We start from the raw sequence: 57,671 nt of genomic DNA on the forward strand, positions 1-57,671 counted from the left end.
GTTGGCGGTGGAGATCAAGGGCTTACCTATCAATGACATGTGGCTGCGTGAATCAGGCTGATACCGATCCGATACCAATACTCAGCGGTCCAGCTCGCTCCGACAGGAGCTGGTCGATCCAGCGATTCTTGAGGTGAATGACAACGGTGGGCGTTTGCGCCTGCTGCCGGATGAATGCGGGGTGGCTACCGAACTTCAGTCGCGCATTGTCGCATAGCTGCACCGGCCGGCGTAAGGACAGCCTGACAAGCTTATGCTGGGCGCTGGACGGGAGAGTACGACGAGGACCGGAAAGCCCATGCGTATGGCTTTCCCGGGAAGCGTCGAGAGCGCTTCGCCTGGCCTCAGTCGCGGTAGAACACCTGCACCAGGTGATAGCCGAACTGGCTCTTTACCGGGCCATGAACTTCGCGCAGTGGCTTCTTGAAGATCACCTGGTCGATGCTGCGTACCATCTGTCCTGGGCGCACCTCACCGAGGTCGCCGCCTTTCTTGCCGGATGGGCAGGTCGAGTACTTGCGCGCCAGCACATCGAAGGCCTCGCCGCTGGCCAGGCGTTTCTTCAATTGCGCGGCTTCGGCTTCTGTCTTGACCAGAATGTGGCGGGCCATGGCTTTGGGCATGCTCGGTGTCCTCGTTCGTGAAGGGCGCGATTGTAGTCCCGTTGCCGTGGAAGTCGACCGCGACGCCATGTCCAGCTGGCCGTTTCGTCTTTTGGGGTTCGACGAGTGGTAGTTCTAAGTTGAATTCTGATAGCGCTAACATCGAGTGAAACAAACACAACAACGGACTCATCGCATGCCATCAATGCAGCCCTCACGGGTACCCGCGCAGCCAGTCCTGGTCATCATGGGTGTCAGCGGTTCCGGCAAGACCGATACCAGCCACGCCGTAGCCGACGCGCTCGGCCTGCCGCACATCGAAGCGGACAACTTTCACCCGGCCGAGAACGTGGCGCGCATGCGCGCCGGCACGCCGCTGTCCGACGCCGACCGCGTGGAGTGGTTGCATGCCCTGATCGGTGAAATGCAGCGCACGCTGGAGGCCGGAAACGGTTTCGTGCTGGCCTGCTCGGCGCTCAAGCGCAGCTACCGGGAATTGCTGCGCAGTGCGGTCCCGGAGCTGCGTTTCGCCCATCTGGCCATCGATTACGAAACCGCGGTGCGGCGCGTTGGCGACCGGGCAGGGCATTTCATGCCGATCTCGCTGGTCGACAGCCAGTTCGCCACCCTCGAATCACCCGAGGGCGAACCCGGCGTATTGACGGTGGATGCCAGTCAACCGCGCGAAGTCGTCTTGCGCCAGATCGTCGAATGGATGCAGGGCGCCGATCTGGACGAGCTTATCGAGACCCGTGTCGATCTGTCTTCGCGTCCGTTTGACAGCGCTACCACTGCGCCGCCACTGACCAATGAGCCGATCTACAGCGGCGCCATGGCCCAGCGCCTCGACCGCCTGACCGACTGGCTGATGGCCGCACTGATGGCCTTCATGGTCATCGTGGTGTTCTCCAGCGTGGTGCTGCGCTATGCCTTCGGCACCGGCTGGACCGGCGCCGAGGAGTTGTCGCGGCTGGCATTCGTCTGGCTGGTCTTCGTCGGTGTTGCCTCCAGCATGCGCCGCGGCGAACTGATGAGTTTCGCCATGCTGCGTGACCGCTGCCCCCGGCTGTTGCGCCGTCTGGTCGATTCGCTCAGCTGGCTGCTGGTGGCGGTTGCAAGTTGCCTGGCGGCCTGGGGCGGCTGGAACCAGATGCAGTTCGGCTGGACCATCAACAGCCCTGTGGTCGGCTATCCGCTGGGCCTGGCGATGTTGCCGGTGGCGGCGAGCATGGTTGCCCTGGTCGCGCTGGCGCTGGTGCAACTGGTCAACGTCTGGCGGCGCGATCAGCCATCGGCCACTGCCGCTGCGAATGTCACCGCGGACTGAAGCGACGCCGCATTCAGAACAATACGGGCACTGCCCAGAGGACCTTGTATGACCGTCGTCGTCTTCCTTTCATCGCTGCTGGGCTTCATGACGCTCGGCATGCCCATCGCCTTCGCGCTGCTGCTGACCGGCTCGGTGCTGATGTGGTACCTGGATTTCTGGGACGTACAGCTCTTGGCGCAGAACCTCCAGGCCGGGGCCGACAGCTTCCCGCTGCTGGCGGTGCCGTTCTTCATCCTGGCCGGCGAACTGATGAATGCCGGCGGCATCTCGCGGCGGATCATCGCCATGGCGCAGGCCTACTTCGGTCACAAGCGTGGCGGCCTGGGCTACGTGGCGATCGCCGCTTCGGTGCTGCTGGCGAGCATGTCCGGCTCGGCCCTGGCCGATACCGCTGCGCTGGCGACACTGCTGCTGCCGATGATGCGCGAGCGCGGTTATCCGCTGAACTCGTCGTCGGGCCTTGTGGCGGCGGGCGGGATCATCGCACCGATCATTCCGCCCTCCATGCCGTTCGTGATCTACGGCGTGGTGACCGGCACGTCGATCAGCCAGCTGTTTCTCGCCGGCATGGTGCCGGGGCTGATCATGGGCATGGGCCTGATCGTCGCCTGGACGCTGATCGCCCGGCGGATCGACGAACCGAAACAGGAAAAGGCCAGCGCCGCCGAGCGCCGTCGTGTGCTGGTCGACGGCGCCGCCGCGCTGATGCTGCCGGTGATCATCGTTGGCGGGCTGCGTGGCGGCCTGTTCACCCCGACCGAAGCGGCGGTGGTCGCCGCCGTCTATGCCCTGGCCGTTTCGACCCTGCTGTATCGCGAGCTGAACTGGGCCGGGCTGGTCGAGGTGCTGACCCGTGCCAGCCGCACCACGGCTTCGGTGATGTTCCTCTGCGCCGCCGCAACCGTGTCGGCGTACATGATCACCCTGGCACAACTGCCCGACGAGATCGCGGCGATGCTCGGGCCGCTGGCGCAGGATCCGAAACTGCTGATGATCGCCATCATGCTGCTGATGATCGCCGTCGGCATGGTGCTGGACCTGACGCCGACCATCCTGATCCTCGGCCCGGTGCTGGCGCCGATCGCGATCAAGGCCGGCATCGACCCGGTGTACTTCGGCGTGATGTTCGTGCTGATCGGTTCCATCGGGCTGATCACGCCACCGGTGGGCACGGTGCTCAACGTGGTCGGCGGCATCGGCCGGCTGCGCATGGAAACCCTGGTGCGTGGCGTCATCCCGTTTTTCCTTATCTATCTGCTGATCGTCGGGCTGCTCATTGCCGTGCCCTCGATCATCACCGTGCCCCTGGCCTGGCTGCGGTAACGCCGGCTTGCAACCCCAACGTCCAACAACAAGAAGGTACCGCATCATGAAACGACTCTTCATCGGCACCCTGGCTGCCGCCTTGCTCGGCAGCACACTCAGCGTCGGCCAGGTTCAGGCGGCGGACGACATCCGCCCACGCATGATCCGCTTCGGCTACGGGCTCAACGAAGACAGCAACCAGGGCAGGGCGGCCAGGCTGCTGGCCGAGCAAGTCGCCAAGGCCTCGGACGGCAAGCTCAAGGTGCGCACCTTCGCCTCTGCCAGCCTCGGTTCCGACGACCAGATGCAGAACGCGCTGATCGGTGGCGCGCAGGAAATGATGGTCGGCTCGACCGCGACGCTGGTCGGCATCAGCAAGGAGATGGCGGTGTGGGATACGCCGTTCCTGTTCAGCGATCCGCGCCAGGCCGATCAGGTACTGGACGGCCCGGTAGGTCGGCAGGTCATGGACAAGCTCGAGGAAAAGGGTCTGGTCGGCCTGGTCTACTGGGAGAACGGCTTTCGCAACGTGACCAACAGCGCGCGGCCGATCGACAGGCTCGAGGACTTCGACGGCGTCAAGCTGCGCGTGATGCCCAACCCGGTGTTCATCGACACCTTCAAGCGCATGGGCGCCAACGCAGTGCCGCTGCCGTTCTCCGAGCTGTTCACCGCGCTGGAAACCAAGGCGGTCGACGGCCAGGAAAACCCCTACAACACCATCCTGTCCTCCAAGTTCTATGAAGTGCAGAAGTACCTGAGCGTGACCAATCACGTCTACAGCCCCTGGATCGTCACGGTGTCCAAGCGCTGGTGGGACGGCCTTTCGCAAACCGAGCAGGGCATCATCATGGACGCCGCGGAGAAGGCCCGCGATGCCGAGCGCGAGGACACCCGTCGCGAGGCCAGCCAGGCGCTGGCAGCACTGAAGGAGCGTGGCATGCAGATCAACGAGGTCAGCCCTGAGGAAATCCAGCGCATGCGCGAACAGGCGAAGCCGGCGATCCAGACGGTGATCGATACCGTCGGCCAGGATCTGTTCGACCAGGTGCAGGCCGAAGTCGAAAAGGCCGCGCGCTAGGAGCCGAGCGGCACCTGCCCGCTGCTAGAATCCGCCGCTTTTGACAATGGAACGCGCATGACCACACGCCGCCGCCGCTCTGCCGAGCGGGTAACCCTCTCGGATGTCGCACGTAGCGCCGGCTGCTCACTGATGTCGGCGTCCCGTGCGCTGTCGCAGCCGGAGCTGGTTTCGGATGCGTTGCGTGAGCGCGTCGAGCTGGCGGTCAAGGCGCTGGGCTACGTACCGCACCCGGCGGCGCGCAGCCTGGCCAGCTCGCGTTCCAATCTGGTGGCGGTGATCATCCCTTCGCTGTCCAACGCGGTGTTCGTCGACACCGTCGAGGCCATCCAGCGCGTCCTGATGCCGGCCGGCTACGAAATGATGATCGGCGTCAGCCACTATCGTCCCGAGGAAGACGAGCGGCTGCTACGCGCCTATCTGGCCCATCAGCCGGCGGGCCTGCTGATCACGGGTTTCGAGCGCAGCGACGCCGCGCGTGCGGTGCTGGCCAACTACAGCGCACCGTTGGTGACGCTGATGGAGCTGAGCGAGCGGCCGGACGACTATTGCGTGGGTTTCTCGCAACTGGAAGCCGGCGTGGCCATGACCCGCACCTTGCTCGAGCGCGGCTACCGTCACGTCGCCTTCGCCGCGGCGCAGCTCGACCCTCGGACCCTGCAGCGCGCCGAAGGCTTCCGCCAGGCGATGCGCCAGGCCGGCCGCTACGAACCGACGCTGGAACTGCTGACGCCGCAACTGTCTTCCATCGGGCTGGGCGCGGAGCTGCTCGATCGGCTGCTGGCGCAGCATCCAGAGATCGACGCTGTGTTCTTCAACAACGACGATCTGGCCCTCGGCGCGCTGTTTCGTGCCCGTCAGCTGGGGCTGGACGTGCCGGGACGGCTGGCGATCGCCGGTTTCAACGATCTGCCGGCGGCGGCCTGGATGCACCCGGCGCTGAGCACCGTACGCACCCGTCGCGGCGAAATCGGCGAACTGGCCGCGCAGATGCTGCTGAGCCTGATGCGTGGCCAGCAGCCGCCCGAGCGGCGTATCGACGTGGGCTTCGAAGTGGTCATGCGCGACAGCGCCTGAGGCGGGCGTCCGGTACCCGCCAGCGAGTCAGACCTGGCTTTGCTGCGCAGTGACTTGTTGTGCGATCTCGATCATCTGCTCGCGCATCCAGCGGTTGGCCGGGTCCTGGTCGGTGCTTTCATGCCAGTAAATGTGGGTTTCCAGCGGCGTGATATCCACCGGAAGGTCGACCTGGTGCAGGTTGTGGCGGCGTGCGAAGCGCTCGGGAACGGTCACCGCCATGTCGGTCTGGTCGATTACCTGGGTCGCCATCAGATAGTGCTGTGAGCGCAGGGCGATCTTGCGCTGCAGGCCCATCTTGCCCAACGCCAGGTCCACCAGGCCCAGGCCGCTGCGGCGGCTGGAAATGTGGATGTGCGACAGCGACAGGTACTGCTCCAGGGTCAGCTTGTCCTTGGCCAGCGGGTGGCCACGGCGCATGGCGCAGATGTAGCGATCTTCCAGCAGCTTGACGTGACGTACCTGCGGGTCGGTGTTGAGCGGTGCGTCCATGGCGAAATCCAGGCGACCGGCAGCCAGTTCCTTGGTAGTTTCGCGGCGCTTGGCCAGCATGCTCTCGATCTTCACGTTTGGCGCCAGACGGCGCAGGCGCTGGAACAGCGGCGGCAGCATCACCGCCTCGGTGAGGTCGGTCATGCTGATGCGGAAGGTCTTGTTCGCCTGCGCCGGGCTGAAGGTGCGGCTTTCCTGCACCGACACCCGCAACAGCTGCAGTGCATTGCGCACCGGACCGATGATGTTCTGCGCCATTGGGGTCGGCACCATGCCCTGCGCGGTGCGCACGAACAGTGGATCGTTGAAGGTTTCGCGCAGGCGGGCGAGGGCGTTGGAAACGGCGGGTTGGGTAATACCGACGATCTGCCCGGCACGCGTAAGGTTCGCTTCGGTGTAGATGGCGTCGAAAACGATGAAAAGATTCAGGTCGACCTTGTTCAGGTTCATTGTTGTGCTCTCCGGCATATAACGGATGCGCCGATCATATATCGGTTATGAATGTTTATACACGGGGAAAATAGCTTCGATAGATCAATGAGCGTCCACTAGCATCCTGGCTACAAAACATTACCTGCAGAAGGTCGTCGCCATGGATTTCGCCTACTCCCCGAAGGTTCAAGAGCTCAGAGAGCGTGTGCAAGCGTTCATGGACGCTCACGTCTATCCCGCCGAAAAGGTCTTCTATCAGCAGGTCGCCGAAGGGGATCGCTGGCAGCCGACCGCCATCGTCGAGGAACTCAAGGCCAAGGCCAGGGCAGAGGGATTGTGGAACCTGTTCCTCCCGGAGTCGGAACTGGGCGCCGGCCTGACCAATACCGAATACGCACCGCTGGCCGAAATCATGGGCAGCTCGGGCCTCGGACCGGAGGCTTTCAACTGCTCGGCGCCGGATACCGGAAACATGGAGGTACTGGTGCGCTATGGCAGTGAGGCGCAGAAGAACGAGTGGCTGGAACCGCTGCTGCGCGGCGAGATCCGTTCCGCCTTCGGCATGACCGAGCCCGCGGTGGCCTCCTCGGACGCGACGAACATGCAGGCTCGCGCCGTGCGTGAGGGCGACGAGTGGGTGATCAATGGTCGTAAATGGTGGACCTCAGGTGCCTGCGATCCGCGCTGCAAGGTGATGATCTTCATGGGCCTGACCAATCCCGATGCACCGCGCCACGCGCAGCATTCGATGATCCTGGTGCCGATGGATGCACCGGGCGTGAAGGTGTTGCGCGCGCTGCCGGTGTTTGGCTACGACGATGCCCCGCATGGGCATGCCGAGGTGCTGCTGGAAAACGTTCGCGTGCCGTACGACAACGTCATCCTTGGCGAAGGCCGCGGCTTCGAGATTGCCCAGGGTCGCCTCGGCCCAGGCCGCATTCACCACTGCATGCGCTCGATCGGCGTCGCCGAACGCGCCCTCAAGCTGATGTGCGAGCGCTCGGTCAGCCGCACCGCCTTCGGCAAGCCGCTGGCGCGCCTGGGTGCCAACTTCGACCACATCGCCGAGTGCCGCATCGAGATCAACATGGCGCGTCTGCTGACCCTGAACGCGGCCTACATGATGGATACGGTGGGCAACAAGATCGCCGCCAGCGAGATCGCGCAGATCAAGGTGGTCGCGCCTAACGTGGCGCTGAAGGTTATCGACCGGGCCATCCAGATCCACGGCGGCGCAGGCGTTTCCGAGGACTTCCCGCTGGCCCACTGGTACGCGATGCAGCGTACGTTGCGGCTGGCCGATGGCCCGGATGAGGTGCATCGCGTGGCTATCGCCCGCCACGAACTGGGCAAGTACGTGCCGCGGGACATGCTGCGCAGCCGCTGATCGGGCCGGGTCCAGGGCTGCCCGGCCGGTAGCCCTGGATCAGTAGAGCCAGATTTCCACGCGGCGATTTTTCACCCGGCCGCGGTCCGCTTCGTTAGAAGCGACTGGAAGTTCTGCTCCCATTCCCTTGATTTCCTTCAGATAGACACCGCGTCTGTTCAATTCGCGACGGACTGCCATCGCGCGCAGCTTGGACAGCAGCGCGGTGCGCGAGGGATCGCTTTTCGCATCGCCGAAGCCGACCAGTACCGCGCTGCCGGTGAGTTTGTCGCGACTGCGCAGGTAAGCGGCGACCCGTTCCAGATCGCGCTGGGCCTTGTTGTCCAGCTGGGCGCTGCCTTCCTCGAAGCGGAAATTCACCGTCAGTCGTTCGGCCTCGTTCGCCAGCTGCTGGTAGAAGGCAGGCATGTCGGCCTGCGCCGTCTGGCGAATCGCCTCGATGTGCTGGGCCACATAACCGGATTGCTCGACGATGCGCTGTCCGGCGTCACTGTGAGTGAAGTCGATGAGGGCCCGCGTCCAGTCGGACTGTGTGGTCGGATTTGCATAGAGGAACAGCCGGCGCGACAGCGGGTAGTCTTCGGTCGCAATCAGCGCGCGGTGGGGCAGCATGGGCTGGGATTCGCCGTCGGCTATGGCCAGGGCCTTGGCCTTGCCCAGCGAAGCAAGGCCGGTGAAGCCGATGGCACCGGCGTCCAGGGTGACCGCGCGGGACAATTCGTCGTTCGATTCGTAGCGTCTCGCCCCAGTCCAGAGCGTCTTGCCCTGGCGCGCCAGCACCAGTTCGTTGAAGGTGTCGTAGGTGCCGGAGCGATCATCGCGTGCGTGCAGCCGGACGGGCAGGTCTGGCCCGCCCAGTTCACGCCAGTTGCGAATTTCGCCTGCGAACAGTGCAGCCAGCTGGGCGGTGCTCAGGGAGGTCAGCGGATTGCCCGGATGCACCACGATGGCAAGGCCGTCGATGGCCACGACCTGCTCTGCGCCGGCGCTGCGCATGTCGCCCAGTTCGCTCAGCTCGGCGCGCTCGCTGGCCTTGATCGGCCGGGAGGCAGCGGCAAGATCGCCCTGGCCGTTCTTCAGGCCGGCGAAACCGGTTCCGGTACCATGCGCGGCGACTGTCGCATGCACCGGCCTGCCATCCGCCGTGCGCGCGCTGATGCGCTGCTCATTCTCCACATTGGTCGGGTGGATGCCGACCTCTCGAAGGCCCTCGGCTTCGAACAGGCCGGCGATGAGCATCGGCGCCAGCTTGGCGCCCACGGTATTGGAACCGTTGATGCTCAGCGCCGCCGACCCGTCAGTGGGGATCGGCAAGGCAGCGATGCTGGTCTCCGAGAGTCCACCACCGAGCATGATCAATAGCAGGGGCAACAGCCGGGTCCGGAACCGTCCAGCGATACGTGGCGTCATCTTGCGACCTCCTTGTAGAAGGTCGCGAGATTAAGACGATTCGGTTACTGACAAATGACAGCGGGCCGGGCGTTGCCGGAACTGTGCCAGAGTCGCGGTCAGCGCACTTCGATCCATACCGGACAGTGATCCGAGGGCTTGTCCATCGCACGGATGTCGTAATCGATGCCACAGCCGGTGACCCGCTCGTGCAGCGCTGCCGTGGTCAGGATGTAATCGATGCGCAGGCCGCGGCGTGGCTCGTCCTCGAAGCCGCGGCTGCGATAGTCGAACCAGCTGAAACGGTCCGCGACCTCAGGGTTGAGGGTGCGGAAGCTGTCCTGCAGCCCCCAGTTCTTGAGTCGCTCAAGCCACTCGCGCTCTTCCGGCAGGAAGCTGCACTTGCCGGTGCGCAGCCAGCGCTTGGCATTGACTTCACCGATACCGATGTCGCAATCCTGTGGCGAAATGTTGAAATCGCCCATCAGCGCCAATGCTTCGTCCGGCTTGAATCGCTGTTCGAGCAATGCCAGCAGGTCGGCATAGAACTTGGTCTTGGCGGGAAATTTCAGCGGATGCGCCCGGCTTTCGCCCTGCGGGAAGTAGCCGTTCATGACGGTTACCGATTGGCCATCGGCATCGGCAAAGCGGCCCCAGATGAAGCGTTTCTGTGACTCCTCGCCATCATTGGGAAAGCCCTTGTGTATCTCGAGCGGGGCCTGGCGCGAGAGCAGGGCGACGCCATAGTGGCCTTTCTGCCCGTGGTAATGCACGTGATAGCCGAGCGCCTCGATTTCTGCCTGCGGGAACTGCTCGTCGGCGACCTTGGTTTCCTGCAGGCCGATGACATCGGGCTGGTACTTGTCGATGATCGTGGAAAGTTGATGAGGTCGGGCGCGTAACCCATTGATATTGAATGAAACGATCTTCATAAGTAGTCCGTAAGTTGCCTGCTGGATGCTTGAGCTGCGCAGCGAGTGGGCGCTTTGCTCAGGGCGGGCGAAAGGCCGTGATTCTAGTGATACCAGCTCGCTCGTGCCAGGTGGGAACGGCTTCCGGTCGCAGTTGCCGTGCGCGTCCCTGGTCCGCTGGCGTGGCAGGGCGTAGCAAGCGCTGCTAAGTTGCAATCATCCTTCAGAACAACCGGAGTCGCCATGCCGATGTCTGCCGAGGTTCGCATGCTCGATAGCGGTTACGACCGCGAAGCCCGCTCGCTGCTGTATCACGCCTACCGTCACGAGCCCACCTTCGCCTATCTGTTCGAGGCCGACCGTCCGGGCTACCAGCGGCGCGTACGGGCCACGGTGCGCGAGTTGGTGAACCAGCATTTCCTCCAGCAGCAGCCGGCGCTGGGTCTGCTGCTGGATGACCGGCTGATTGCCGTCGCGCTGATTGCACCGCCACAACGCCGCCTGGATATCACCGAAAGCTGGGCCTGGCGGGCGCGGATGCTGCTGACGGCCGGGTTTCGCTGCACGCGGCGCTATCTGGATTATCACGTTGCGGTGCTTGCCTGCGTGCCCACCGGTGCGGTGCATCTGCTGCCCTTGATGGGCGTGCATCCGCGTTTTCAAGGGCAGCATTATGGCGAGCAGCTGCTGGAGGCCGTACACCAATGGTGCGCCGAGGACGAAACGTCCCAGGGGCTGGTGGTCGATACCGGTAACCCGCGTTACCTGAATTTCTATCAGCGTCAGGGCTATGAGGAGATCGGCCAGATTGCGGTCGGGCCGGTGGTGGAACACATCTTTTTCCACCCGGCGCCACGGCGCCTGGAAGCGGTGCGTTAGGCCGGAGCGAATTTTTTGCCGGGCGAGCCGGTCTGACGGGTCTGAAGCTATGCGATGTCAGCCGATGCCCATCTTCCGCAAAATTGCCTCACACACCGTCTCGCCCGGGGCCTCGGGCATGCCAGGCAGCTCGTGCTAGCATTGCGCGCCATGAGCAGAACGAACCGAATCGGCCCGCTGGCAGCCGCGTTCCTGATGTTGTGCGGTATCCCGGCCAGCGCCGCTGAGCTCGACGTTCGTATCGAGCCGGAGAACCGCGCACTCCGGGAAAACATCGAAAACTATATAGGCGACCTCGGTGATCGCGATGCGCGCGAGCTGCTGCGCTACGGCAGGGTAGCCCAGCGCCAGGCGGAGAAGGCGCTGCAAGCGCTGGGTTACTACCGCAGCCGCATTCGAAGCGACGTACGTGAAGGTGACGAGCCGACTCTGGTGCTGCGCGTGCAGGCCGGCGAGCCGGTGCGCCTGCGTAGCATCAGCGTCCGTCTGGAAGGGCCGGCCGCCGAGTTTCCCGGTTTCAGCGTCGACCAGCGCAGCTTGCGCCAGGGTGACGTACTCCATCACGGGCGCTACGAGGACGTGAAGCAGCAGTTCCTCAACCAGGCTTCGCGCTTCGGCTATTTCGATGGGCGTTTCACCCGCCAGCGGCTGGCGGTCGATCCGCGGGATAATGCCGCCGATATCGAGTTGCTGTTCGACAGCGGGCCACGTTACCGCCTGGGCGATGTGCGCTTCGAAGGCGATGCGCCGTTCGATGACGAGCTGCTTGCCCGCATGGTGCCGTTCGACGCCAATACGCCGTACGACTCCGAATTGATTGCGGAACTGACTCAGGCGCTGCAATCGAGCGGCTACTTCGAGGGCGTGCGGGTCGACGCCAACCCCGGCAGTGCCAACCAGCAGCGCATCCCGGTGGCGGTCAGCCTGGTGACGCGAAAGCCGCGCACCTTTGGCCTGGGACTGGGTTACTCCACCGATGTCGGCCCGCGCGTACGGCTGGACTGGACGCGCCACTGGGTCAACCCGCAGGGGCACAGCTATGGCGCCGAGACGGAGCTCTCGGCGCCGCGGCAGAATGTCGGACTCTGGTACGACATCCCGCTCGACCCGCCATTGACCGACAAGCTGCGCTTCGTTGGCGGCTACCAGTACGAAGAGATCGCCGGCACCGACAGCCTGAGCCGCCTGCTCAGGCTTGGCCCGGAATGGCACAGCCAGCTGTCCAGTGGCTGGCTGCGAGTGGTTTCCCTGAAATGGCAGCATGAGGAGTATCGCCTCGGCGACGATTCCGGGATCAGTACGCTGCTGATGCCTGGCGTGGCCTACAGCTATCTTCGCAGCGACAACCGGATCGATCCGAGTCATGGCTACCGCCTGCAGTTCGAGGTGGCCGCGGCCAAGGCCGGCGTGCTGTCGGACGCGGACCTGGTGCATGCCAACATGCTGGTGCGCGGGCTGACCACAGTGGGGCGGCGGCATCGCTTTCTCGGGCGGGTACAGCTCGGTGGCAACTGGACCGACGAATACGTCAACGTGCCGCCTTCGCTACGCTATTTCGCCGGTGGCGACCAGAGCGTGCGTGGCTACGACTACCAGAGTCTGTCGCCGAGCAACTCCGATGGCGACAAGATCGGTGGCCGTTACCAGTTCGCCGTCAGTGCCGAGTATCAGTATTCGATCGCCGAGAAATGGCGTATCGCGACCTTCGTCGATCAGGGCAACGCATTCAACTCGCTGGAAATCCCCACCCTCAAGAGCAGTGTCGGGGTCGGTGTGCGCTGGGTTTCGCCAGTCGGCCCGATCCGCGTCGACGTGGCCCATCCGCTGGATAGCGAAGGCGGCGTGCGGCTGCACTTTTCCATGGGGCCTGAGCTGTGAGGCGCGTCGGCCGGGGGATCGCCCTGACGCTGCTAGGCCTGGTTCTGCTGCTGGTGCTGACGCTTGGCTTGCTGCTCGGCACCACCAGCGGCAGTCGCTGGCTGCTGACCCTGGTGCCGGGGCTGACGGTCGAAGCGTTCGATGGCCGACTCGGGCAGCGCTGGCAGGCCGAGCGGCTGATCTGGGAGCAGGGCGGCAGCCGCGTCGAGGTCAGCCAGCCTGGTCTTGCCTGGTCGCCGTCTTGCCTGCTCAAGCGCACGCTGTGCATCGACGAGCTGGTCAGTGGTGACATCGACCTGCGTTTCCCGCCCAGCGAGCCGGAGCCCGACGCGGAGCCTTTCAGCCTGCCGGAAATCCATCTGCCGTTGGCGCTGCAGGTCGAGCGGGTCGACATCGGCCGGCTACGCCTGAACGACACCGAGCAGCTGCGGCGCCTGCAACTGCGCGCGAACTGGCACGCCGAGGGGTTGGATATCCAGCGGCTCGACGTGCTCAGGAGTGACATTGACCTGTCGCTGAGCGGCCGGCTGCAGCCCAGCGGTGATTGGCCGTTGACGCTGGGCGGACAGGCAGCGTTGCAGTCGCCGGACGAGCAGCCCTGGGCGCTGATGATCGCCGTCGAGGGTGAGCTACGCGAGCAACTGCACGTGCAGATGCAGAGCCAGGGTTATCTCGATGGCACGCTCAGCGGCCAGTTGCGACCGCTCGACGAGCAACTTCCGGCAACCATCAGGCTGCATGCCGATGCCTTCAAGGCCTTGCCCGACCTGCCGGACACCTTGCGCCTGCACGACCTCGAGCTGACTGCGAGCGGCAATATGGCGGAGGGCTACCGTGTGCTGGGCACCACCCACCTGCCCGCTGACGCTGGCGCCGTGGGCGTGGCGCTCGAAGGTGTGGTCAGCCCGAGTGGCGCGCAGCTCGACGTGCTGGAACTGGACGCCGGCGAGCAGCGTGCCATCCGGCTGAGCGGCGATGTGGACTGGCAGGACGGCCTCGCCGCGAATGCCGAGCTGTCGTGGCGCGACTTCCCCTGGCAGCGGCTCTATCCGCAGATCGAAGAGCCGCCAGTGACGCTGCGCCAGCTCAAGGCCCAGATCCAGTACGTCGATGGCAACTACCTGGGCAATTTCGAATCTGCCATGAGCGGTCCGGCAGGCGACTTCACGCTGAACAGCCCGGTTAGCGGCAACCTTGAAACCGTGCATCTGCCGCAGCTGCAATTGCGAGCCGGGCAGGGTAGTGCAAGCGGTTCGCTCAGTATCGGTTTTGCCCAGGGCATCGACTGGAAGGCGGACCTGGCCCTCAGCGATCTCGATCCGGCCTACTGGCTGGCCGAACTGCCGGGCAGGCTCGGCGGTTCGCTGCGCAGCCAGGGTGCGCTGCGTGATGAGCGCCTGCAGGCCGAAGCGAGCCTCGACATTGCTGGCCGCCTGCGCGGGCAGCGCGCCCAGTTGCAACTGCAGGTCAGCGGCGAGGACGATCGCTGGGACGTGCCCGGCATCAATGTGCGCATGGGTGACAACCGTATCCACGGACGTGGCCGCTGGGGGCCGACACTGGATGGTCGGGTGCAACTGGAACTGGTCCGTCTGGCCCAGCTCTGGCCAGACCTGAGTGGGCAGCTCAGCGGGCAGGTCCTGCTGAGCGGCACGGCCGCTGCGCCGAGCGGGCGCGCCGAGCTGAACGGGCGCCGGCTCGGCTATCAGGACCACCGGCTGCGTCGCCTCGGTCTTCAGGGCGAGCTGTCCGCTGGCGAGCGTGGCCGTCTGACGCTGAACGCCCAGCGCATTCGTGCAGGCGAAACCGAACTCGGAACCTTGCAGGTCGATGCCGCCGGAACGGCCGAGAAGCACCAGGCTGAGGTGACTCTGCAGGGGCCGTTGCTGGATCTGGTGCTGGGCTTCGACGGCGGGTTGCGTGGCGCCGACTGGATAGGTCGGCTGTCGCGCGGCGAGCTCAGGGCAAAGCAGCAGGACTGGGCATTGCAGCGTCCCGCTGCGCTGCAACGGCTTGCCGACGGCAGGCTCGAGCTCGGTGCGCACTGCTGGCAGTCCGGGCCGGCGAGCCTTTGTGCCGAGGACCAGCGGCTGCTGCCCGATCCACGCATCCGCTATCGTCTGCGCGACTTTGGCTTGCAATCGCTGGCCGAATACCTGCCCGAGGATTTCCGCTGGCAGGGCGAGTTGAACGCCGATGTCGAACTGGATCTGCCCGCCAGCGGACCGACGGGGCGTGTGCTATTGACTGCCGGGCCTGGTGTCCTGCGCATTCGGGAAGCCGAGGTCTGGCACGACTTCCCTTACCAGACGTTGTCGCTCAACAGCCGTCTGTTACCGGAGCGGATCGACAGTGAACTGCGTTTCCGCGGCGATGAGCTGGGCGAGCTCGACCTGCAGCTGCATATCGACCCGCGCCCGGAAACCATGCCGATCGATGGTGAGTTTCGCCTGGGCGGGCTCGATCTGGCCATCGCCCGGCCCTTCATGCCCATGGTCGAGCGGCTCAACGGAGAACTGAACGGCAGCGGCCAACTGGCCGGCAGCCTGCAGCAGCCCAGGCTGAACGGTCAGCTGCTGTTGACGGGAGGCGAAATAGCCGGCAGCGAACTGCCCACCACCTTCGAACAGTTGCGGATGCGCATGCTGATCGAGGGTGAACGCCTTGCCGTCGATGGCGACTGGCATGCCGGAGAAGAGGGGCGTGGCACCCTGAGCGGCGTGGTGGACTGGGCCGACGAGCTGGATCTGGACCTGGCCATCAGGGGCAGTCGCCTGCCGGTGGTGGTCGAGCCCTATGCAGAACTCGAAGTGGAGCCCGACCTGCGCGTCGAGCTGAGTGGTCGGGAGCTGCTGCTGAGCGGGCGCGTGCAAGTGCCGCGCGGCGCCATCACGGTGCGCGAGCTGCCGCCGACGACGGTAAAGGTTTCCGAGGACACGGTGATCGTCGGTCGTGAAGCCGAGGAACCGGCAACGCCGCTGGCCATGAGGATGGATGTCGATGTCGAGGTGGGCCAGGATCGCCTGCGCTTCTCCGGCTTCGGTCTCACCGCCGACCTCGCGGGTTACCTGCATATTGGCGATAACCTCGATGCGCGCGGTGAGCTGCAACTGAACAATGGCCGTTATCGCGCTTATGGCCAGCGTCTCACCATTCGCCGTGCGGAACTGCTGTTTACCGGTGTGCTCAGTCAGCCATTCCTCAATATCGAAGCGATTCGCCGAATCGATGCCGAGAACGTGGTCGCCGGGTTGCGCATCACCGGCAGCGCGGAGCAGCCACGGATCGATGTCTTCTCCGAGCCGGCCATGAGCCAGGAACAGGCGCTGGCCTATCTGGTGCTCGGCCGGCCGCTGGGCGGCGATACGGGGGACAGCAACCTGCTGGCACAGGCGGCTCTGGGACTTGGCCTGGCGGGCAGTTCGTCGATCACCGGCAGCCTGGCGCAGCGACTGGGCATCCAGGACTTCCAGCTCGATACCGAGGGCACGGGTGCCGCCACCAGCCTGGTTGCCACCGGGCGGCTGACCGATCGCCTGGCGCTGCGTTACGGCGTCGGTGTATTCGAGCCCTCCAATACCATCGCCCTGCGTTACCAATTGACCCGCCGGCTGTTTCTCGAGGCTGCCAGCGGACTGGCCAGCTCCCTCGATCTGTTCTACCGGCGCAACTTCTAGCCATTGCGCCGCCACGGCTGTCCTGGTGCACCGAGACGAGTCCCGGGCGCTTGACCGGGCGGGGCGGGACGGCGCACCAGGGCGCAGCGTTCGCCACTGGCGTACGCACCAGACTGGGCTACGCTGAGGCCACTTTGCCCGCGTTTACGATTGGCGCGGGTATGGGCTATCGGGATCTGACCGCTCGGTCTGGTCTACGCGTCGATTCGACCATCGAATCTGGCGTGATTGTCACAGTTCCAATCGGTATATCCAGTGGTAGCATCGGTTCTTCCGACTGTCGCGGTCGCGACGCTACAGCGCTCTAGCACGAGTCTTGCAGCGCTGGCGTACCTCGGGTCCTACAGGACCGGGAGGACTGATCGGAATCGTCGTTACCTGGTCGCTGAAAAACCACCGCCACAAGCGTCATGTTTTTCAACGGCTCCATGGTGACGCGGCCCAAACGCGAGGGAACTCGCCGATAAGAAATAAGGTGAACGAATGGAATTTCTGAACAATCTCGTCAATGGCGTCAACGGGCTCGTCTGGGGCCCGCCCATGCTGGTGCTGATCCTTGGAACCGGCCTGTTCTTGATGGTCATGCTCAAGTTCATGCCGCTGACCCGTATCGGCACGGGCTTCGCTCTGATGTGGCGCGGTCGCGCCAAGGGTGACGATTCGACCGGAGAAATCAGCCCGTTCCAGGCGCTGATGACGTCCCTGGCTGCTACGGTGGGAACAGGGAACATCGCGGGTGTGGCTACCGCGATCTTCCTGGGCGGCCCCGGCGCGCTGTTCTGGATGTGGTGTACGGCGCTGGTCGGCATGGCCACCAAGTACTGCGAGGTCGTGCTGGCGGTTCATTACCGTGAAAAGGATGATCGTGGCGAGCATGTCGGCGGCCCGATGTATGCCATCAAGAACGGTCTCGGCAAGAAGTGGGTCTGGCTCGGTACCGCCTTCGCCATCTTCGGTGGCCTGGCGGGCTTCGGCATCGGCAACATGGTGCAGGTCAACAGCATGGCCCACGCGCTGGAAACCACCTTCTCGGTGCCGCTGTGGGCGACCGGTCTGATTACCATGGTGATCGTCGGCCTGGTGATCCTCGGCGGTATTCGCCGCATCGGTGTGGTCGCCGCGTCGCTGGTACCGTTCATGTGCCTGGCGTACCTGATCGCCGCTGCCGTGGTGCTGGTAGTCAATGCCTCGGCGATTCCCGCAGCGTTCGACCTGATCTTCACCCATGCCTTCACGCCGATCGCCGCGACCGGTGGCTTCGCCGGCGCTGCGGTCATGGCCGCGATTCGCTTCGGTGTTGCCCGCGGCATCTTCTCCAACGAGGCGGGCCTCGGTACCGCCGGTATCGCCCAGGCCGCCGGCACCACCACCAGTTCGGTGCGCTCGGGCATGATCGGCATGCTGGGGACGTTCATCGACACCATCATCGTCTGCTCGATGACCGGTCTGGCGATCATCTGCACGGGCGTCTGGACCAGCGGCGAAAGCGGCTCAGCGCTCTCCGCAGCGGCCTTCGAGTCGGCCATGCCGGGTGTCGGTGGCATCATCCTGACCATTGCGCTGGTAGTCTTCGCCTTCACCACCATCCTTGGCTGGAGCTATTTCGGCGAGAAGTGCTGGGAGTTCCTGGTCGGCACCCGGGCCATCTGGCCCTTCCGCGTGATCTGGGTTCTGGCGGTGCCGTTCGGTGCCATCGCCCAGCTCGACTTCGCCTGGCTGTTGGCCGACACCCTCAACGGCCTGATGGCGATCCCCAACCTGATCTCGCTGCTGCTGTTGAGTCCGGTAGTGGTGAAGCTGACCAAGGAGTATTTCGCACGTAGCTGATGTTACCCGGCGCGGGCGCTGTTCAATAAGTCCTGCGCCGGCTCCGGCGCTATGGCAAGCTTCCAAGGCCGTGCAGATCGTCGATCTTCACGGCCTTCCTTTTTCTGACCAACCCTGTCGAGGGATACAACAATGACCGAAGTTACGCTGCGTGGCACACCCATCTTGGTGGCCGGCGACTTCCCGCAAACCGGCCAGCAGGCCAAGCCCTTCCGTCTGGTCGGTGGCGATCTCGCCGATGTCGAGCTGGCGGCGTTCGCCGGCAAGCGCAAGGTGCTGAACATATTCCCCAGCATCGACACGCCGACCTGTGCCACGTCGGTGCGCAAGTTCAACGCGCAGGCCAACGCGCTGCAGAACACGGTGGTGCTGTGCATCTCCGCCGACCTGCCATTCGCGCAGAAACGCTTCTGCGGCGCCGAGGGGCTGGAGAACGTGATCAACCTGTCCACCATGCGTGGCAGCGAGTTCCTCGAGGACTACGGCGTCGCCATCGCAAGCGGCCCGCTGGCCGGCGTTGCCGCTCGCGCGGTAATCGTGCTGGACGAGCAGGATCGCGTGCTGCATAGCGAACTGGTCAGCGAGATCGGTAGCGAGCCGGACTATGAGGCGGCTATCGCGTCCCTTGCCTGATCGGCTGCGCTGACAAAGACGGCGAGCTGCCTTACCGGCGCTCGCCGTTTCGTTTTTCTGGCGACAGAAATCCATCGAAAAGGGCAAAACCGCCTGTCGAGGTCAATTAGCGGATTGCCTTCACGGCAACTAGCTTCTGCATGCCGCCCGGATTCAGGACTACAGGGGTGAGCAGGAGCCTGCAAACGTCGCAAATCGACTTTTTTGTAAAAATCTTTTTGCACGGTTGCTGTCATAGAGCTGATGCCCATTTGAATGGATTCAGTTATGCCTAACTCAGATATCAAAAGAATCGGTATATCCGGAACCGGAATGATCGCTTACGGCATCGTTCGGTTGATCAAGCAACATTATCAGGACATGGAGATTTCTCGCGTCCTGACTCGCCGCCCGCTTTTTTCCCTGACCGACTTCCCGCTGACAGACGTACTGACCAACTCGCTGGACGAGCTGATCGATCATTCGGACCTGATCATCGAATGCAGCGGCGATGTATTCCATGGGACATCCGTGATCGAGCGCGCCTTCGAGGCCGGATTGCAGGTCGTGACCGTGAATGCCGAATTGCAGGTGACCACGGGGTCCTATCTGGCAGGCAAGGGCTTCATCACCGAAGCGGAGGGTGACCAGCCGGGCTCGCTTGCCGCCTTGCGCGAGGACGCCCTGCAAATGGGTTTCCAGCCGCTGGTCTACGGCAACATGAAGGGCTACCTGAATCATGATCCTTCGCCGGAGGACATGGTCTACTGGGCCAACCGACAAGGGATCAGCGTCGACCAGACGACCTCGTTCACCGATGGCACCAAGGTGCAGATCGAGCAGGTGATCATCGGCAACGGGCTCGGTGCGACGATTACCCGGCAAGGCATGGAGGGCCTGGCTTCCACCAACCTGGACGACAGCGCCAGCCTGCTCGGAATGATGGCCGAACGGGCGGGACAGCCTATCGTGGATTACGTGATTCCCTCCGGTTATCCGGCCGGTGGCGTATTCCTGGTCGGCAGGCATGATCAAGACCAGGCGCGTGCCATCGAGTACTTCAAGCTCGGGCGCGGCCCCTTCTATACGCTGGTGCGCCCGTTCCACCTCTGCTCGCTGGAAGTGGGCAAGACTGTGCGCCGGGTCCTCGGCGGGGGCGGCGTGCTGCTCAACAACTCCACCCAGCCGACCCTGGGGGTCGCCGCCATTGCCAAGCGCACCATGAAAGCGGGTGAACTGATCGAGCGGGGAATAGGTGGCTTCCAGTTCCGCGGCGAAGCGATCAGGCTTGCCGAACACCCGGATCATGTTCCCATCGGCTTGCTACGCAAGACCGCGCTCAAGCGAGCCGTCGAGCCGGGCCAGATCATTACCTTCGACGATATCGATATCCTGCCGAGCCGTGCCCTGGACATCGTGATGGAGCAGCGCCGGCCACATGCGGCCGCAGCCGAGATCAAGGCCGACGCTTGGACACCCTGTATCAACACCATGGGAATGCTCGCCCTGGGCGGCTGAACAGGAGCGTTGCAATACGAAGGCCGCTGCATCGTGCAGCGGCCTTCGTGTTTGCGCGGCTGGGACCCTGCGGGAACGGCTTCAGGCCTTGCGCATGGACCAGTAGCGCGGCCGGAACAGGTCGCGCTCCCCGAGCAGGGTTACCCCGGCGGCAAACCCGACCAGTACCAGGCCGATGTACAGGCACAGCTCGACGAACCCCCGGGGTGAGGGCAGGAAGTGCACCGCCCCGGCGAGGATCAGCGCGGTCGCCAGCCAGCGCGCCAGCACGGCTACTCCGGCGCCCATGGGCGATACCCGATAGACGAACAGGCCCATGAACAGCGCCTGCAGCATGGCGCCGCCGGAGAAGGCCAGCGCCAGGCCGGCGGCACCATAATGCCGGTAAAGCGCAGCATCCAGCGCTATGGTCATGGCCGAACTGATCAGCGTGATGAGCAGGAATACACGAGCCTGGTGCTGCGCCAGCAGGGCGCGACCCCACAGCAGGGCAAGCCCCATGGCCGGCAGGCCGAGCGCATAGATCACCATCAGTGAAGCCGTGGCCTCGGTTTGCGCCGCGCCGAATTGCCCACGCTCCAGCAGAACCGAGACAACTGCCTCCGGGAAGGAACAGAGCACAACCGTGGCGGGTACCAGAAACAACAGCGTTGCCAGCAGGCCCTTGCGAATGACGGCCGCATGAGCGGCATGGTCCTTGTCGTTCCAGCTGGAGGAAAACTGCGGGAACAGCACCGATAGCACCGACATCGCATACAGGGTCAGCGGAATGGTGACGATGCGGAACGCGAACGACAGCATGGTGATGCTGCCTTCCTCGAGGAAGGAGGCGAACATCCGCTCGGCGAGTATGCAGGCCTGCTGGGCACCGGCCGCCAACAGCACCGGAGCGAAGGCCAGCCCGAACCGGCTGCCGTGTCCTTTCTCCAGAGGCAACGCCTCGCCGCGCAGGTAGCGGATATGCCGGTGCTGCACGATGATCAGCGCCACTTGCGGCAGCAGCATGCCGAGGAATATCGACATGCCGCTGGGGTCGAACAGCAGGATGCCGACGATCGCCCCCGCGTTGAGCAGCAGGGTGCGCGTCATCGGCAGGATGAACACCTTGTCCATGTTCAGCAGCGCGCCCTGGCAATAAAGCGCCGCCTGCACGGCGATGAGCAAGGCCCCGACGCAGAACACCAACTGACCGCTGGCTACCTGTTCGGCACTCCAGCCGGGCGCCAGTGCGTTGAGCACCCAGTAGCTGGTGAGCACAATCAGTGCACAGGCGGCAGCACCGAGCAGCATGACGCGCCAGTAGAGCCAGCGTGCGACCGCCTCGAACAGGGGCTCCGACTGGCTGCGCAGCTTCTGCAGGTAGGGAATCATGGCGTCGCGCAGCGCCAGTCCGAGGAAGTTCTCGAAGAACAACGGCAAAATCAGGGCGACGAAGATCAGATCCGCTTCCCAGCTGAGGCCGAAGGAGCGGGCGATGAACAGATCGCGTAGAAACCCGAGAAGAAAACTGGCGACGGTCAGCGCCAGAATGACCAGCGATGCATTCATTCCTTGATCCTATCCGGCCACCGATGCAGTGGCCTGTTAACGACACGGCAATGTCCGATTCGACGTGTGGCCAGCCAAATGAGCTGCCCTCGGCTCTACGAGTGGGGCTGGCCCTGCAAGAAGAACGCTAAATAGACTGGGGGCCTGGCGCATGGTTCCGAAGCGATGCCTTTGCGCCATACAACATGTGGATACGTAAAAATGCCGTAAAGGCACTTTGCGAGCGGTTCGCGACTGCTTATGGTTCACGCTCCTTTCCAAGCGAACACCGTTCATGTCCGAGGCTCACTCAACTCCCGCTCGTTCCAGCCTTCGCTGGCTGCTCGCCTTTCTTGCCGTCGTCGCCATCGGACTGCTGGTCTGGTGGCTATGGCCGGCACCTCAGGAAAATCCACAACGCCCAGGCGGTCGCCCCGGTTTCGGCGCATTCGGCGGGCCGGTCCCGGTGCGTGTTGCCAAGGTGGAGCAGGGCGAATTCGAGGTTTTCCAGAAAGCTCTCGGCAGCGTCACGCCACTCAATACGGTGAACCTGCGCAGCCGGGTAGGGGGCGAGTTGGTCGAACTGCGCTTCGAGGAGGGCCAGCGCGTCAAGGCTGGCGATCTGCTGGCGGTGATCGATCCCCGGCCGTACGAGGTTGCCCTGCAGCAGGCAGAGGGCACGCTGCAGCAGAATCGCGCGCAACTGAAGAACGCACAGGTTGATCTCGAGCGTTATCGCGGTCTGTATGCCGACGACAGCATTGCCAAGCAGACGCTGGATACCCAGGAAGCGCTGGTCGGCCAGTACCAGGGCACCCTGGCGGCGAACCAGGCGGCGGTCAACGAGGCGCGTCTGAACCTGGAGTTCACGCAGATCCGTTCGCCGATCAATGGCCGGGTTGGCCTTCGCCAGCTCGATCCAGGCAACCTGGTTGCCGCCAACGACACCACGCCGCTGGCGGTCATCACTCAGACCCAGCCGACCTCGATCAGCTTCACCTTGCCGGAAGGCGATCTGCTGCCAGTGCTGAGCCGTTACCGGCAAGGCGCCAAGCTCGTGGTGCAGGCCTGGGATCGTGGCGAAAGAATGCTGCTTGGCGAGGGTGTGCTGGAAAGCATCGACAACCAGATCGATGCCAGCACCGGTACTCTGCGGCTCAAGGCGCGTTTCGACAACGAGGGCGAACTGCTGATCCCCAATCAGTTCGTCAACGTCCGGCTGCGCGTGGAAACCCTGCCCGATGCCGTGCTGATCCCGTCTGCGGCGCTGCAGTTCGGCTCGCGCGGTACCTTCGCCTATGTGGTCGGTGACGACAGCAAGGTGCAACTGCGGCCGCTGCAGGCCGGGCCGGCCAACGGCGCGACTACGGTGGTGCTCGAAGGCCTGGAGGTCGGCGAGCGGGTGGTGATGGAAGGCACCGACCGCCTGCGCGACGGTGTCGAGGTCGAGGTCGTGGGTAGCCGGCGCATGGCCGAGGAGGCTGCCGAGAAGCCGGTGCTCGGAGGCGGCGAAGCCGCGGAGCGCGAAGCGCAATGAACATCTCCCGGTTGTTCATCCTGCGGCCGGTGGCGACTACGCTGAGCATGGTCGCCATCCTGCTCGCCGGCCTGATCGCCTACAAGCTGCTGCCGGTAGCGGCGCTGCCGCAAGTGGACTATCCGACCATCCGTGTCATGACCCTCTATCCGGGCGCCAGCCCGGAGGTGATGACCAGCGCCGTCACCGCTCCCCTGGAGCGCCAGTTCGGACAGATGCCAGGGCTGGTGCAGATGTCGTCGACCAGTTCCGGCGGCGCATCGGTGATAACCTTGCGCTTCTCTCTGGAGGTGGCACTGGATGTCGCCGAGCAGGAGGTGCAGGCGGCGATCAACGCGGCGAACAATCTGTTGCCCAACGACCTGCCGGCACCGCCGGTGTACAACAAGGTCAATCCGGCCGACACCCCGGTACTGACGCTGGCAGTGACGTCCGATTCGCTGCCGTTGCCGCAGTTGCACGATCTGGTCGATACCCGCATGGCGCAGAAGCTGGCGCAGATCAACGGCGTCGGCATGGTCAGCATCGCCGGCGGCCAGCGGCCGGCGGTGCGCATTCGCACCAATCCCGAAGCGCTGGCGGCCTACGGCCTGTCCCTGGCCGATGTGCGTTCGCTTATCGGCAACTCCAACGTCAACCAGCCCAAGGGCAATTTCGACGGCCCGACCCGCGTCTCCATGCTCGACGCCAACGATCAGCTGAAGACGCCGGAGGAATACGCCGAGCTGATCCTCACCTATCAGGACGGCGCTGCGCTGCGCCTGAAGGATGTCGCCGAGATCGTCGACGGTGCGGAGAACGAACGCCTCGCGGCCTGGGCCAACGACAGCCAGGCGGTGCTGCTGAACATTCAGCGCCAGCCGGGCGCCAACGTCATCGAGGTGGTCGAGCGGATCCAGGCGCTGCTCCCGGAAATCACCGCCAGCATGCCTGCCGGCCTCGACGTGGTGGTCCTCACCGACCGCACCCAGACCATTCGCGCCGCAGTCACCGATGTGCAGCATGAATTGATGCTCGCCACCGTCCTGGTGGTGATGGTGACCTTCGTCTTTCTCAAGAAACTCTCGGCCACGGTGATCCCGTCCATTGCCGTGCCGCTGTCGCTGGTCGGCACCTTCGCCGTGATGTACCTGTGCGGCTTCTCGCTGAACAACCTCACGCTGATGGCGCTGACCATCGCCACCGGCTTCGTGGTGGACGACGCCATCGTCATGCTGGAGAACATCGCGCGGCACCTGGAGGAGGGCGAGACGCCGCTGAACGCTGCGCTCAAGGGTGCTCGGCAGATCGGCTTCACCCTGATCTCGCTGACCTTCTCGCTGATCGCCGTACTGATTCCGCTGCTGTTCATGCAGGATGTGGTCGGCCGGCTGTTCCGCGAATTCGCCATTACCCTGGCGGTGGCGATCCTGATCTCGCTGGTGGTGTCGCTGACGCTGACGCCGATGATGTGCGCCAAGCTGCTCAAGCCGCAGACCGCTGACGAAGCCAGGCCGGACTGGGTCGAGCGGCTGATCGGCGGCTATTCGCGCTGGCTGAGTTGGGTGCTGCGGCACCAGACGCTGACCCTGCTGGTTGCCGTCGCGACCCTGGGACTGACCGTCGTGCTTTATCTGGCGGTGCCCAAGGGCTTTTTCCCGGTGCAGGACACCGGCGTGATCCAGGGCATCAGCGAAGCGCCACAGTCGATTTCCTTCCGCGCCATGAGCGAACGTCAGCAGGCGCTGGCACGGGTGATCCTCGCCGATCCGGCGGTGGCCAGCCTGTCGTCCTATATCGGTGTCGATGGCGACAACGTCACGCTTAACAGCGGTCGCCTGTTGATCAACCTCAAGCCCCACGGCGAGCGCGACCTGACTGCAAGCCAGGTGATCGACCGCCTGCGCCCGGAATTGGCCAGGGTGCCGGGTATCGAACTGTACCTGCAGCCGGTGCAGGATCTGTCCATCGAGGACAGGATCAGCCGCACGCAATTCCAGTTCAGCCTGGAAACCCCCGATAGCGAGCTGCTGCAGGAATGGACGCCACGCCTGGTCGAAGCCCTGCGCGAGCGCCCGGAACTGACCGACGTGGCCAGCGACCTGCAGAACGCCGGGCTGCAGATCTACCTGGACATCGACCGTGACGCCGCCGCGCGCCTGGGCATTCAGGTCGCCGACATTACCAACGCGCTGTACGACGCCTTCGGTCAGCGGCAGATCTCCACCATCTTCACCCAGGCCAGCCAGTACCGCGTGGTGCTCGAGGCGGAGGCGGGCAGTCGTCTCGGCCCCCAGGCCCTGGAGCAGTTGTTCGTGCAGAGTGAGGGCGGCACCCCGGTGCGCCTGTCGAGCCTGGCGAGTATCGAGCAACGCAACGCGCCGCTGTTGATCAACCACATCGGCCAGTTCCCGGCCGTTACCCTGTCGTTCAACCTCGCCGAAGGGGTTTCCCTCGGCCGGGCGGTGGAGGTGATCGAAGCGGTGGAGCAGCAGATCGGCTTGCCCGCAGGCATCCAGACCCGCTTCCAGGGGGCTGCGGAAGCGTTCCGTGCTTCGCTGTCGAGCACCCTGTTGCTGATCCTCGCCGCGGTGGTGACCATGTACATCGTGCTGGGTGTGCTCTACGAGAGCTATATCCACCCGATCACCATCCTCTCCACGTTGCCCTCGGCGGCGGTGGGGGCACTGCTCGCCTTGCTGCTGACCGGCAACGACCTGGGGTTGATTGCGATCATCGGCATCATCCTGCTGATCGGCATCGTCAAGAAGAACGCGATCATGATGATCGACTTCGCCCTGGAGGCCGAGAGGCAGCAGGGCATGAGCCCGCAGGACGCCATCTATCGCGCGGCACTGTTGCGCTTCCGGCCGATTCTGATGACCACCCTGGCGGCCCTGTTCGGCGCGATACCGCTGATGCTGGCGTCCGGCTCCGGCGCCGAATTGCGCCAGCCTCTGGGCCTGGTGCTGGTCGGCGGGCTGTTGCTCAGCCAGTTGCTGACGCTGTTCACCACGCCGGTGATCTATCTGTTCTTCGATCGCCTCGGCCAGCGCTTCGGCCGTCGGCGCGGGACGCTGCAGGAGGCTGAAGCGTGAGCCAGCCTGCGACCGTGGAGAGGCGGGCATGAACCTCTCCGCACCCTTCATCGCCCGTCCCGTGGCGACCATGCTGCTCAGCCTGGCGATCCTGTTGCTGGGTGGCGTCAGCTTCGGTCTGCTGCCGGTATCGCCGTTGCCGAACATGGATTTCCCGGTGATCACGGTGCAGGCCAGCCTGCCGGGCGCCAGTCCGGAGATCATGGCCTCCAGCGTGGCGACACCGCTGGAACGCTCATTGGGCAGCATCGCGGGGGTCAGCCAGATGACCAGCCGCAGCAGCCAGGGCTCGACGCGGATCATCATCCAGTTCGATCTGGATCGCGAGATCAATGGCGCCGCCCGCGACGTGCAGGCGGCGATCAATGCCGCGCGCAACCTGTTGCCCAGCGGCATGCGCAGCATGCCGACCTACCGCAAGATCAACCCGTCGCAGGCACCGATCATGGTGCTTTCGCTCACGTCCGATGTGCTCGACAAGGCCGATCTGTACGACATCGGTTCGACGATCCTGGCGCAGAAGCTCTCGCAGGTGTCCGGGGTTGGCGAGATCCAGGTCGGCGGCAGTTCGCTGCCGGCAGTGCGCGTCGAGCTGCAACCGCAACAGCTGGAGCAGTACGGCGTATCGCTGGACGAAGTGCGGCAGACCATCGCCAATGCCAACGTGCGCCGGCCCAAGGGCATGGTCGAGGATGCCGACCGGCACTGGCAGGTGCGCGCCAACGACCAGCTCCACGAGGCCGCCGACTACACGCCGCTGATCATCCGCTATCAGGATGGCGCCGCGCTGCGCCTGGGCGACGTCGCCCGGGTACGAGATTCGGTGGAGGACCGCTACAACAGCGGCTTCTTCAACAACGAACAGGCGGTGCTGCTGATCGTCAACCGCCAGGCGGGCGCCAACATCATCGAAACCATCGAGGGCATTCGCCGCGAGTTGCCCGCGCTGCAGGCAATCATGCCGGGCAGCGTCGATCTGAACATCGCCATGGATCGTTCGCCGGTCATCCGCGCCACTTTGCACGAAGCCGAGCGCACGCTGCTGATCGCGGTCGGGCTGGTCATCGTGCTGGTGTTCCTGTTCCTCGGCCGCCTGCGTACCGCGCTGATACCGGCGCTGGCCGTACCGGTGTCGCTGGTGGGCACCTTTGCGGTGATGTACCTGTTCGGCTTCTCGCTGAACGTGCTGTCGCTGATGGCGCTGATCCTGGCCGCGGGCCTGGTGGTGGACGATGCCATCGTGGTGCTGGAGAACATCGCCCGCCACATCGAGGACGGTATACCGCCGTTGCGTGCCGCCTACATCGGGACTCGCGAGGTCGGCTTCACCCTGTTGTCGATGAACCTCTCGCTGGTGGTGGTGTTCGTCTCGATCCTCTACATGGGCGGGATCGTCGAGCGCCTGTTCCGCGAGTTCTCCATTACCCTGGCGGCGGCGATCCTGGTATCGCTGCTGGTGTCGCTGACGCTGACACCGATGCTCTGCGCGCGCTGGCTGAAGCCGCACCAGCCGGCGCAGGACGGTCGCCTGCAACGCTGGAGCCATGCCGCGCACCAGTGGCTGCTGCGCCATTACGACCGCTCGCTGAGCTGGGCGCTGCGTCATCGCCGCATCACCCTGCTGAGTCTGCTGGCGACCATCGCGCTGAACGTGGTGCTCTACGTGCAGGTGCCCAAGACCTTCCTGCCGCAGCAGGACACCGGCCAGCTGACCGGCTTCATTCGCGGTGACGACGGTCTGTCGTTCCAGGTCATGCAGCCGAAGATGGAAGTCTTCCGCAAGGCCGTGCTGGCCGATCCGGCGGTGGAAAGCGTGGCCGGCTTCATCGGCGGACAGGGCGGGATCAACAATGCCTTCATGATCGTGCGGCTCAAGCCGCTGAGCGAACGGAAGATATCGGCACAGAAGGTCATCGAGCGTATCCGCAGGAACCAGCCCCAGGTGCCCGGCGGGCGGATGTTCCTCATGGCTGATCAGGACCTGCAGTTCGGCGGCGGCCGGCAGAGCAGTTCGGCCTACGCCTACACGCTGCTGGCCAGCGACCTGAACGACCTGCGCACCTGGGTGCCACGCGTGACCCAGGCGCTTTCGGCGCTGCCGGAACTGACTAGCATCGATGCCAACGACGGCGAGGGCGCGCAGCAGATCAGCCTCAAGGTCGACCGGGACGCCGCCAAGCGTCTGGGGATCGACATGAGCACGGTGACGGCACTGCTCAACAATGCCTTCAGCCAGCGGCAGATTTCCACCATCTACGAGGCACTCAACCAGTACCAGGTGGTCATGGAGATCGATCCGAGCTACGCCCAGTACCCGGACGTGCTCCAGCAGATCCATGTCGTCACCGAGGACGGTCGTCGCGTGCCGCTGGCCGCCTTCGCCCGCTACGAGCGCAGCCTTGAGGAAGACCGGGTCAGCCACGACGGGCAGTTCGCCGCGGAGAACATCGACTTCGACCTGGCCCCTGGCGTCAGCCTCGACCAGGCGACCCTGGCGATCGAGCGTGCCGTGGCGGCCATCGGCCTGCCGAGCGAGGTGCAGGGGCGTCTGGGCGGCACCGGCAGCGCCTTCCAGACGACTCAGCAAGGGCAGCCGCTGATGATTCTCGGCGCCTTGCTGCTGGTCTACATCGTGCTGGGCGTTCTCTATGAAAGCTACATTCATCCGCTGACCATCCTTTCGACGCTGCCCTCGGCAGGGGTTGGCGCCTTGCTGGCGATCATCCTCACCGGCGACCAGTTCAGCCTGATCTCGCTGCTCGGCCTGTTCCTGCTGATCGGTGTGGTGAAGAAGAACGCCATCCTGATGATCGACCTCGCATTGCAGTTCGAGCGCAATGATCGGCTGTCTCCGGCCGACTCGATCCATCGTGCCTGCCTGCTGCGTTTCCGTCCGATCCTGATGACGACCATGGCCGCCATCCTCGGTGCCCTGCCGCTGTTGCTCGGCGGCGCGGAGGGGGCCGAGATGCGCCAGCCGCTGGGCCTGACCATCATCGGCGGCCTGCTGTTGAGCCAGATCCTGACCCTCTACACCACGCCGGTGGTCTATCTGTACCTGGACCGTCTGCGTCACCGTTTCAACAGCTGGCGTGGTGTGCGCACCGATGCCGCCCTGGAAAACTCGCTATGAAACCGCTGTCGCTGAACCTCGCCTTGCGCCCCCTCGCTGTCGCCGTGATGGCTCTTTCGCTGGGCGCCTGTACCCTGGGGCCGGACTATCAACGGCCGGAGCTACCGCCGTCGGCCGCATTCAAACAGGCCGAAGGCTGGAAACCTGCGGCGCCGGCCGATGTCGTCCAGCGCGGCGAATGGTGGCGTCTCTATGGCGATGCCGAACTCGATGCGCTGGTGGCCAGGCTGAACCTGTCCAACCAGAACGTCGCCGCGGCAGAAGCGCAGTACCGGCAGGCACGTGCGCTGGTACGTGGCGCCCGTTCGCAGCTGTTCCCCATCGTATCCGGCAGCGCCGGCGTCAGCCGCTCGGCACAGGGCAGCGGTACGACCGGCTCGACGACCAGCAGCGGTGTCGGCGAAAGCTACGAGGCCGGGCTCAGTGCCTCCTGGGAAGCGGACATCTGGGGCCGTCTGCGGCGCAATCTGGAAGCCAATCGGGCGAACATGCAGGCCAGTGCCGCCGACCTTGCCGCGGTCAGGCTGAGCCTGCAGGCGGAACTGGTGCAGACCTATCTGCAACTGCGCGTGATCGACGAGCATCAGCGCCTGCTGGAGCAGACTGTCGAAGCCTATGCGCGCTCGCTGCGTCTGACGGAAAACCAGTACCGTGCGGGTATCGTGCCCAAGTCGGACGTCAGCCAGGCGCAGACCCAGCTCAAGAGCACCCAGGCCCAGGCCATCGACCTGCGCTGGCAACGTGCGCAGATGGAGCACGCGATCGCCGTGCTGATCGGCGTCGCCCCGTCGGAGCTGGACATCGCCGAGCGCCAGGACATCCCGGCGCTGCCGGAAGTGCCGCTGGCGCTGCCCTCGCAATTGCTGGAGCGCCGCCCGGACGTGGCTTCGGCGGAGCGCCTGGTCATGGCGGCCAACGCCGACATCGGTGTGGCCGAGGCGGCCTGGTATCCGGACCTGACGATCTCGGCCAGTGGCGGCTATCGCAACAGCAGCTTCAGCGATCTGTTCAGCGTGCCCAATCGTTTCTGGTCACTGGGCCCGCAACTGGCGCTGACGCTGCTCGACTTCGGCAGCCGCCGCGCCGAGCTGGAACGGGCCGAAGCCAGCTACGAGCAGACGGTGGCCAACTACCGCCAGACCGTGCTCGACAGCTTCCGTGAGGTAGAGGATTACCTGGTGCAGCTGCGGGTGCTAGGACAGGAAGCGGTGGTGCAGCGCGAGGCACTGGAGGCCGCTCAGGAGTCGCTGCGCCTGATCGAAAACCAGTACCGTGCCGGTACCGTCGATTATCTGAGCGTAGCGACCGTGCAAACCACTGCCCTGAACAACCAGCGCACCAACCTGACCCTGCTGGGTGACCGCCTGACCGCCAGTGTCCTGCTGATCGCTGCCCTGGGCGGTGGTTGGGACAGCCAGCAGCTGGATCAGGAACCCGTGCCCTCGACGTCCCCCGACATCTCCGAGTGACTGTGCCAAGGCCATAAGGAACCCCGCCACCAGGCGGGGTTTCGCCGCTGCGAGTGGTTACTTGCGCTGCTTGCGATTGACCGTTTCTGCAGCCCGGATGATATCGGCGCCGATCAGCGGCTCGAACTGTTGCCAGACCGGCCGCATCGCCTCGCGCCAGCGCTCGCGCTCCTCGGCGGTCAGCGTGACGATTTGCGACGTGCCAGCCTGGCGAATACGCTCGAGATCGGCCTGATTCAGCTCCTCGGCTTCGCGGTTCACCATGAAGCTCACCTCGTCGAGAATCGCTTCCAGTTCGAAGCGGACCTTGTGCGGCATGCTCATCCAGAAGCGCGTGTTGCTCACCACCATGTAGTCGAGTACGCCGTGGTTGGTTTCGACGATATAAGGCTGCACGGTGTGCATCTTCTTGCTGTAGATGTTCGACCAGGGATTCTCCGCGCCCTGCACGGTGCCGCTGCGCAACGCGTCGTAGACATCGGCGAAGGCGATCTTCCGGCTGCTGGCGCCGATCGCGGCGAACTGCGCTTCGAGTACCGCCGACGGCTGGATGCGGAACTCCAGGCCCGACGCGTCGCCGGGCAGGCGCAGCATGCGGGTTGCCGAGAGCTGCTTCATGCCGTTGTGCCAGTAGGCCAGGCCGGTGATGTTCTTGTCTTCCATCGAGCGCAGCAGCTGGCGGCCCTTGGCACGTTTCTGGAAGCGATTGACCGCGTCGAGGTCGTCGAACAGGAAGGGCAGGTCGAAGACCTGCAACTGCTTGGTGTACTGCTCGAACTTGGCCAGGGACGGTGCCAGCAGCTGGACTTCATCGTTGCGCAGGGCTTCCAGTTCGGTGGCATCGCCGAACAGCGTTGAATTCGGATAGACCTCGACACGCACCTGACCGGGCAGACGCTCCTCCGCGAGGCGCTTGAACAGCAATGCACCCTTGCCCTTGGGGGTGTCTTCAGCCACGACATGGGAGAACTTGATGACGATGGGTTCTGCCTGGGCGAGTGCGCTGGCGGCCGCCAGCACGAGCCCGGCAAGGGTAATGATCGGCTTCATGGTGGACTCTTCGTTCTGGTTGGTTGGCAGTGCATCCGTGCGGCCCGACCGCGGTACGCTTCCAGGCGTTCGGCCGCCCCTTATGCCAAAGATAGATGACGACTGAAAGCGCTTTCCCTGACCAACCAGGCGGGAGCGGCAGCGTGTCACATTTTTGCCGGCCCCGCTGCCAGTTCCGCTCCCGCCGCGACCGCTGCCTGGCGAGGCGTCTGGCCATTCAGTTCCCAGCCACCCCCCAGCGCCTTGTACAGCGCTACCACACCACGATACAGCTCCACTTCCGCCTGCGCCTGGGCGTCCTCGGCCGTCAGCCTTTCGCGCTCTGCGTCGAGCAGCACGAGGAAGTCCGCCGTACCTTCGCGGTAGCGGATCTCCGCCTGTCGCGCGGCAGCGCGGCTGGCCTTGGACTGGCGCAGCAGTGACAGCAGGCGCTCCTGCGCGCGGGCATAGTCGCTGAAGGCATTTTCGGATTCTTCCAGCGCCAGCAGCACCTGCTGCTCGTAACCGGCCAGCGCCGCCTCGGCATCGGCCTCGGCGCCGCGCAGGCGGGCGCGCACGCTCCCCAGGTCGAAGGCCGCCCAACTGATGCTGGGTGCCACCCCCCAGGCCTGCGCCGCGCTGGAGCCGATCTGCGAGCCGCGTCCGGCGACGAAGCCGAGAAAGCCGGACAGGCTCACCCGCGGAAACAGATCGGCGGTGGCCACACCGACGTTGGCGGTTGCCGCCGCGAGCTGGCGTTCGGCTGCGCGAATGTCCGGGCGACGGCGCAACAGCTCGGCCGGGTCGCCGATCGGCAGGGCCTTGGCAATCGCCGGCAGCTCGCGCGGCGAGAGGTCGACACGGAGCTGATCGGCGCGCTGGCCGAGCAGGGTGGCGATGCGGTTGCGGGCGCGGGTCTGCTGGGCCTGCAGCTGCGGCAGACTGGCCTCGGTGGCCGCCAGCCGGGCATCGGCGCGCAGCACATCGAGTTCGCTGCCCACACCGGCTTCGCGCAATTGCTCGGTCAGTTCATACGAGTTGCGCTGGTTGGCCAGGTTGTCGCGGGCGATCCGTTCGCGCAACTGCGCACCGCGCAGCTGGCCATAGGCGTCCACCAGCTCGGCGATCAGGCTCACCTGCAACTGGTAGAGCTCGGCCTCGGCGGCCTCGGCCTGCGCTTCGCTGGCCTCCAGGCTACGCTGGATACGGCCGAACAGATCGAGTTCCCAGGCCATGTCCAGACCCAGATCGTAGCGCTCTGCGTTCACCCGCTGTTCGCTGAAGCCCGGCTGCTGGGCCTTGCCGATATCGGCGCTGGCCCCTGCCGTGACGGTGGGCAGGCGATCATTGCCGACATCGTCGCGGATCGCCCGGGCCGCCCGCAGGCGGGCATAGGCGATGCGCAGCTCGCGGTTTTCACCCAGCGCTTCGCCGACCAGGGCGTCCAGGGTAGGGTCGTCGAACTGCCGCCACCAGGCCGCCTCGAAGCGCGAGCGATCGTGATCGCCGTGCTCGGCCTGGAGCAGTCGCGCCGGCTCCGGTTGCGGCGCGCGGTAGTCCGGACCGACCGCGCAAGCGGTGATGCTCAGGGCGAGCAGGGAAAGGGCGAAGAACTTCATGCGCGGACCTCCTTGAATGCCGCCTTGCGGGCTTCGCGCTTCTCGACGAAGGCGCGAATCACCAGATAGAACACCGGGGTCAGCAGCAGGCCGAAGAAGGTCACGCCGAGCATCCCGGAAAACACCGCCACCCCCATCGCATGGCGCATCTCGGCGCCGGCCCCGCTGGAAAGCATCAGCGGCACCACGCCCATGATGAAGGCGAAGCTGGTCATCAGGATCGGCCGCAGGCGCAGGCGGCAGGCTTCCAGCACCGCGGCGAGGCGGTCCATGCCTTCGTCCTGCTTGTCCTTGGCGAATTCCACCAGCAGGATGGCGTTCTTGCACGCCAGTCCCACCAGCACGATCAGGCCGATCTGGGTGAACACGTTGTTGTCGCTACCAGCCAGGATCACCCCGGCAATTGCCGAGAGCAGCGTCATCGGCACGATCAGGATCACTGCCAGCGGCAGGCTCCAGCTCTCGTACTGCGCGGCCAGCACCAGGAAGGCCAGCAGCACGCAGAGCGGGAAGACGAATACCGCGGTGTTGCCGGCGAGGATCTGCTGGAAGGTCAGCTCGGTCCATTCGTAGCTCATGCCATTCGGCAGCTCGGCCTCGAGCAGGCGCTCCATGGCCGCCTCGGCCTGGCCGGAGCTGTAGCCCGGCGCGGCCGCCCCGTTGATCTCGGCGGTGAGGAAGCCGTTGTAGTGCATGACCCGATCGGGACCGGCGCTGTCCGTGACGCGGACGAAGGTCGACAGCGGCACCATCTCGCCGCGGTTGTTGCGCACTTTCAGCTGACCGATCTGCTCCGGCGCCAGGCGGAACTTCTGGTCGGCCTGGACGTTGACCTGGTAGGTACGGCCGAAGCGGTTGAAGTCGTTGGCGTACAGCGAGCCCAGGTACACCTGCATGGTGTCGAATATCTCGTCGATGGCCACGCCGTGGGTCTTGGCCTTCTCGCGGTCGATGTCGGCATCTACCTGCGGCACGTTGACCTGATAGCTGGTGAACAGACCGGCCAGTTCGGGGTAGTCGGCGCTCTTGGCAATGACGTTCTGCACCTGCTGGTAAAGCGCCTCGTAGCCCAGGTTGCCACGGTCCTGCACCTGCACGCGGAAGCCGCCGATGGTACCCAGGCCCTGTACCGGCGGCGGCGGGAAGATGGCGATGAAGGCGTCCTGGATCTGCGCGAACTGGCCGTTCAGGTCGGCTGCGATGGCAGCGGCCGAAAGCGACGGGTCCTTGCGCTCATCGAACGGCTTGAGCGGGGTGAAGACGATGCCGCTGTTCGGGCTGTTGGTGAAGCCGTTGATCGACAGCCCGGGGAAGGCCACGGTGTTTTCCACACCCGGATGCCTGCCAGCGATTTCCGACATGCGCTTGATCACATCCTCGGTACGGTCGAGCGTGGCGGCATCGGGCAACTGGGCGAAGGCGACCAGGTACTGCTTGTCCTGCGGCGGAACGAAGCCGGTCGGCGTGCTGGCAAAACCCAGGTAACCCAGGCCGACCAGGCCGACCAGGCCGACATAGATCACCAGTGCGATACCGCTGCCGCGCAGGATGCGCCGCACCACGCCGACGTAGCCGTGGCTGGCGCGATCGAAGACCCGATTGAACGGACGGAACAGCCAGCCGCCGAACAGCCGGTCGAGCAGGCGCGAAAAGCCATCCTTCGGCGCGTCGTGGGCCTTGAGCAGGACCGCGGCCAGCGCTGGCGAGAGGGTCAGCGAGTTGAACGCCGAGATCACCGTGGATATCGCGATGGTCAAGGCGAACTGCTGGTAGAACTGCCCGGTAAGGCCGGAAATGAACGCGGTGGGCACGAATACCGCGCACAGCACCAGGGCGGTGGCGATGATCGGACCGGTGACTTCCTTCATGGCCTGGCGGGTCGCCTCCACCGGCGACTTGCCCAGGCCGATGTTGCGCTCGACGTTTTCCACCACCACGATGGCGTCGTCCACCACGATGCCGATGGCCAGCACCAGGCCGAACAGCGACAGTGCATTGAGCGAGAAGCCGAACAGGTGCATCACCGCGAAGGTGCCGATCAGTGATACCGGTACGGCGGCCAGCGGAATGATCGAGGCGCGCCAGGTCTGCAGGAACAGGATCACTACCAGCACCACCAGCACGATGGCTTCCAGCAGGGTGTGTACCACCGCCTCGATGGAACCGCGCACGAAGATGGTCGGGTCGTAGACGATCTCGTAGTCCACGCCCTGCGGGAAGCTCTGCTTGAGCTCGGCCATGCGTTCGCGCACCAGGTCGGAGATGGCGATGGCGTTGGAGCCGGGGCGCTGGAAGATCGGGATGGCCACCGCCGGCTGGTTGTTCAGGAGCGAACGCAGAGCGTACTGGCTGGAACCCAGCTCGATGCGGGCGATGTCCTTCAGGCGGGTGATCTCGCCGTCCTCGCCGGCGCGGACGATGATGTTCTCGAATTCCTCCTCGTCGACCAGGCGGCCCTGGGTGTTGATCGACAGCTGGAAGTCGGTGGCGCCGGGCGCTGGCGGCGCGCCCAGGGCACCGGCGGCGACCTGGCGGTTCTGCTCGCGGATCGCGTTGACCACGTCGCTGGCGGTGAGGTTGCGCGAGGCGACCTTCTCCGGGTCGAGCCAGACGCGCAGTGAGTAATCGCCCATGCCGAACAGTTGCACATCGCCGATGCCATCCAGCCGTGCCAGCTCGTCCTTGACGTTGAGCGCGGCATAGTTGGACAGGTAGAGCATGTCGTAGCGCTGATCCGGCGAGGTCAGGTGCACCACCATGGTCAGGTCGGGGGAGGCCTTGTCCACGGTCACGCCCAGCCGTTGCACTTCGGTGGGAAGGGTCGGCATGGTGCGTGTGACGCGGTTCTGCACCTGCACCTGGGCATTGTCCAGATCGGTGCCGAGGGCGAAGGTAATGGTCAGTGTCAGCTTGCCGTCGGCGGTCGCCTGGGACGACATGTAGAGCATGCCCTCGACGCCGGTGATGGCCTGCTCCAGCGGCGAGGCGACGGTTTCGCCGATCACCTTGGGATTGGCGCCGGGGAAGTTGGCACGCACCACCACGGTGGGCGGGACCACTTCGGGGTATTCGCTGATCGGCAACTGGAACAGCGAGATGGCGCCGGCGATGAGGATCACCAGTGACAGCACGGCGGCGAAGATCGGCCGCTTGATGAAGAATTGCGAGAAATTCATGGCGCACTCCGGGGTAGGGCGCGGCGGGCGCGTCCTGGCGGATCGATCGGGGTGGCGCGCCAGGCGCGCCGGTGTTCGGAACGGCGGCTTGGCCGCGCTCAGCTGCTCGGGCGCTGCGCCAGGGCGCGCTCGACCACCTGTGGTTTCAGCGCCTCACGGATGGCGCGGTTCTGCTGGCGCAGGGCGGCCAGGGTGTCGGCATCGGCCATGGCTACCGGCTCGGCCTGCACCGGATTGCCCGGGCGCACGCGCTGCAGACCGTTGACCACGATGGTCTCGCCCTTGGCCAGGCCTGCGCGGACGATGCGCAGGCCCTCGAGTTTCGGTCCCAGTTCGACCGGGCGATAGGCCACGGTGCCATCATCGGCCAGGACCAGTACGAACTTCTTGCCCAGGTCGGTGCCGACCGCCACGTCCTTGATCAGTACCGCATCGTAGGTGGCGCTGCCGACCAGCTTGAGGCGGGCGTAGAGGCCGGGAGTGAAACGGCCGTCGCGGTTATCGAACACGGCGCGGCCACGAATGGTGCCGGTGCGCGAATCGACCTGGTTGTCGATGAAGTCCATGTGGCCCAGGTGCGGATGACCTTCCTCGCTGGACAGGCCGAGATAGACCGGGGTCGCCTCGCCACGGTCGCCATTGCGCGCCAGCTCGCGGTACTTGAGGTAGGTGCGCTCGTCGGCCTCGAAATAGGCATAGACCCTGTCGGTGGAGACCAGCGTGGTCAGCAGCGCCTCGCCGGCGTTGACCAGGTTGCCGGCGGTGATCAGCGCACGACCGACGCGGCCATCGATGGGCGCGGTGACGCGGGTGAACGAAAGGTCCAGCTGCGCCTTGTCCAACTGCGCCTGGATCGCTGTCACCGCTGCCCGGGCTTCCTGAGCGGCGCTGACGCGGGCGTCGGCCAGTTCGGCGGAAATCGCGTTCTTCTGCCGCAGGCGTTCGCCACGCTGGGCTTCGGCGGCGGTGCGCTGCTGGCTGGCACGGGCCTGCTGCAGCTGTGCCTGCAGGCGCTTGACCTCGGCCTGGAACGGCCGCGGGTCGATCCGGAACAGCAGGTCGCCTTTTTTCACCAGCGCACCTTCGTCGAACGTCACCTGGTCGATGAAACCGGAGACACGCGGACGGATCTCCACCGATTCCGGCGCTTGCAGGCGGCCGGTGACTTCATCCCATTCGGTCACCCGCTGTTCGATGACTTCGGCAACGCTGACGGCGGGCGGTGGCATTCCCGACTGGGTGGCCTCCGGCTCCTTGCCACAGGCAGCGGTGATGAGCACCACCAGGCCGATGAGGGGAAAGCGCAAGGCGCTGAGCGTACGTTCCATGCTTGACTCCGCAAGTCGGATTTATCGATGGCGGGAGTCTGCGTGGTCAAGCCGGCCAGCAGAAATCGAACGAGCCGAAGGTGAATATCATTGGCGATGATGGTTGAGCATTCGATATCAGCGCAACGCGAGGACGAACAGGTTCGTTATTTTTCGTAGGGTGGGCGTTAGCCCACCGACCGAGTCCAGTCGAACCAGCGATGGTGGGCTGAAGCCCACCCTACGGTTGGTGTGCGGCAGTACGCGTTGCCCAGCGTGCCGGTCAGGCATGGGCCGCTCGAAGTTCTGGCTGGCGCAATTTTCGTAGGGTGGGCTTTAGCCCACCAGGCGAGGGCTTGATGGCGGCAAACACGCGGTGGGCTGAAGCCCACCCTACAAGGTCGCCGCTCAGAGACTGTCCGGATCGCCAACGAACATCTGGATGCGTGAGCGCAGCCAGCGCTCGGCGGGGTCGTTGTCCTGGGCGCCGCGCCAGGCCATGGACAGCTCGAAATCCTGGCTGGTTTCGAATGGCAGTGGTTCGGCGCGCACGCCGCCATTGGCGGCCAGCGCGGCCGCCGCGTAGTCTGGTACGGTGGCGATGATGTCGGTACCGGCGAGCAGGCTGGCCAGCCCGTTGAACTGCGGGACCGCCAGGACCACCTTGCGCTTGCAGCCGTGCAGCGCCAGTTCGTCGTCGATGTAGCCGTTCAGGTCGCCGGCAAAGGAAACCATGGCATGCGGGCGGCTGCAGTAGTCCTCCATGCTCAGGCGGCCGGGAATGCTGTCGGCGCGCAGCAGCATCGGCTTGGGGCGACGCAGTACCTTGCGCTTGGCATTGGCCGGCAGTTCCTCGGTGTAGCAGACGCCCACGGAAATCTCGCCGGACCCCAGCAGACTCGGCATCAGCAGATAGTTGGCGCGCCGCACCACCAGCACCACATCCGGCGCCTCGGCGCGCAACCGACGCAGCAGTGGTGGCAGCAGGGCGAACTCGACTTCATCGGTCAGGCCGATGCGAAACACTTGCGTACTGGTGGCCGGGTCGAAGGTCGAGGCGCGGCTGACCGCGGTGGAGATCGAGTCCAGCGCTGGCGACAGCAACTGCGCGATTTCCTGGGCGCGGGCGGTGGGTTCCATGCTGCGGCCGGTACGCACGAACAGAGGGTCGTCGAACAGCGCACGCAGCCTGGCCAGCGCAGCGCTGATCGCCGGCTGGCCGAGGAACAGTTTTTCGGCGGCGCGCGTAACGCTGCGCTCATGCATCAGCGTTTCGAAGACGATCAGCAGATTGAGGTCGACGCGGCGAAGGTCGTTGCGATTCATGCCTGGTTCACATCGTGCCTGCGGCCGAACGAAGGGGGGCCGGCTCTGGAAGTGGTCTGCATTCTAGACAGCTTCGCCTGCCAACGGCATGCCCGATTGCGCTTTCGAAATGCACAAAGCTGCAATGTGTTGTCATGGATACATACGCGGCTCCATCATTCCCGCGCATGGAAACTATCGACAGGAATCCGCGCCGCCGGCTGGAGTTGTGACGATACTGGCGATAGAGTCCGTTTGCACAGTAGTAAGGCGAGGGGTCGCAATGTCCCGCATCATCCGTTTCCACCAGTTCGGTCCGGCCGACGTTTTGCGTTACGAAGAGCGCGCAGAGCCGCTAGCCGGTCCCGGCGAGGTGCTGCTCGGTGTTCGCGCCATCGGCGTCAGCTGGAACGACGTGCTCTGGCGGCAGGACCTCGCACCGCGGCATGCGCGCCTGCCTGCCGGGCTCGGCAGCGAAGTGGCCGGCGAGGTGCTGGCGGTGGGCGAGGGCGTCGAGGGTTTCAGCGTCGGCGATCGTCTGGCCGGGTTCCCGGCTCACGATCTCAACCAGTACCCGCTGTATGCCGAACACGTGCTGTTGCCGCAGCAGGCGCTGGTGCGCTATCCGGACATGCTCAGCGCCAGCGAGGCGGCGATCCACTACACGCCCATGCTGATCAGCTATTTCGCGCTGGTCGAGCTGGCGCAACTGGAGCCGGGCCAGTACGTGCTGGTCAACCAGGCCGCGCATTGCACCGGGCCGGCGGCCGTGCAACTGGCCAAGGCGCTGGGCGGGCGGGTGATCGCCACCTGCGAGACGGCTGCCGACCGCGACTACCTGCGTGAGCTGGGTGCCGAGACGGTGATCGTCACCGAGGAGGAAGACCTGGTGGGTCGCTTGCAGAAGGTGACCGAAGGCCGTGGTGTCGACGTGGTGCTGGATGCCTGCGGTGGCTCGCAGATGAAGCTGCTCGGGGATGTCATGGCGCCGCTGGGCAAACTGATTCTCTATGGCATGAACGGCGGCAACGAGACGGCACTGCCGGTCTGCGCGGCATTCAAGAAGAACTTCAAGTTCTTCCTGCACTGCCTGTGCGACTTCACCGGGCAGCCCGAACTGGGCATCGAGCAGAACCGTGAAGCTGTGGAGCGGGCGCTGCAGCACATCAATCAGCTCACCGCCGACCGCCTGATCTGGCCACAGCTGGACCGCCAGTTCCCCTTCGAGCACGCAGTCGAAGCGCATCGGTACGTCGAAAGCGGCCTGCCCCGTGGTCGTGTGGTGCTGACACTGGGCTGACCTGCCTGCCGGGCCTCTCATCGCCTGGCCGAAACTTTCTCGACGCCACTCAAGTCCTCCGAAGACAGGTTATTCACCTTGACGGAGGATCTTTGCATGGCCGATGAAAACCAGACGCTACCCCCACAGGAGCAGCCGGAACCAGGCAAGGAAGGCCTGATGAACCCCCGCCCGGAATACCGCGGCGAGGACTACAAGGCGGCTGGCAAGCTGGAGGGCAAGGTGGCGCTCATCACCGGAGGCGACAGTGGTATCGGCCGCTCGGTGGCGGTGCTGTTTGCCCGGGAGGGCGCCGATGTCGCCATCCTCTACCTCGACCAGCACCAGGACGCCGAGCAAACCCGCGAGGTCGTGGAACAGTACGGCCGTCGCTGCCTGACCTTCGCCGGTGACGTGGCCGACCGCGAGGTTTGCCGCAACGCCATCGAGGAAACCCTGAGCAAGTTCGGCAAACTCGACATCCTGGTCAACAACGCTGCCGAGCAGCATCCGCAGAACGGTCTGGAAGACATCAGCGAAGAGCAGTGGGAGAAGACGTTCCGCACCAACATCTTCGGCATGTTCCAGATGACCAAGGCCGCGCTGCCCCATCTGGGCAAGGGTGCGTCGATCATCAATACCACCTCGGTAACCGCCTACAAGGGCAGCCCGAAGCTGCTGGACTACTCGGCCACCAAGGGCGCCATCACCGCGTTCACCCGATCGTTGTCGATGAACCTCGCCGAGCGCGGCATTCGCGTCAACGGCGTTGCACCGGGGCCGATCTGGACGCCGCTGATTCCCTCGACCTTCGCGGCCGATGAAGTCGCCGAATTCGGCTCCAACACGCCGATGAAGCGTCCCGGCCAGCCCGATGATGTGGCGCCGGCCTATGTCTACCTGGCGAGCAGCGATGCGGCCTACGTCAGCGGACAGGTCATCCATGTCAACGGCGGGACAGTGGTCAACGGCTGACCCATTGCCGGGCCGCAGTACGGCCCGGCCACATCAACGCTTGGAGAACGACCATGCCACGCACGATCTGGAAAGGCGCCGTCAGCTTCGGACTGGTACACATCCCGGTGGCGCTGGTGCCGGCCACCACCCGCCAGGGCATCGACTTCGACTGGCTGGACAAGCGCAGCATGGACCGGGTCGGCTACAAGCGCATCAACAAGACCACCGGCGAGGACATCGACAGCGAGAACATCGTCAAGGGCGTCGAATTCGAGAAGGGCCACTATGTCGTGATCAGCGACGACGAAATCAAGGCCGCGCACCCCAAGGCGACCCAGACCGTCGACATCGTCGCTTTCGTCGATGCCAGCGACATCTCCTTTCTCTACATCGACACTCCGTACTACCTGACCCCGGACCGCCGCGGCGAAAAGGTCTATGCGCTGCTGCGCGAAACGTTGCTCCAGACCGGCAAGGTCGGCATCGCCAACGTGGTGCTGCGCAACAAGCAGCACCTGGCCGTGGTGATGCCGCTGGGCAAGGCGCTGGTGATGAACACCCTGCGCTGGGCCGACGAGGTTCGCGGTGTCGAGTACCTGGAACTGAAGGACGAGGCACTCGATCCGGACCTCGCCGAGCGTGAGTTGGACATGGCCAAGCGGCTGGTCGAGGACATGAGCGAGAAGTGGCAGCCGGAGCAGTACAAGGACACCTTCCAGGACCAGATCATGGCGCTGGTCGAGAAGAAGGCCCGCGAAGGCAAGCTCGAAGCTGTCGGCGGGCCGGAAGAGGGCGTGGATCGTCGCTCGGCGGATGTCATCGACCTGACCGAACTGCTCAAGCGCAGCCTTGCCGCCAAGCCGGGCAAGGCCAGTAAAGAGGAGGGTACCGAGGAAACCGAAAAAGCCGCGGCCAAGCCCAAGGCGGCGAGCAAGGCCAAGACCACCAAGTCTGCCTCGTCCTCTTCTTCGCCCGCGCTCAAGACACCCGCGGCGGGAAGCAAATCCAAGAAGGCGAGCTGACCGAGGTAGAGCATGCCTGCACAGCGCAAGAGCGGAAGCCGTCCGCTGGTGGGCGGCGTCGGCATCAGCAATCCGCAGCGGGTCATCGACGAGGCCAGCGGCACCACCAAGCTCGCACTGGCCGAGTATTACCTGTCGGTCGCCGAGTGGCTGATGCCACACCTGGCCGGGCGGCCGCTGTCCATCGTCCGCGCACCTGAGGGGACCGGTGCAGAAAGCTTTTTCCAGCGCCACTGCGGCCGGCTGAAGATGCCGCACATGCGAGCATTGCCCAAGGCCCTGGACCCTGACCACGCACGCCTGATCCAGGCGGACAGCATCACCGCCGTCATCGAAGCGGTGCAGATGGGCACCGTGGAATTCCACACCTGGAATGCACGCAGCGACCGTGTGCAGCGGCCGGACCGGCTGATCTTCGACCTCGACCCGGACCCCGCGTTGGGCTGGCCGAGCATGGTCGAGGCCACCGAGCTGACCCTGAAGCTGCTGGAGAGTCTGGGCCTGCAAGCGTTCCTCAAGACCAGCGGTGGGCGCGGCATGCATGTCGTGCTGCCGATCGACCGCCGTTGCGACTGGGAGCTGGCTCGCCAGTTCGCCCGTAGCCTCACCGAACGCCTGGCCCGGGAAGCGCCACGACTGATCGTCGACAAGATGGGCCCGCAGAATCGCGTTGGCCGCATCTTCGTCGACTATCTGCGCAACCAGAAGGGCGCGAGCACCGTGGCTGCCTATTCGGCCCGGGCACGTCCGGGGCTGGCTGTCTCGGTGCCCATCGAGCATGCGGAGTTGGCGCGGATCGACGGTGCGGACCAGTGGAACATCGGCAACCTGCACGAGCGTCTGCAGACGCTGCCCAGCGACCCCTGGGCGCGCTACGGTTCGCTGCGTCAGGGCTTGAGCCAGGCGTTGCTCAAGCGTCTGGTCGATCGCTGAACTTGACCGGCAACAGCAGCGGCCGAATGTCGTTAGAGATTGCCCCTGGTAGCGCGCCAGAGCCGTCCGTCCCTCCGGCTGAACCCTCCAGGGCGAGCGAAGTCGACCCTTAAGTTGGGCCGAGCATCCATGACAGGAGAGACCGATGACGGTACGAGTATCCCGGCGGCAGTTCCTCAAGTTCGGCGCAGCCGGATTGGGCGCTTCCAGCATGGCGATGATGGGATTCGCCCCTGAGGAAGCACAGGCCTCCGTGCGTCATTTCAAGCTCAGTGGCGCGAAGGTCACCCGCAACATCTGCACCTACTGTTCCGTCGGCTGCGGCATGTTGCTCTATGCGCGCGGCGACGGCGCGATCAACAGCCATGATCACATTTTCCATGTCGAGGGCGACCCCGATCATCCGGTCAGTCGCGGTTCGCTCTGCCCACGTGGCGCCGGCGTGCTCGACTTCATCAAGAGCGACTCGCGGGTGCGCTACCCGCAGGTGCGCGAGCCGGGTACCGATGAGTGGAAACGCATCAGCTGGGATGAAGCGCTCGACCGCATCGCCCGCCAGATGAAGGACGACCGCGATCGCAACTTCGAGACCCACGACGAGGAAGGCCGGCTGGTCAATCGCTGGATGACCACCTCGATGGTGGCCGCTTCGGCCTGCACCAACGAGACGGCGTACCTCACGCAGAAGATCACCCGGGCGCTGGGCATTCTCAAACTCGACAACCAGGCGCGCGTCTGACACGGACCGACGGTGGCAGGTCTTGCCCCTTCATTTGGTCGCGGTGCCATGACGAACAGCTGGGTCGACATTCGCAATGCGAACATCGTCCTGTCCATGGGCGGGAATTCGGCCGAAGCGCATCCGGTGGGCTTCCGCTGGGTGATGCAGGCCAAGGAGCGCAGCGATGCGATCCTGATCTCCATCGACCCGCGCTATAACCGCACCACGGCGGTGGCGGATTATCACGCCTGGATTCGCACCGGCACGGATATCGTCTTCCTCGGCGGCCTGATCAGCTATCTGATCGAGAATGACCGCTACGCCCATGAATACGTGCTGCATTACACCGACGCCGCGCACCTGGTTCGCGAGGGCTTCGAGTTCAACGATGGGCTGTTCACCGGCTACGACGAGGAACGCCTTCAGTACGACAAGAGCACCTGGAACTTCGACCTGGACGAGCAGGGCTTCGTCCGCCGCGATGAAACCCTGCAGCACCCGCGCTGCGTGTTCCAGCTGATGCGCAAGCACTACAGCCGCTACAGCGTGGAGATGGTCGAGCGGGTCTGCGGCATGCCGCAAGCGAAGGCGCTGCAACTCTGGGAGCTGATGGCCCAGAGCGCGGCGCCGGACAAGACCATGACGATCCTCTACGCCCTGGGCTGGACGCAACACTCCATCGGTTCGCAGATGATCCGCAGCGGCGCCATGGTTCAGCTGCTGCTGGGCAACATGGGCATGCCCGGCGGCGGCGTGAACGCGCTACGCGGTCACTCCAATATCCAGGGGCTGACCGATATCGGCCTGCTGTCGAACCTGCTGCCGGGCTACATGACATTGCCCGCGGCCGGCGCCCAGCGCTACGACGACTACATTCGGGAGAAGGTCCGCAAGCCGCTGCTGCCCAACCAGGTGGCGTACTGGAAGCACTACGAGCGCTTCTTCGTCAGCACCATGAAGGCTTTCTACGGCGATGCCGCCACCGCCGAGAACAACTGGTGTTACGACTGGCTGCCCAAGCTGTCCGAGCCGCTGTATGACGTGCTCTACGCGGTCAACGACATGACCAAGGGCAAGATGACCGGCGCGTTCTGCCAGGGTTTCAACATCCTGGCCGCCTTCCCCAACAAGGCCAAGGTGCTGGACGGACTGTCCAAGCTCAAGTGGCTGGTGATTATGGACCCGCTGGCCACCGAGACCGGCGAATTCTGGAAGAACCACGGCGAGTTCAACGACGTCGACCCGAGCCAGATCCAGACCGCGGTGTTCCGGCTGCCCACCACGACCTTCGCCGAAGACGACGGCTCGATCACCAACAGTTCGCGCTGGTTGCAGTGGCACCACCAGGCGGTGCCGCCACCCGGCGAGGCGATGAGCGACACGGCGATCCTCGCCGGTGTGTTCCATCGGCTGCAGAAGCTCTATCGGGAGGAAGGCGGCGCCTTCCCCGAACCGATCCTCAACCTGACCTGGGAATACAGCGATCCCGCCCAGCCTGCCGCGGCGGAACTGGCGCAGGAGTACAACGGCCGCGCGCTGGCGGATATCGAGGATCAGGGCCGGATCATCCGGCGCAAGGGCGAACTGCTCAACGACTTCGGCGAGTTGCGCATCGATGGCAGCACGTCGTGCGGCTGCTGGATCTATTCCGGCGCCTGGACCGAGCAGGGCAACATGATGGACCGGCGGGACAATTCCGACCCCTACGACATCGGCGTCACCCTCGGCTGGGCCTGGGCCTGGCCCCTCAATCGGCGGATTCTCTACAACCGCGCCTCGGCGCGCCCGGACGGCACGCCCTGGGATCCGAACCGGGCGCTGATCTGGTGGGACGGCGAACGCTGGGTCGGTGCCGACGTGCCGGATTATCCGATCGCCGCGCCACCGGAGGACGACGTCAAGCCCTTCATCCTCACCGAGAGTGGCACCGGGCACTTCTTCGCCAGCGAGTGGCTGGGCGAAGGGCCGTTCCCCGAGCACTACGAGCCGCTGGAATCGCCGATCCCGAACAACCCGTTGCATCCGGACAATCCGCTGGCCTACCACAACCCGGTCGCGCGGATTTTCCCCGAGGATCGCGACACCTTCGGTACCTTCGAGGAGTTTCCCTACGCGGCGACCACCTACCGCCTCACCGAGCACTTCCACTACTGGACGACGCACGTGCTGCTCAACGCCATCGTCCAGCCGGAGAAGTTCGTCGAGATCGGCGAGGTGCTGGCCGGGGAGCTGGGTATCGCGGCCGGCGAGAAGGTCAGGGTGCGTTCCAAGCGCGGGCATATCGATGCGGTGGCGGTGGTGACCAAGCGTCTGCGACCGCTGCAGGTGGACGGACGCACCGTGCACCAGGTCGGCATCCCGATCCACTGGGGCTTCACCGGCGTGGCCAGGAAGGCCCACCTGACCAACACGCTGACGCCCTTCGTGGGTGACGGCAATACCCAGACCCCGGAATTCAAGTCGTTCCTGGTGAACGTCGAGAAGCTATAGGAGACGCCTGATGCGAGGTGACCAGATCAACCTGCAGAACATCATCGCGCGTTCGGCGACTACCGAGCCCTCGCCACAGATTCGCTCCGGTGGCGTGGAAAAGGTGACCAAGCTGATTGATGTGTCGGTGTGCATCGGCTGCAAGGCCTGCCAGGTCGCGTGTATGGAGTGGAACGACCTGCGCGACGAGGTCGGCGAATGCGACGGCACCTACAACGCCCCGCAGGACCTGACGCCGTCGTCCTTCGAAGTCATGCGCTTTTCCGAGTACGAGAACGAGGAGGGCGACCTGGAGTGGCTGATCCGCAAGGACAACTGCATGCACTGCGCCGAGCCGGGCTGCCTCAAGGCTTGTCCGTCGCCCGGCGCCATCGTGCAGTACGCCAACGGCATCGTCGACTTCAACTCCGAGCACTGCATCGGCTGCGGTTACTGCGTGGCCGGGTGCCCGTTCAACATTCCGCGCATCTCCAAGAAGGACAACAAGGCCTACAAGTGCACGCTCTGCTCCGACCGTGTCTACCACGGCCTGGAGCCGGCCTGTGTGAAGAGCTGCCCGACCGGCTCGATCCAGTTCGGCACCAAGGAGCAGATGCTCGACTACGGCGCGCACCGGGTCGGCAAGCTCAAGGAGCGCGGCTACGAGAATGCCGGCATCTATGACCCCTCCGGAGTGGGTGGGACGCACGTGGTCTACGTACTGCAGCATGCCGACAAGCCGGAGATCTACAGCGGCCTGCCGAAGGATCCGCAGATCAGCCCGACGGTGGAGCTGTGGAAGGGCGTGACCAAGCCGCTGATGTCGGCGGTACTCGGCGTCTCGGTACTGGCCGGGTTTTTCCATTACATGACCAAGGGGCCGAAGGAGGAGCCCGAGGACGATCCCGACGCCGACAAGGCGGCCGCGGAACGTGAGCTGGACAGACGCGACGAGGAGCGGCGGCCATGAGTCATTCCAATGTAGGCAAGGGCATCCTGCGCTATGGGCCCTGGGCGCGGGCGAACCACTGGATCGTCGCGATCTGCTTCGTGCTGCTCAGCCTCAGCGGACTGGCGCTGTTCTATCCGGCATTCTTCGGCCTCACCGCGCTGTTCGGCGGGCCGGAGCCGACGCGGATCGTGCACCCGTACATCGGCGTGTTCATGTCGCTGTTCTTCCTGATCCAGGCGGTGCGTTTCTTCCGCGCCAACCTGTTTCGCCGCTACGACGTGCAATGGGCGCGGCAGATCGGCGACGTGCTGTCCAACCGCGACGAACGACTGCCGCCGGTGGGGCAGAACAACGCCGGGCAGAAGCTGGTGTACTGGGTCTTCCTCGCCACGGTGCCGATCCTGCTGGTCACCGGCGTGGTGCTCTGGCGGCCCTGGATCGCCAGCGAGATGCCGGTCTGGGCGCTGCGCTGGGCGGTATTGATCCACGCGCTAACGGCCTTCGTCGCGATCCTCACGCTGATCATCCATATCTACTCCGCCATCTGGGTCAAGGGCTCCGTACGCGCCATGACCCAGGGGCGAGTCAGCCCGGCCTGGGCCAGGCACCACCACAAGCTCTGGTACGACGAAGTCATGGCCGGCGAGAAGCACGGCGACGACAGCGCCTTGCCCCATCGCGAGCCCGGCGATGCGGCCGCGCCTGGAAATCGAACAGGAAAAGGGAGCCCGACATGAAAGGAACGCGCGGAGCAGTTGGCCACGAGTTCGGCAACGCACCCACCACGATCATGGAGCCGCCGCAGGTGGTGCTGCCCGACGACCAGCTGTTCAGTCGGCGAGCGCTGCGTTTGCGCGAGCTGATGGTCATGGTCCCGGCGCTGGATGAATTCCTCGACTTCATGGCGCGTCTGGCCCAGGCCCAGCAGCAGGTTTTCGGCGGTCGCGAGCCGGCCTGGCGCCCGGCGCCGGATGCGTTCGACCAGGCATTCGCCCATCGCATGCCGCCGCTGGGCTTCCGTGCGCTGCGCCGCGATCTCGATTGGCAGGCCGATCTGAGCGCCATCCTCGATGCCCTGGCCTTGCATGTCGGGGAGCGGCAACGGCCTTTGCTACAGGCCCTGCGCAGCCTCGGTGCGGATGAGTTGCAGGCGATCGCCGAGGATGTGCTGGAGCAGCGCAGTGGCAGCGAGGCCAGCCGCGGGTTGATGCCCCTGGTCGCCGCTGCCTTGCAGGTCAGCTGGGCGCGCCTGGCGGCAGGCCTGCCACGCGCGCCGGCCCAACCGCTGGACGACGCCCGGGCGCTGTGCCCCTCTTGCGGCTCGCCCCCGGTGGCCAGCGTGGTGCACAACGAACCACATCGCAGCGGCGTGCGCTTCCTGCACTGTGCGCTATGCGCGACGGAGTGGCATCTGGAGCGGGTCAAGTGCAGCAACTGCGAAACCGGCGGCCAGTTGCTCTACGTCGGGTTGAACGACCAGCAGGGTGAGCCTTTCCTGCCCGTGCAGGCGGAAGCCTGCGGCGCCTGTGAAAGCTACCTGAAGATCGTACTGCGGCAGATCCAGGGCCGCGCCGACCCGGTCGCCGACGATCTCGCCAGCCTGCCGCTGGACTTGATGCTGGCCGAGCAGGGGAGCTACGCCAGGAGTGGCTACAACCCGCTGCTGGTATTCGGTGACGACTAGCCAGCGGGCTGCGCGCTGTCGATATCCACCACCGTCTGATCGCCGTATGGCGAGCCGGGCTTGTACTCGTCCAGCTCGTCGGCACAGGGCACCTGCGGCACGTCGCCTGGCTTGTCATGCATGATCGGGTCGGGTTGCGGGACATCGGGCCGTGGGTGGGTCATGGTCGTTCTCCTGACGGCGAAGCTGCCGGCTCGGCAGCGCGGGGCGTTCTGCATTGAGGTGTCTGGCTGGCTGGGGTTCCAGCCAGCCGTCGGCTCCCGCGCCAGCGGCGACAGCCGGCCCGATGGCGTTGCGTCGCAGCGCGCCCGCCACCGCCGGCACTCCCGACCGATCACCGAAAGGCCCCCGCCAATGGCCGCGCAGGGCTGAACTTTCCCGGGCCCACTGGCTCGGAAGAAAGAGCCGACAAAACCGTACCGGTCGCCTCCGAACCGCACGATGACGCACCCAGAGGCGGCTCGGGCAACCCGCACCCTTGCGCCCCCAGGAGCCCGTTCGATGAGCGATGTACAGCCCAACGCGACGTTTCACCCTCGACTCGAAGACGCCCTGCAGATGCCCCGCATCGCCATAGAAGCCACTCTGCCCGTGGTGGATGGCGGTCGTTTCGCGGCCAAGGCGATCATCGGCCAGCCGGTCGTCGTCACCAGCAGGATCTTCGCCGATGGGCACGACCAGCTCGCCGCGGCGGTGTGCTGGCGCGAGAAGGGCGAGAGTAGCTGGTGTCGGGCGCGCTTGAAGCTGCTCGGCAACGATGGCTGGCAGGGCCAGTTCACTCCGACACAGGTGGCAGAGCACGAGTTCGTCATCGAGGCCTGGTGGGACATCTTCGAAACCTATCGCTACGAGCTGTCGAAGAAACACACCGCTGGCGTGCCGGTGCCGCTGGAGCTGGAAGAAGGCAGGATGCTGCTGGAGAAGGCCGCCGCCCGCGCCCAGGGCGAGAACCGCGCGACTCTGGAAGATCTGCTGCACCGTCTGGGCACCTCGCACCTGGACGACGAGCGCGTGTCGCTGCTGCTGGCAGCGGAAACCGCTGCCGCGATGGCGGCGGCCGATCCGCGTGAACACTGCAGCCGCAGCCCGCTGTATCCGCTGGATGTAGAGCGCCCGCTGGCACAGTTTGCCAGCTGGTACGAGCTGTTCCCGCGCTCGGAAACCGACGATCCCGAGCGTCACGGTACGTTCCGCGACGTGCACAAGCGGTTGCCGGCCATTCGCGACATGGGCTTCGATGTGCTGTATTTCCCGCCGATTCATCCGATCGGCCGGAAACACCGCAAAGGCCCGAACAACAGTCTGCAGGCAGGCCCGAACGATCCGGGCAGTCCCTATGCCATCGGCAGCGAAGAAGGCGGCCACGACGCGATTCATCCGCAGCTGGGCACGCTGGACGATTTCCGCGAGCTGGTTGCAGCCGCCCGCGAGCACGGACTGGAGATCGCCCTCGATTTCGCCATACAGTGCTCGCAGGATCACCCCTGGCTGAAAGAGCATCCGGGCTGGTTCTCCTGGAGGCCGGACGGCAGCATCAAATACGCGGAAAACCCTCCGAAGAAATACCAGGACATCGTCAACGTCGACTTCTACTCCGAGGACGCCAAGCCCGATCTCTGGCTGGCCCTGCGCGACGTGGTCTGGCACTGGGTGGAGCAGGGCGTGAAGGTCTTTCGCGTCGACAATCCGCACACCAAGCCGCTGCCGTTCTGGGAGTGGCTGATCGCCGATATCCGCGAGCGCGACCGCGACGTGATGTTCCTCTCCGAGGCGTTCACTCGCCCCGGCATGATGGCGCGGCTGGGCAAGATCGGTTACAGCCAGAGCTATACCTACTTCACCTGGCGTAACACCAAGGCCGAGCTCAGCGAGTACCTCACGGAGCTGAACGAGCCGCCGCTGCGCGACTGCTACCGCCCCAACTTCTTCGTCAACACGCCGGACATCAACCCGTTCTTCCTGCAGGACTCGGGGCGTGCGGGCTTTCTGATCCGCGCTGCGCTGGCGACCATGGGTTCGGGGCTGTGGGGCATGTACTCGGGCTTCGAGCTGTGCGAATCGGCGGCGGTTCCCGGCAAGGAGGAGTACCTGGACTCGGAGAAATACCAGCTTCGCGTCCGCGACTACCACGCGCCGGGCAACATTGTCGCCGAGATCGCCCAGCTCAACCGCATCCGCCGACAGAACCCGGCGCTGCAGACCCACCTCGGCTTCAAGGCCTATCTGGCCTGGAACGACAACATCCTCTATTTCGGCAAGCGCACGCCCGACTTGTCGAACTTCATCCTGATCGCCATCAGCCTCGATCCGAACAATGCCCAGGAGGCGCATTTCGAATTGCCGCTATGGGAACTCGGCTTGCCCGACGACGCCCATACCCAGGGCGAGGACCTGATGAACGGCCATCGCTGGACCTGGTACGGCAAGACGCAGTGGATGCGCATCGAGCCCTGGCATCTGCCTTTCGGCATCTGGCGACTGACGGCGCAGCAGCCCGACCCGGACCTCAAGTAGATTCTAGATTAGATACTTAAATCGTTTTTAATCAGAGTGTTAGACGGCTTTTAGAATGTCGTTTCCAGGTTCTATTCATCTTGCCCAGCCCGCAGTTCAGGTGCGGGCTTACGCACCGCTACAGGAATGAAGAACATGGCAAAACCGCGCAAACCGGCTGCTTTCATCAAGGATCCGCTCTGGTACAAGGACGCGGTGGTGTACCAGGTTCATCTGAAATCTTTCTACGACTCGAACAACGATGGCGTCGGCGACTTCGTCGGGCTGATCGAAAAACTGGACTACATCGCCGACCTCGGGGTGAACACCATCTGGCTTCTGCCGTTCTACCCCTCGCCGCGGCGCGACGATGGCTATGACATTGCCGATTACCGCGGTGTACATCCCGAATACGGCGGCATGGCCGACGCCAGGCGTTTCATCGCCGAGGCGCACAGGCGCGGGCTGCGGGTGATCACCGAACTGGTCATCAACCACACCTCCGACCAGCACCCGTGGTTCCAACGCGCACGCAAGGCGCGCAAAGGCTCGGCTGCGCGCAACTTCTACGTCTGGTCGGATACCGACGACAAGTACCAGGGCACGCGGATCATCTTCCTCGACACCGAGAAATCCAACTGGACCTGGGACCCAGTGGCCAAGCAGTACTTCTGGCACCGCTTCTATTCGCACCAGCCGGATCTCAACTTCGACAATCCGCAGGTGATGAAGGCCGTGCTGGCGGTGATGCGCTACTGGCTCGACATGGGCATCGACGGTTTGCGGCTGGACGCGATTCCCTATCTGGTCGAGCGCGACGGCACCAACAACGAGAACCTGCCGGAAACCCATACGGTGCTCAAGGCGATCCGCGCCGAGATCGACGCCAACTACCCCGACCGCATGCTGCTGGCCGAGGCCAATCAATGGCCGGAGGACACCCAGCTGTATTTCGGCGGCGAGGATGGCGGGCCGGGGGACGAGTGCCACATGGCCTTCCATTTCCCCTTGATGCCGCGCATGTACATGGCCATCGCCCAGGAGGACCGCTTTCCGATCACCGACATCCTGCGCCAGACCCCGGACATCCCGGAGAACTGCCAGTGGGCGATCTTCCTGCGCAACCACGATGAGCTGACGCTGGAGATGGTGACCGACAAGGAGCGCGACTACCTGTGGAACTACTACGCCTCGGACAAGCGCGCGCGTATCAACCTCGGCATCCGTCGTCGCCTGGCACCGCTGCTGGAGCGCGACCGTCGGCGTATCGAGCTGCTCAACAGCCTGCTGCTGTCGATGCCCGGCACCCCGGTCATCTATTACGGTGACGAGATCGGCATGGGCGACAACATCTTCCTCGGCGATCGCGACGGCGTGCGCACGCCGATGCAGTGGTCGGTAGACCGCAATGGCGGCTTCTCCCGCGCCGATCCGCCGAATCTGGTATTGCCGCCGGTGATGGATCCGCTCTACGGCTACTACACGATCAACGTCGAGGCCCAGCAGCGCGATCCGCATTCGCTGCTCAACTGGACGCGGCGGATGTTGACCATCCGCAAGCAGTTCAAGGCGTTCGGCCGTGGCACGCTGAGAATGCTGGCACCGAGCAACCGCCGCATCCTCGCGTATCTGCGCGAATTCACCGGCGTCAATGGCGAGACCGAAATCATCTTCTGCGTGGCCAATGTGTCCCGTTCGGCCCAGGCGGCGGAGCTGGAGATGTCGCAATACGCCGGCATGGTGCCGGTCGAGATGGTCGGCGGCAGCGCGTTTCCGCCCATCGGCCAGTTGCCGTATCTGCTGACCCTTCCACCCTATGGCTTCTACTGGTTCCAGCTCGCGCCCACCAACCAGATGCCCAGCTGGCACCAAGAGCCGGTGGAAACCCTGCCCGATTTCCAGACCCTGGTGCTCAAGCGACTGGATACCCTGACCGCCGCCAACAGACGCATCCTGGAAACCGAGTCGCTACCGGCCTACCTGCCAAAACGGCGCTGGTTCGCCGCCAAGGACGTGCCAATCGACTCCGTTCACATCAATTATTGCGTACCTTTTGGCGATCCGAACCGGCCTGTGCTGCTCAGCGAACTGAGCGTGGAATCGGCCGGACGCAGCGATCTCTATCAGCTACCGCTGGGATTCCTCGACGAAGCGGATTTCGACACCGTGCTGCCGCAACAACTGGCCATGGCGCGCGTGCGGCGCGGCCCGCGAGTCGGATTGATGACCGATGCGTTCGCCCTCGAGCAGTTCATCAGCGCGGTCATCCAGGGCTTGCGCGATGAGCGCGTGGTGCCCTGCAACGACGGCGAGATACGCTTCGTGCCGATGCCGCAACTGGCCGAGCTGCAACTGCCGGCTCATCCTGAAGTGCGTTACATCTCCGCCGAGCAGTCCAACAGCTCGGTGATCGTCAATAACAGCGTGATGCTCAAATTGCTCCGCCGGGTGGCGCCGGGGGTTCACCCTGAACTGGAAATGGGCGCCTTCCTTACCGCGGGTGGCTTCGCCCATATTTCCGCGATGCTCGGCCAGGTCAGTCGTATCAACAAGCAGGGCGAGCCAGTCGCGCTGATGGTGATCCAGCACTTCCTCGACAGCCAGGGCGACGCCTGGGAATGGACCCTGAACAACCTCGACCGCGCCGTGCGCGACGAAATTGCCGGTGGCGTATCGCTGCACGAGAACCAGTTCAGCGCGCTCGATGAGCTGCAGGCCTTCAACCGGCTGCTCGGCCAGCGTCTTGGCGAGATGCATTGTGCTCTCGCCGCGCAGACCGATGACCCGGCCTTCGCCTACGAGAGCACCAGCGAGGCCAACGCCGAGCAATGGGCGAAGAGCGTCTCCGACCAGCTGGAGCAGGCCCTGGCGCGTCTCGAAGAGCATCGTGCAAGCTTCGAGCGCAAGGACGCCACGGCGGTCGGCCAGTTGCTCGAACGTCGCGACGCGCTGCTCGCACAAGTGCAACGTCTGGCTGCTAGAACCCTGGGAGGCCTGCGGACCCGCGTGCATGGTGACTTGCACCTGGGGCAGGTGCTGGTGGTTCAGGGCGATGCCTATTTCATCGACTTCGAGGGCGAGCCAGCCCGGCCGCTGGATGAACGGCGCGCCAAACATAGTCCGTTCAAGGATGTCTCAGGCCTGTTGCGCTCGTTCGAATACGCCGCGGCCATGACCATTCGCGGAGCACAGATCAGCGACAGCACGGCCGAAGCGGACCAGGTACGGCAACGCATTGCCGCAAGCTACCGAAGCAGCGCGCGGGAAGCGTTCCTCGAGGCCTATCGCGAGGCGAGCGCGGAACTTGCCCATGCCTGGCTCAGCGAAGATGGCGCGAATGCTGCACTGTTGCTGTTCAGCCTGGAAAAATGCGCCTACGAGATCGTCTACGAAGCGGAGAACCGCCCAGCCTGGTTGCCCGTCCCGCTACAGGGACTGCTGGCCCTGGCACAACAGCTTTTCGATGGAGGTTCCAATGAGTGATCGTCCGCTACTGACCATGCCTGGGGAAACCCTGATGCCCAGCGACGCCGATGTGGACGCCCTGGTGCGCGCCGAGCATGGCAATCCGTTTTCCATACTCGGACCTCATCCGGACGGGGAAGGGATGGTGATACGCGCCTACCTGCCCAATGCGCTGGGTGTCGAGGTCCTCGATCGGAGTGAGCAACTGCTGCTGGTGATGGAGCAGGGGCAGGTACCCGGCTTCTTCTTCACCCGGCTACCCCATGCGCAACCCTACCTGCTGAAGATTCGCTGGGCCGGTGGCGAGCAGATCACCGAAGACCCGTACAGCTTCGGTCCGCAGCTGGGCGAACTGGACATGCACCTGTTCTCCGAAGGCAACCATCGGCAGATCGGCCGGGTGTTCGGCTCGCAGTTGATCGAGGCTGACGGTGTGCAGGGTGTGCGCTTCGCGGTCTGGGCACCGAACGCGCGCCGTGTATCGGTGGTCGGCAGTTTCAATGGCTGGGACGGTCGCCGGCATCCGATGCGGCTGCGCTTTCCTTCCGGGGTGTGGGAGCTTTTCATTCCCCGACTGCAGCCCGGCGACACCTACAAGTACGAGATTCTCGGTCCTCACGGCATCCTGCCGCTGAAGGCCGACCCCGTTGCGCTGGCCACCGAGCATCCGCCGGGCACCGCGTCCGTCATCGCGCGACCGCTGGATTACCAGTGGAAAGACCAGGCCTGGCTGCAGCGGCGCAGCTCTCGGCAATCGGTCGACGCACCGATGACCATCTACGAACTGCACGCCGGCTCCTGGCGGCGCGATGGGGGCGATCATGGCCGGTTGTACGACTGGCACGAGCTGGCCGAGCGACTGATTCCCTATGTCGTGGACCTGGGCTTCACGCATATTGAGCTGATGCCCATCATGGAGCACCCGTTCGGTGGTTCCTGGGGCTACCAGCTGCTTTCGCAGTTCGCACCCAGCGCGCGCTATGGCAACGCCCATGACTTCGCCGAGTTCGTCGATGCGTGCCACGCCGCTGGCATCGGCGTGATCCTCGACTGGGTCCCGGCCCACTTTCCCACCGATGCCCATGGCCTGGGTGAATTCGACGGAACGGCGCTGTACGAGTACGCGCACCCGTTCGAGGGCTTCCACCAGGATTGGGATACCTACATCTACAACCTCGGCCGTACCGAGGTGCACGGCTTCATGCTGGCCTCGGCGCTGCACTGGCTACGCGAATTCCACGTCGATGCGCTACGCGTGGATGCCGTGGCTTCGATGCTCTACCGCGACTACTCGCGCCAGGAGGGCGAATGGATTCCCAACCGCCATGGTGGTCGCGAGAATCTCGAGGCGATCGACTTTCTGCGTCATCTGAATGACGTGGTGGCCACCGAAACACCGGGTGCGCTGGTGATCGCAGAAGAGTCCACCGCATTTCCCGGTGTCAGCAAGCCCACCAGCGAAGGCGGCCTTGGTTTCTCCTACAAGTGGAACATGGGCTGGATGCATGACTCGCTGAAGTACATCCAGGAAGACCCGATCAACCGGCAATATCACCACGACCAGATGACGTTCAGCCTGGTGTATGCCTATTCCGAGCACTTCGTCCTGCCGATTTCCCATGACGAAGTGGTTCACGGAAAGGGGTCGCTGATCGACAAGATGCCGGGCGATCGCTGGCAGAAGTTCGCCAACCTGCGTGCCTACCTGTCGTTCATGTGGATGCACCCGGGCAAGAAGCTATTGTTCATGGGTTGCGAGTTCGGCCAGTGGCGCGAGTGGAGCCATGATCGCGAGCTGGACTGGTATCTGCTCGACGAGCCGGACCATCGCGGCGTACAGAACCTGGTGCGTGATCTCAATCACCTGTACAGCCGGGAGCCTGCACTGCACGAACTGGACAGCGATCCACGTGGTTTTCAGTGGCTGATCGGCGACGATCGCGCCAACAGCGTATTCGCCTGGCTGCGCAAGAGCTCCGACGGCCGGCCGCTATTGGTGGTGGCCAACTTCACGCCGGTCGTGCGCGAGGGCTATCGCATCGGTGTCCCGCTGGATACCCGCTGGCTGGAAGTATTCAACAGCGATGCCGAGTGCTACGGCGGCTCCAACACCGGCAACG

At 64.7% G+C, this 57,671-nt stretch carries 37 protein-coding genes (1 of these 37 only partly in view); 26 read left to right on the top strand and 11 right to left on the bottom strand.

Going from position 1 to position 57,671, the window contains the following annotated elements; translation table 11 throughout:
* Positions 1–344: 344 nt before the first annotated feature.
* Positions 345–623, bottom strand: coding sequence for a peptidylprolyl isomerase (locus B597_RS37300; RefSeq protein WP_003297572.1), 279 nt, complete (start codon positions 621–623; stop codon positions 345–347).
* A 226-nt stretch (positions 624–849) separates the two neighbouring features.
* On the opposite strand from B597_RS37300, the gene B597_RS37305 reads away from it, so the two are divergent.
* Genes B597_RS37305 through B597_RS37320 form a run of 4 tightly spaced genes read left to right on the top strand, consistent with a single transcriptional unit; the run spans position 850 to position 5,395 of the window.
* Positions 850–1,929, top strand: coding sequence for a gluconokinase, GntK/IdnK-type (locus tag B597_RS37305; protein WP_082321552.1), 1,080 nt, complete (start codon positions 850–852; stop codon positions 1,927–1,929).
* Between the two features lie 48 nt (positions 1,930–1,977).
* The gene (locus tag B597_RS37310) at positions 1,978–3,255 is read left to right on the top strand and encodes a TRAP transporter large permease (protein ID WP_003297575.1); all 1,278 of its coding nucleotides are present in this window, start codon (positions 1,978–1,980) and stop codon (positions 3,253–3,255) included.
* A gap of 46 nt (positions 3,256–3,301) precedes the next feature.
* A complete protein-coding gene (locus B597_RS37315; RefSeq protein WP_003297576.1) occupies positions 3,302–4,318 on the top strand; it encodes a TRAP transporter substrate-binding protein in 1,017 nt (338 codons plus the stop codon).
* A gap of 57 nt (positions 4,319–4,375) precedes the next feature.
* Positions 4,376–5,395, top strand: a complete 1,020-nt coding sequence (locus B597_RS37320; protein ID WP_003297577.1) for an HTH-type transcriptional regulator GntR — start codon at positions 4,376–4,378, stop codon at positions 5,393–5,395.
* Between the two features lie 27 nt (positions 5,396–5,422).
* Here B597_RS37320 and B597_RS37325 read toward each other — a convergent pair whose 3' ends face one another.
* Positions 5,423–6,337: a LysR family transcriptional regulator gene (locus B597_RS37325; protein WP_003297578.1), complete on the bottom strand. Its 915-nt coding sequence runs from the start codon at positions 6,335–6,337 to the stop codon at positions 5,423–5,425.
* Positions 6,338–6,479: 142 nt separating this feature from the next.
* Here B597_RS37325 and B597_RS37330 point away from each other — a divergent pair, with 142 nt between their 5' ends.
* Positions 6,480–7,706 carry an acyl-CoA dehydrogenase gene (locus B597_RS37330; protein WP_003297579.1) on the top strand — a complete coding sequence of 409 codons (1,227 nt, stop codon included), beginning with the start codon at positions 6,480–6,482 and terminating at the stop codon, positions 7,704–7,706.
* Between the two features lie 39 nt (positions 7,707–7,745).
* On the opposite strand, the gene B597_RS37335 is transcribed toward B597_RS37330, so the two are convergent.
* Positions 7,746–9,116, bottom strand: coding sequence for a substrate-binding domain-containing protein (locus B597_RS37335; protein WP_003297580.1), 1,371 nt, complete (start codon positions 9,114–9,116; stop codon positions 7,746–7,748).
* Positions 9,117–9,214: 98 nt separating this feature from the next.
* Positions 9,215–10,027, bottom strand: a complete 813-nt coding sequence (gene xthA / locus B597_RS37340) for an exodeoxyribonuclease III (RefSeq protein ID WP_003297581.1) — start codon at positions 10,025–10,027, stop codon at positions 9,215–9,217.
* A gap of 222 nt (positions 10,028–10,249) precedes the next feature.
* Here xthA and B597_RS37345 point away from each other — a divergent pair, with 222 nt between their 5' ends.
* The 6 genes from B597_RS37345 to B597_RS37370 all read left to right on the top strand — a co-directional run bounded on the left by B597_RS37345 (position 10,250) and on the right by B597_RS37370 (position 20,397).
* Complete coding sequence (locus B597_RS37345; RefSeq protein WP_003297582.1) at positions 10,250–10,885, top strand: GNAT family N-acetyltransferase; 636 nt, start codon at positions 10,250–10,252, stop codon at positions 10,883–10,885.
* A 150-nt stretch (positions 10,886–11,035) separates the two neighbouring features.
* Positions 11,036–12,763: an autotransporter assembly complex protein TamA gene (locus B597_RS37350; protein WP_003297583.1), complete on the top strand. Its 1,728-nt coding sequence runs from the start codon at positions 11,036–11,038 to the stop codon at positions 12,761–12,763.
* On the top strand, positions 12,760–16,440 hold the full coding sequence (locus B597_RS37355) for a translocation/assembly module TamB domain-containing protein (protein WP_003297584.1): 3,681 nt from the start codon (positions 12,760–12,762) through the stop codon (positions 16,438–16,440). Before B597_RS37350 ends, B597_RS37355 begins: the two co-directional genes overlap by 4 nt.
* A 483-nt stretch (positions 16,441–16,923) precedes the next feature.
* On the top strand, positions 16,924–18,267 hold the full coding sequence (locus B597_RS37360) for an alanine/glycine:cation symporter family protein (RefSeq protein WP_003297585.1): 1,344 nt from the start codon (positions 16,924–16,926) through the stop codon (positions 18,265–18,267).
* Positions 18,268–18,399: 132 nt separating this feature from the next.
* Entirely contained in the window at positions 18,400–18,900 is a 501-nt protein-coding gene (gene tpx / locus B597_RS37365) for a thiol peroxidase (RefSeq protein WP_024162148.1), read from the top strand.
* Between the two features lie 312 nt (positions 18,901–19,212).
* Positions 19,213–20,397 carry an NAD(P)-dependent oxidoreductase gene (locus B597_RS37370; RefSeq protein ID WP_024162149.1) on the top strand — a complete coding sequence of 395 codons (1,185 nt, stop codon included), beginning with the start codon at positions 19,213–19,215 and terminating at the stop codon, positions 20,395–20,397.
* A gap of 81 nt (positions 20,398–20,478) precedes the next feature.
* On the opposite strand, the gene murJ is transcribed toward B597_RS37370, so the two are convergent.
* The gene (murJ, locus tag B597_RS37375) at positions 20,479–21,945 is read right to left on the bottom strand and encodes a murein biosynthesis integral membrane protein MurJ (RefSeq protein ID WP_024162150.1); all 1,467 of its coding nucleotides are present in this window, start codon (positions 21,943–21,945) and stop codon (positions 20,479–20,481) included.
* A 274-nt stretch (positions 21,946–22,219) separates the two neighbouring features.
* Here murJ and B597_RS37380 point away from each other — a divergent pair, with 274 nt between their 5' ends.
* The 4 genes from B597_RS37380 to B597_RS37395 are packed head-to-tail and all read left to right on the top strand — an operon-like array spanning position 22,220 to position 31,140.
* Positions 22,220–23,461 (top strand): MdtA/MuxA family multidrug efflux RND transporter periplasmic adaptor subunit, encoded by a 1,242-nt coding sequence (locus B597_RS37380; protein WP_003297591.1) that lies wholly within the window; start codon positions 22,220–22,222, stop codon positions 23,459–23,461.
* Positions 23,458–26,538, top strand: a complete 3,081-nt coding sequence (locus tag B597_RS37385) for an MdtB/MuxB family multidrug efflux RND transporter permease subunit (RefSeq protein WP_003297593.1) — start codon at positions 23,458–23,460, stop codon at positions 26,536–26,538. The genes B597_RS37380 and B597_RS37385 overlap by 4 nt, the downstream gene beginning before the upstream one ends.
* Before the next feature lie 28 nt (positions 26,539–26,566).
* Positions 26,567–29,671 carry an efflux RND transporter permease subunit gene (locus B597_RS37390; protein WP_024162151.1) on the top strand — a complete coding sequence of 1,035 codons (3,105 nt, stop codon included), beginning with the start codon at positions 26,567–26,569 and terminating at the stop codon, positions 29,669–29,671.
* Entirely contained in the window at positions 29,668–31,140 is a 1,473-nt protein-coding gene (locus B597_RS37395) for an efflux transporter outer membrane subunit (RefSeq protein WP_024162152.1), read from the top strand. The genes B597_RS37390 and B597_RS37395 overlap by 4 nt, the downstream gene beginning before the upstream one ends.
* A gap of 57 nt (positions 31,141–31,197) precedes the next feature.
* Here the strand turns inward: B597_RS37395 and B597_RS37400 are convergent, their stop codons facing one another.
* The 5 genes from B597_RS37400 to B597_RS37420 form a co-directional block, all read right to left on the bottom strand.
* Positions 31,198–32,190, bottom strand: a complete 993-nt coding sequence (locus B597_RS37400) for a TRAP transporter substrate-binding protein (RefSeq protein WP_003297598.1) — start codon at positions 32,188–32,190, stop codon at positions 31,198–31,200.
* 146 nt (positions 32,191–32,336) lie between these two features.
* The gene (locus B597_RS37405; protein WP_024162153.1) at positions 32,337–33,788 is read right to left on the bottom strand and encodes an efflux transporter outer membrane subunit; all 1,452 of its coding nucleotides are present in this window, start codon (positions 33,786–33,788) and stop codon (positions 32,337–32,339) included.
* Positions 33,785–36,964 (bottom strand): efflux RND transporter permease subunit, encoded by a 3,180-nt coding sequence (locus B597_RS37410; RefSeq protein ID WP_024162154.1) that lies wholly within the window; start codon positions 36,962–36,964, stop codon positions 33,785–33,787. Before B597_RS37410 ends, B597_RS37405 begins: the two co-directional genes overlap by 4 nt.
* A gap of 98 nt (positions 36,965–37,062) precedes the next feature.
* Positions 37,063–38,292 carry an efflux RND transporter periplasmic adaptor subunit gene (locus tag B597_RS37415; RefSeq protein WP_003292947.1) on the bottom strand — a complete coding sequence of 410 codons (1,230 nt, stop codon included), beginning with the start codon at positions 38,290–38,292 and terminating at the stop codon, positions 37,063–37,065.
* Between the two features lie 387 nt (positions 38,293–38,679).
* Positions 38,680–39,597: a LysR substrate-binding domain-containing protein gene (locus B597_RS37420; protein WP_003292949.1), complete on the bottom strand. Its 918-nt coding sequence runs from the start codon at positions 39,595–39,597 to the stop codon at positions 38,680–38,682.
* Positions 39,598–39,859: 262 nt separating this feature from the next.
* Between B597_RS37420 and B597_RS37425 the strand changes: the two genes are divergently transcribed.
* From B597_RS37425 to fdhE, 8 genes are all read left to right on the top strand, one after another.
* The gene (locus B597_RS37425) at positions 39,860–40,876 is read left to right on the top strand and encodes a zinc-dependent alcohol dehydrogenase family protein (protein ID WP_003292951.1); all 1,017 of its coding nucleotides are present in this window, start codon (positions 39,860–39,862) and stop codon (positions 40,874–40,876) included.
* A 96-nt stretch (positions 40,877–40,972) separates the two neighbouring features.
* Positions 40,973–41,830: an SDR family oxidoreductase gene (locus tag B597_RS37430; protein WP_003292953.1), complete on the top strand. Its 858-nt coding sequence runs from the start codon at positions 40,973–40,975 to the stop codon at positions 41,828–41,830.
* A 53-nt stretch (positions 41,831–41,883) separates the two neighbouring features.
* Entirely contained in the window at positions 41,884–42,834 is a 951-nt protein-coding gene (locus B597_RS37435; RefSeq protein WP_003292954.1) for a non-homologous end joining protein Ku, read from the top strand.
* A 12-nt stretch (positions 42,835–42,846) separates the two neighbouring features.
* Positions 42,847–43,767, top strand: coding sequence for a non-homologous end-joining DNA ligase (gene ligD, locus B597_RS37440; protein WP_003292955.1), 921 nt, complete (start codon positions 42,847–42,849; stop codon positions 43,765–43,767).
* A gap of 145 nt (positions 43,768–43,912) precedes the next feature.
* On the top strand, positions 43,913–46,978 hold the full coding sequence (fdnG, locus tag B597_RS37450) for a formate dehydrogenase-N subunit alpha (protein ID WP_152028179.1): 3,066 nt from the start codon (positions 43,913–43,915) through the stop codon (positions 46,976–46,978).
* A gap of 10 nt (positions 46,979–46,988) precedes the next feature.
* The gene (fdxH, locus tag B597_RS37455; RefSeq protein ID WP_003292958.1) at positions 46,989–47,927 is read left to right on the top strand and encodes a formate dehydrogenase subunit beta; all 939 of its coding nucleotides are present in this window, start codon (positions 46,989–46,991) and stop codon (positions 47,925–47,927) included.
* Positions 47,924–48,646: a formate dehydrogenase subunit gamma gene (locus tag B597_RS37460; protein WP_003292960.1), complete on the top strand. Its 723-nt coding sequence runs from the start codon at positions 47,924–47,926 to the stop codon at positions 48,644–48,646. The genes fdxH and B597_RS37460 overlap by 4 nt, the downstream gene beginning before the upstream one ends.
* Entirely contained in the window at positions 48,643–49,593 is a 951-nt protein-coding gene (gene fdhE / locus B597_RS37465; RefSeq protein ID WP_024162155.1) for a formate dehydrogenase accessory protein FdhE, read from the top strand. The genes B597_RS37460 and fdhE overlap by 4 nt, the downstream gene beginning before the upstream one ends.
* On the opposite strand, the gene B597_RS47370 is transcribed toward fdhE, so the two are convergent.
* Positions 49,590–49,757, bottom strand: coding sequence for a hypothetical protein (locus tag B597_RS47370; RefSeq protein WP_003294934.1), 168 nt, complete (start codon positions 49,755–49,757; stop codon positions 49,590–49,592). The two genes, fdhE and B597_RS47370, sit on opposite strands and share 4 nt — an antisense overlap.
* A 337-nt stretch (positions 49,758–50,094) precedes the next feature.
* Between B597_RS47370 and B597_RS37470 the strand changes: the two genes are divergently transcribed.
* The 3 genes from B597_RS37470 to glgB form a co-directional block, all read left to right on the top strand.
* Positions 50,095–52,107 carry an alpha-1,4-glucan--maltose-1-phosphate maltosyltransferase gene (locus tag B597_RS37470; RefSeq protein WP_003294933.1) on the top strand — a complete coding sequence of 671 codons (2,013 nt, stop codon included), beginning with the start codon at positions 50,095–50,097 and terminating at the stop codon, positions 52,105–52,107.
* Positions 52,108–52,242: 135 nt separating this feature from the next.
* The gene (treS, locus tag B597_RS37475; RefSeq protein ID WP_003294932.1) at positions 52,243–55,569 is read left to right on the top strand and encodes a maltose alpha-D-glucosyltransferase; all 3,327 of its coding nucleotides are present in this window, start codon (positions 52,243–52,245) and stop codon (positions 55,567–55,569) included.
* On the top strand, positions 55,562–57,671 hold the 5' portion of the coding sequence (gene glgB / locus B597_RS37480) for a 1,4-alpha-glucan branching protein GlgB (RefSeq protein WP_024162156.1). It continues 104 nt past the right edge of the window; 2,110 of the gene's 2,214 nt are visible here — the first part of the coding sequence; it begins with the start codon at positions 55,562–55,564; its stop codon lies beyond the right edge, outside the window. Before treS ends, glgB begins: the two co-directional genes overlap by 8 nt.

The sequence above is a fragment of the Stutzerimonas stutzeri KOS6 genome, assembly GCF_000307775.2.
Classification (GTDB): domain Bacteria; phylum Pseudomonadota; class Gammaproteobacteria; order Pseudomonadales; family Pseudomonadaceae; genus Stutzerimonas; species Stutzerimonas stutzeri_B.

Coding starts and splice junctions, on each gene's coding strand:
- B597_RS37300 (WP_003297572.1), bottom strand. CDS start 623: ATGCCCAAAGCCATGGCCCGCCACATTCTGGTCAAGACAGAAGCCGAA.
- B597_RS37305 (WP_082321552.1), top strand. CDS start 850: ATGGGTGTCAGCGGTTCCGGCAAGACCGATACCAGCCACGCCGTAGCC.
- B597_RS37310 (WP_003297575.1), top strand. CDS start 1,978: ATGACCGTCGTCGTCTTCCTTTCATCGCTGCTGGGCTTCATGACGCTC.
- B597_RS37315 (WP_003297576.1), top strand. CDS start 3,302: ATGAAACGACTCTTCATCGGCACCCTGGCTGCCGCCTTGCTCGGCAGC.
- B597_RS37320 (WP_003297577.1), top strand. CDS start 4,376: ATGACCACACGCCGCCGCCGCTCTGCCGAGCGGGTAACCCTCTCGGAT.
- B597_RS37325 (WP_003297578.1), bottom strand. CDS start 6,337: ATGAACCTGAACAAGGTCGACCTGAATCTTTTCATCGTTTTCGACGCC.
- B597_RS37330 (WP_003297579.1), top strand. CDS start 6,480: ATGGATTTCGCCTACTCCCCGAAGGTTCAAGAGCTCAGAGAGCGTGTG.
- B597_RS37335 (WP_003297580.1), bottom strand. CDS start 9,116: ATGACGCCACGTATCGCTGGACGGTTCCGGACCCGGCTGTTGCCCCTG.
- xthA (WP_003297581.1), bottom strand. CDS start 10,027: ATGAAGATCGTTTCATTCAATATCAATGGGTTACGCGCCCGACCTCAT.
- B597_RS37345 (WP_003297582.1), top strand. CDS start 10,250: ATGCCGATGTCTGCCGAGGTTCGCATGCTCGATAGCGGTTACGACCGC.
- B597_RS37350 (WP_003297583.1), top strand. CDS start 11,036: ATGAGCAGAACGAACCGAATCGGCCCGCTGGCAGCCGCGTTCCTGATG.
- B597_RS37360 (WP_003297585.1), top strand. CDS start 16,924: ATGGAATTTCTGAACAATCTCGTCAATGGCGTCAACGGGCTCGTCTGG.
- tpx (WP_024162148.1), top strand. CDS start 18,400: ATGACCGAAGTTACGCTGCGTGGCACACCCATCTTGGTGGCCGGCGAC.
- B597_RS37370 (WP_024162149.1), top strand. CDS start 19,213: ATGATCGCTTACGGCATCGTTCGGTTGATCAAGCAACATTATCAGGAC.
- murJ (WP_024162150.1), bottom strand. CDS start 21,945: ATGAATGCATCGCTGGTCATTCTGGCGCTGACCGTCGCCAGTTTTCTT.
- B597_RS37380 (WP_003297591.1), top strand. CDS start 22,220: ATGTCCGAGGCTCACTCAACTCCCGCTCGTTCCAGCCTTCGCTGGCTG.
- B597_RS37385 (WP_003297593.1), top strand. CDS start 23,458: ATGAACATCTCCCGGTTGTTCATCCTGCGGCCGGTGGCGACTACGCTG.
- B597_RS37390 (WP_024162151.1), top strand. CDS start 26,567: ATGAACCTCTCCGCACCCTTCATCGCCCGTCCCGTGGCGACCATGCTG.
- B597_RS37395 (WP_024162152.1), top strand. CDS start 29,668: ATGAAACCGCTGTCGCTGAACCTCGCCTTGCGCCCCCTCGCTGTCGCC.
- B597_RS37400 (WP_003297598.1), bottom strand. CDS start 32,190: ATGAAGCCGATCATTACCCTTGCCGGGCTCGTGCTGGCGGCCGCCAGC.
- B597_RS37405 (WP_024162153.1), bottom strand. CDS start 33,788: ATGAAGTTCTTCGCCCTTTCCCTGCTCGCCCTGAGCATCACCGCTTGC.
- B597_RS37410 (WP_024162154.1), bottom strand. CDS start 36,964: ATGAATTTCTCGCAATTCTTCATCAAGCGGCCGATCTTCGCCGCCGTG.
- B597_RS37415 (WP_003292947.1), bottom strand. CDS start 38,292: ATGGAACGTACGCTCAGCGCCTTGCGCTTTCCCCTCATCGGCCTGGTG.
- B597_RS37420 (WP_003292949.1), bottom strand. CDS start 39,597: ATGAATCGCAACGACCTTCGCCGCGTCGACCTCAATCTGCTGATCGTC.
- B597_RS37425 (WP_003292951.1), top strand. CDS start 39,860: ATGTCCCGCATCATCCGTTTCCACCAGTTCGGTCCGGCCGACGTTTTG.
- B597_RS37430 (WP_003292953.1), top strand. CDS start 40,973: ATGGCCGATGAAAACCAGACGCTACCCCCACAGGAGCAGCCGGAACCA.
- B597_RS37435 (WP_003292954.1), top strand. CDS start 41,884: ATGCCACGCACGATCTGGAAAGGCGCCGTCAGCTTCGGACTGGTACAC.
- ligD (WP_003292955.1), top strand. CDS start 42,847: ATGCCTGCACAGCGCAAGAGCGGAAGCCGTCCGCTGGTGGGCGGCGTC.
- fdxH (WP_003292958.1), top strand. CDS start 46,989: ATGCGAGGTGACCAGATCAACCTGCAGAACATCATCGCGCGTTCGGCG.
- B597_RS37460 (WP_003292960.1), top strand. CDS start 47,924: ATGAGTCATTCCAATGTAGGCAAGGGCATCCTGCGCTATGGGCCCTGG.
- fdhE (WP_024162155.1), top strand. CDS start 48,643: ATGAAAGGAACGCGCGGAGCAGTTGGCCACGAGTTCGGCAACGCACCC.
- B597_RS47370 (WP_003294934.1), bottom strand. CDS start 49,757: ATGACCCACCCACGGCCCGATGTCCCGCAACCCGACCCGATCATGCAT.
- B597_RS37470 (WP_003294933.1), top strand. CDS start 50,095: ATGAGCGATGTACAGCCCAACGCGACGTTTCACCCTCGACTCGAAGAC.
- treS (WP_003294932.1), top strand. CDS start 52,243: ATGGCAAAACCGCGCAAACCGGCTGCTTTCATCAAGGATCCGCTCTGG.